The 57,671-nt window shown below is 35.6% G+C and carries 51 protein-coding genes and 1 riboswitch (1 of these 52 running past the window's edge); of the genes, 20 read left to right on the top strand and 31 right to left on the bottom strand.

The genetic code is table 11. From position 1 onward, the window contains the following. The 3 genes in view from FFS26_RS04350 to FFS26_RS04340 are tightly spaced (at most 37 nt apart) and all read right to left on the bottom strand, a layout consistent with a single transcriptional unit that may run on beyond the window. Window positions 1-181, bottom strand: the 5' portion of a protein-coding gene (locus FFS26_RS04350) for a serine O-acetyltransferase (RefSeq protein WP_110008441.1). Its footprint begins 374 nt before the window's first position; only the first 181 of its 555 coding nucleotides appear in the window; it begins with the start codon at window positions 179-181; its stop codon lies beyond the left edge, outside the window. Between the two features lie 11 nt (window positions 182-192). Next, entirely contained in the window at window positions 193-1,341 is a 1,149-nt protein-coding gene (locus FFS26_RS04345; RefSeq protein ID WP_137904395.1) for a glycosyltransferase, read from the bottom strand. A 37-nt stretch (window positions 1,342-1,378) separates the two neighbouring features. After that, a complete protein-coding gene (locus tag FFS26_RS04340) occupies window positions 1,379-1,855 on the bottom strand; it encodes an acyltransferase (protein WP_228406429.1) in 477 nt (158 codons plus the stop codon). Window positions 1,856-2,001: 146 nt separating this feature from the next. Between FFS26_RS04340 and FFS26_RS04335 the strand changes: the two genes are divergently transcribed. Genes FFS26_RS04335 through FFS26_RS04325 form a run of 3 tightly spaced genes read left to right on the top strand, consistent with a single transcriptional unit; the run spans window position 2,002 to window position 3,992 of the window. Next, a complete protein-coding gene (locus tag FFS26_RS04335; RefSeq protein WP_137904394.1) occupies window positions 2,002-2,973 on the top strand; it encodes a 3-oxoacyl-ACP synthase III family protein in 972 nt (323 codons plus the stop codon). A gap of 27 nt (window positions 2,974-3,000) precedes the next feature. Next, on the top strand, window positions 3,001-3,234 hold the full coding sequence (locus tag FFS26_RS04330) for a phosphopantetheine-binding protein (protein ID WP_047380387.1): 234 nt from the start codon (window positions 3,001-3,003) through the stop codon (window positions 3,232-3,234). After that, window positions 3,234-3,992 (top strand): SDR family NAD(P)-dependent oxidoreductase, encoded by a 759-nt coding sequence (locus tag FFS26_RS04325; RefSeq protein ID WP_137904393.1) that lies wholly within the window; start codon window positions 3,234-3,236, stop codon window positions 3,990-3,992. Before FFS26_RS04330 ends, FFS26_RS04325 begins: the two co-directional genes overlap by 1 nt. On the opposite strand, the gene FFS26_RS04320 is transcribed toward FFS26_RS04325, so the two are convergent. From FFS26_RS04320 to FFS26_RS04305, 4 genes are all read right to left on the bottom strand, one after another. Next, window positions 3,993-5,150 (bottom strand): glycosyltransferase, encoded by a 1,158-nt coding sequence (locus tag FFS26_RS04320; protein WP_137904392.1) that lies wholly within the window; start codon window positions 5,148-5,150, stop codon window positions 3,993-3,995. 33 nt (window positions 5,151-5,183) lie between these two features. After that, entirely contained in the window at window positions 5,184-5,375 is a 192-nt protein-coding gene (locus FFS26_RS04315) for a hypothetical protein (RefSeq protein ID WP_110008447.1), read from the bottom strand. Window positions 5,376-5,380: 5 nt separating this feature from the next. After that, window positions 5,381-5,923 (bottom strand): acyltransferase, encoded by a 543-nt coding sequence (locus FFS26_RS04310; RefSeq protein ID WP_110008448.1) that lies wholly within the window; start codon window positions 5,921-5,923, stop codon window positions 5,381-5,383. Window positions 5,924-6,048: 125 nt separating this feature from the next. Beyond that, window positions 6,049-6,885, bottom strand: a complete 837-nt coding sequence (locus FFS26_RS04305; protein WP_110008449.1) for a glycosyltransferase family 2 protein — start codon at window positions 6,883-6,885, stop codon at window positions 6,049-6,051. 309 nt (window positions 6,886-7,194) lie between these two features. On the opposite strand from FFS26_RS04305, the gene FFS26_RS04300 reads away from it, so the two are divergent. From FFS26_RS04300 to FFS26_RS04285, 4 genes are all read left to right on the top strand, one after another. Then, complete coding sequence (locus FFS26_RS04300; protein WP_137904391.1) at window positions 7,195-7,965, top strand: class I SAM-dependent methyltransferase; 771 nt, start codon at window positions 7,195-7,197, stop codon at window positions 7,963-7,965. Between the two features lie 88 nt (window positions 7,966-8,053). Beyond that, on the top strand, window positions 8,054-9,082 hold the full coding sequence (locus FFS26_RS04295) for an acyltransferase family protein (protein WP_137904390.1): 1,029 nt from the start codon (window positions 8,054-8,056) through the stop codon (window positions 9,080-9,082). Window positions 9,083-9,283: 201 nt separating this feature from the next. Then, on the top strand, window positions 9,284-10,717 hold the full coding sequence (locus tag FFS26_RS04290) for an MBOAT family O-acyltransferase (RefSeq protein WP_110008451.1): 1,434 nt from the start codon (window positions 9,284-9,286) through the stop codon (window positions 10,715-10,717). Window position 10,718: 1 nt separating this feature from the next. After that, complete coding sequence (locus FFS26_RS04285; RefSeq protein ID WP_228449388.1) at window positions 10,719-11,636, top strand: hypothetical protein; 918 nt, start codon at window positions 10,719-10,721, stop codon at window positions 11,634-11,636. 45 nt (window positions 11,637-11,681) lie between these two features. Here the strand turns inward: FFS26_RS04285 and FFS26_RS04280 are convergent, their stop codons facing one another. The 21 genes from FFS26_RS04280 to FFS26_RS04180 form a co-directional block, all read right to left on the bottom strand. Then, complete coding sequence (locus FFS26_RS04280) at window positions 11,682-12,623, bottom strand: glycosyltransferase family 2 protein (protein WP_137904388.1); 942 nt, start codon at window positions 12,621-12,623, stop codon at window positions 11,682-11,684. 208 nt (window positions 12,624-12,831) lie between these two features. After that, window positions 12,832-13,770, bottom strand: a complete 939-nt coding sequence (locus FFS26_RS04275) for a glycosyltransferase family 2 protein (protein WP_110008454.1) — start codon at window positions 13,768-13,770, stop codon at window positions 12,832-12,834. Beyond that, complete coding sequence (gene asnB, locus FFS26_RS04270) at window positions 13,770-15,566, bottom strand: asparagine synthase (glutamine-hydrolyzing) (RefSeq protein WP_137904387.1); 1,797 nt, start codon at window positions 15,564-15,566, stop codon at window positions 13,770-13,772. Before asnB ends, FFS26_RS04275 begins: the two co-directional genes overlap by 1 nt. A gap of 202 nt (window positions 15,567-15,768) precedes the next feature. After that, window positions 15,769-16,692 carry a glycosyltransferase family 2 protein gene (locus FFS26_RS04265; protein ID WP_137904386.1) on the bottom strand — a complete coding sequence of 308 codons (924 nt, stop codon included), beginning with the start codon at window positions 16,690-16,692 and terminating at the stop codon, window positions 15,769-15,771. A gap of 2 nt (window positions 16,693-16,694) precedes the next feature. Further along, on the bottom strand, window positions 16,695-17,420 hold the full coding sequence (locus FFS26_RS04260) for a class I SAM-dependent methyltransferase (RefSeq protein ID WP_110008457.1): 726 nt from the start codon (window positions 17,418-17,420) through the stop codon (window positions 16,695-16,697). Between the two features lie 30 nt (window positions 17,421-17,450). Beyond that, entirely contained in the window at window positions 17,451-18,380 is a 930-nt protein-coding gene (locus FFS26_RS04255) for a glycosyltransferase family 2 protein (protein ID WP_110008458.1), read from the bottom strand. A gap of 1 nt (window position 18,381) precedes the next feature. Then, window positions 18,382-19,050 carry an NAD(P)-dependent oxidoreductase gene (locus tag FFS26_RS04250; protein WP_110008459.1) on the bottom strand — a complete coding sequence of 223 codons (669 nt, stop codon included), beginning with the start codon at window positions 19,048-19,050 and terminating at the stop codon, window positions 18,382-18,384. Window positions 19,051-19,077: 27 nt separating this feature from the next. Beyond that, window positions 19,078-19,947, bottom strand: coding sequence for a glycosyltransferase (locus FFS26_RS04245; protein ID WP_110008460.1), 870 nt, complete (start codon window positions 19,945-19,947; stop codon window positions 19,078-19,080). Between the two features lies 1 nt (window position 19,948). Then, complete coding sequence (locus FFS26_RS04240; protein ID WP_110008461.1) at window positions 19,949-21,127, bottom strand: glycosyltransferase family 4 protein; 1,179 nt, start codon at window positions 21,125-21,127, stop codon at window positions 19,949-19,951. A 1-nt stretch (window position 21,128) separates the two neighbouring features. After that, window positions 21,129-21,719, bottom strand: a complete 591-nt coding sequence (locus FFS26_RS04235; protein WP_110008462.1) for an acyltransferase — start codon at window positions 21,717-21,719, stop codon at window positions 21,129-21,131. Window position 21,720: 1 nt separating this feature from the next. Further along, a complete protein-coding gene (locus tag FFS26_RS04230) occupies window positions 21,721-22,617 on the bottom strand; it encodes a glycosyltransferase family 2 protein (protein WP_110008463.1) in 897 nt (298 codons plus the stop codon). Beyond that, window positions 22,617-23,717: a DegT/DnrJ/EryC1/StrS family aminotransferase gene (locus tag FFS26_RS04225; protein ID WP_110008464.1), complete on the bottom strand. Its 1,101-nt coding sequence runs from the start codon at window positions 23,715-23,717 to the stop codon at window positions 22,617-22,619. The genes FFS26_RS04230 and FFS26_RS04225 overlap by 1 nt, the downstream gene beginning before the upstream one ends. After that, complete coding sequence (locus FFS26_RS22970) at window positions 23,714-24,772, bottom strand: acyltransferase family protein (protein WP_110008465.1); 1,059 nt, start codon at window positions 24,770-24,772, stop codon at window positions 23,714-23,716. The genes FFS26_RS04225 and FFS26_RS22970 overlap by 4 nt, the downstream gene beginning before the upstream one ends. Then, complete coding sequence (locus FFS26_RS04215) at window positions 24,769-25,317, bottom strand: acyltransferase (protein ID WP_137904385.1); 549 nt, start codon at window positions 25,315-25,317, stop codon at window positions 24,769-24,771. Before FFS26_RS04215 ends, FFS26_RS22970 begins: the two co-directional genes overlap by 4 nt. Beyond that, window positions 25,307-25,729 (bottom strand): sugar 3,4-ketoisomerase, encoded by a 423-nt coding sequence (locus tag FFS26_RS04210; RefSeq protein ID WP_110008467.1) that lies wholly within the window; start codon window positions 25,727-25,729, stop codon window positions 25,307-25,309. Before FFS26_RS04210 ends, FFS26_RS04215 begins: the two co-directional genes overlap by 11 nt. Next, a complete protein-coding gene (locus tag FFS26_RS04205; RefSeq protein WP_110008468.1) occupies window positions 25,719-26,120 on the bottom strand; it encodes a sugar 3,4-ketoisomerase in 402 nt (133 codons plus the stop codon). The genes FFS26_RS04210 and FFS26_RS04205 overlap by 11 nt, the downstream gene beginning before the upstream one ends. Then, complete coding sequence (locus FFS26_RS04200; protein ID WP_110008469.1) at window positions 26,117-27,376, bottom strand: ABC transporter ATP-binding protein; 1,260 nt, start codon at window positions 27,374-27,376, stop codon at window positions 26,117-26,119. The genes FFS26_RS04205 and FFS26_RS04200 overlap by 4 nt, the downstream gene beginning before the upstream one ends. A 32-nt stretch (window positions 27,377-27,408) precedes the next feature. Next, complete coding sequence (locus tag FFS26_RS04195) at window positions 27,409-28,257, bottom strand: ABC transporter permease (protein WP_110008470.1); 849 nt, start codon at window positions 28,255-28,257, stop codon at window positions 27,409-27,411. 174 nt (window positions 28,258-28,431) lie between these two features. Next, window positions 28,432-29,295 carry a glucose-1-phosphate thymidylyltransferase RfbA gene (rfbA, locus tag FFS26_RS04190; protein ID WP_110008471.1) on the bottom strand — a complete coding sequence of 288 codons (864 nt, stop codon included), beginning with the start codon at window positions 29,293-29,295 and terminating at the stop codon, window positions 28,432-28,434. A 94-nt stretch (window positions 29,296-29,389) separates the two neighbouring features. Further along, complete coding sequence (rfbB, locus tag FFS26_RS04185; protein ID WP_110008472.1) at window positions 29,390-30,469, bottom strand: dTDP-glucose 4,6-dehydratase; 1,080 nt, start codon at window positions 30,467-30,469, stop codon at window positions 29,390-29,392. Window positions 30,470-30,473: 4 nt separating this feature from the next. Next, window positions 30,474-31,787 (bottom strand): UDP-glucose dehydrogenase family protein, encoded by a 1,314-nt coding sequence (locus tag FFS26_RS04180; protein ID WP_110008473.1) that lies wholly within the window; start codon window positions 31,785-31,787, stop codon window positions 30,474-30,476. 213 nt (window positions 31,788-32,000) lie between these two features. Between FFS26_RS04180 and rimP the strand changes: the two genes are divergently transcribed. The 3 genes from rimP (at window position 32,001) to infB (ending at window position 36,766) form a co-directional block, all read left to right on the top strand. Beyond that, on the top strand, window positions 32,001-32,468 hold the full coding sequence (rimP, locus tag FFS26_RS04175) for a ribosome assembly cofactor RimP (RefSeq protein WP_034691441.1): 468 nt from the start codon (window positions 32,001-32,003) through the stop codon (window positions 32,466-32,468). A 16-nt stretch (window positions 32,469-32,484) separates the two neighbouring features. Then, complete coding sequence (nusA, locus tag FFS26_RS04170; protein WP_002982960.1) at window positions 32,485-33,720, top strand: transcription termination factor NusA; 1,236 nt, start codon at window positions 32,485-32,487, stop codon at window positions 33,718-33,720. A 76-nt stretch (window positions 33,721-33,796) separates the two neighbouring features. Beyond that, the gene (gene infB / locus FFS26_RS04165) at window positions 33,797-36,766 is read left to right on the top strand and encodes a translation initiation factor IF-2 (RefSeq protein WP_110008475.1); all 2,970 of its coding nucleotides are present in this window, start codon (window positions 33,797-33,799) and stop codon (window positions 36,764-36,766) included. 69 nt (window positions 36,767-36,835) lie between these two features. Here the strand turns inward: infB and FFS26_RS04160 are convergent, their stop codons facing one another. Continuing rightward, window positions 36,836-37,516 (bottom strand): hypothetical protein, encoded by a 681-nt coding sequence (locus FFS26_RS04160; RefSeq protein WP_137904384.1) that lies wholly within the window; start codon window positions 37,514-37,516, stop codon window positions 36,836-36,838. 401 nt (window positions 37,517-37,917) lie between these two features. On the opposite strand from FFS26_RS04160, the gene FFS26_RS04155 reads away from it, so the two are divergent. The 8 genes from FFS26_RS04155 (at window position 37,918) to pckA (ending at window position 51,671) form a co-directional block, all read left to right on the top strand. Further along, entirely contained in the window at window positions 37,918-40,782 is a 2,865-nt protein-coding gene (locus tag FFS26_RS04155) for a SusC/RagA family TonB-linked outer membrane protein (protein ID WP_110008477.1), read from the top strand. Window positions 40,783-40,794: 12 nt separating this feature from the next. Next, window positions 40,795-42,435, top strand: coding sequence for a RagB/SusD family nutrient uptake outer membrane protein (locus FFS26_RS04150; protein ID WP_137904383.1), 1,641 nt, complete (start codon window positions 40,795-40,797; stop codon window positions 42,433-42,435). A 92-nt stretch (window positions 42,436-42,527) separates the two neighbouring features. Then, window positions 42,528-44,465: a putative porin gene (locus FFS26_RS04145; protein ID WP_137904382.1), complete on the top strand. Its 1,938-nt coding sequence runs from the start codon at window positions 42,528-42,530 to the stop codon at window positions 44,463-44,465. A gap of 12 nt (window positions 44,466-44,477) precedes the next feature. Continuing rightward, entirely contained in the window at window positions 44,478-46,064 is a 1,587-nt protein-coding gene (bshC, locus tag FFS26_RS04140) for a bacillithiol biosynthesis cysteine-adding enzyme BshC (protein ID WP_137904381.1), read from the top strand. 38 nt (window positions 46,065-46,102) lie between these two features. Continuing rightward, window positions 46,103-48,064, top strand: a complete 1,962-nt coding sequence (locus FFS26_RS04135; protein ID WP_228406431.1) for a LysM peptidoglycan-binding domain-containing protein — start codon at window positions 46,103-46,105, stop codon at window positions 48,062-48,064. A 70-nt stretch (window positions 48,065-48,134) separates the two neighbouring features. Continuing rightward, a complete protein-coding gene (gene fabD, locus FFS26_RS04130) occupies window positions 48,135-49,010 on the top strand; it encodes an ACP S-malonyltransferase (protein ID WP_137904380.1) in 876 nt (291 codons plus the stop codon). A gap of 11 nt (window positions 49,011-49,021) precedes the next feature. Next, window positions 49,022-49,927 carry a GYDIA family GHMP kinase gene (locus FFS26_RS04125; RefSeq protein ID WP_137904379.1) on the top strand — a complete coding sequence of 302 codons (906 nt, stop codon included), beginning with the start codon at window positions 49,022-49,024 and terminating at the stop codon, window positions 49,925-49,927. Window positions 49,928-50,054: 127 nt separating this feature from the next. Continuing rightward, on the top strand, window positions 50,055-51,671 hold the full coding sequence (gene pckA / locus FFS26_RS04120) for a phosphoenolpyruvate carboxykinase (ATP) (protein ID WP_110008484.1): 1,617 nt from the start codon (window positions 50,055-50,057) through the stop codon (window positions 51,669-51,671). Between the two features lie 50 nt (window positions 51,672-51,721). Here the strand turns inward: pckA and FFS26_RS04115 are convergent, their stop codons facing one another. Together FFS26_RS04115 and FFS26_RS04110 are read right to left on the bottom strand one after the other, a co-directional pair. After that, window positions 51,722-52,159 (bottom strand): hypothetical protein, encoded by a 438-nt coding sequence (locus FFS26_RS04115; protein ID WP_110008485.1) that lies wholly within the window; start codon window positions 52,157-52,159, stop codon window positions 51,722-51,724. Between the two features lie 64 nt (window positions 52,160-52,223). Further along, window positions 52,224-52,631, bottom strand: coding sequence for a type II 3-dehydroquinate dehydratase (locus FFS26_RS04110; protein ID WP_137904378.1), 408 nt, complete (start codon window positions 52,629-52,631; stop codon window positions 52,224-52,226). 244 nt (window positions 52,632-52,875) lie between these two features. Further along, window positions 52,876-52,974, top strand: a riboswitch (SAM riboswitch). Window positions 52,975-53,057: 83 nt separating this feature from the next. On the opposite strand from FFS26_RS04110, the gene FFS26_RS04105 reads away from it, so the two are divergent. Continuing rightward, window positions 53,058-55,991 (top strand): SusC/RagA family TonB-linked outer membrane protein, encoded by a 2,934-nt coding sequence (locus FFS26_RS04105; RefSeq protein ID WP_137904377.1) that lies wholly within the window; start codon window positions 53,058-53,060, stop codon window positions 55,989-55,991. An 18-nt stretch (window positions 55,992-56,009) separates the two neighbouring features. Next, window positions 56,010-57,503: a RagB/SusD family nutrient uptake outer membrane protein gene (locus FFS26_RS04100; RefSeq protein ID WP_137904376.1), complete on the top strand. Its 1,494-nt coding sequence runs from the start codon at window positions 56,010-56,012 to the stop codon at window positions 57,501-57,503. Window positions 57,504-57,671 lie beyond the last annotated feature (168 nt).

Genomic DNA, 57,671 nt, shown 5'->3' with positions numbered 1-57,671 from the left:
GTCTTAGTACAATTCTCCAGAAAATATTCAGAAGAGGGGTTTTCTGATACTTCTGCGCTTTTCTCAGAATATAAACAAAGTGAAGATTGGGATTGATGCATTTTTTCCAGATCTGAAACGTTGAAAGCCACTTTCCGCTTTCCCGGTAAAAGTCTTTTTGAATGATTGAATAATCGGCCATCGTCAATGTTTTTATACTTCGTCAATTATTTTCTGAAGATGTTCCACAGATTTTTCCAGAACAAACGGAAGCTCTGTTTCCGAAATTCGTTTTTTATATTCTTCAGTGATATCTTTATCCGTAAGAAACTTTTTCATTCCTTCATAGATTCCTTCTTCGGAATTTGCAGTGATATTTCCAAGCTTCCCATCCTGCAGAAGATCTCTGATGCCGGAAATATCCGTAGCAGAAATAGGTTTGTTGAGGATAAGAGCTTCGGCAATAATCGTAGGGAATCCTTCATGTCTTGAGGACATAATATAGAAATCCGCCTTTTTCATATAAGGATAAGGATTACTGCTGAAGCCAAGCATTTTTGCAGTGTCCTGAAGACCAAGCTGGTTGAGCTGATCCTGAATCGCATTAAAATCATACCCGTCGCCAATGATTAAAAGCTGATGCTTCAGCCCTTCATCAATAAGTTTTTTGTGAACATTGAGTAATCTGTCGTATCCTTTCTGAGGATATACGGTTCCTACCGTTACAAAAGTGGGAAGATCATTGCTGAAAGGAAAATCATCAACTTTAATATCTGCCTTTCTTAACGTATCATTTTTGTCAATAGGGTTGAAGATCTTAATCACAGATGCTTTTTCAGCTTCACTTTTAGCCAGATTGTGCATCCCTTCCTGAAGCTTGTTAGAGATGACCAGAATTCTGTCAAATCTGAAAAATTGTCTTATCACTTCAGGAGTGTATTCTTTTAAATTGAAAATATCATTCTGTACCCAGATAATCTTTTTCGAATCTTTTTGAGGACTGGAGAGAATTTCCTGATGCATCGCATGGATAGCAGCAATCTCTACATCATATTTTTTATTCTTTAAAACAAATTTGTAAAGAAGGAAAGGGAACCAAAGAAACATTTTCTGATAAAGAACCCTGTAAGCTTTCACAGGAATGTCCTGCAGCCTGTTGGTGGTGATCATTTCTCCTTTTGTCAAATAGTACAGTGTCACCCAAGATGGAACCTCTTTAATGTATAACCCCGAATAGAGATTGAGCAGAAGATCAACTTCATACTTATCAGCAGGCAGATTCTTCAAAAAGTTGATTAATACTTTCTCAGCACCACCATGACGTAATGAACCTATACGAATGAGGAGTTTTTTCTTTTTCAATTTGTTTTTTTCTATTTTATGATTTTACAAGATAAATTTATTTAATTTTTCTTGCTTTCTTATACTTGTAAGGAAGATTTTCTTTGATATAGGCATCCAGCTTCTTTCTGTCCTTCTCCAGTTCACGGGGATATTCCGGGTTGTTTTTAAGAACAATGTCACCATAGTCTTCAATAGTGCACAAAAATTGAGCCGGGTTTCCAATAAAGACCGTATTGTCTGGCATAGACTGTGACAATACAGAGTTGGCACCCAAAATACAGTTGTTTCCAATTTGTACATCCTGCATAATAACAGCATTGAGACCAATGGTACAGTTATTTCCGATTTTTATTCTTCCCAGTATTCTTGCATCTTCATAGCCCGGAAGTTTTCTGAGCAGAGTAGTCGTTCCGCCATGGTTTACAAATCTTACATCTCCGGCAATGTTGACATTATCACCAATTTCGATAAGGTAAGGTTCAGTTCCGAAATACACTTTATCAGGCATATTAAAGTTTTTTCCTACTTTCATACCTCTGTGTTTTGCCACTTCAAGGCTGGCTCTATTCAAAAAAGAATGATAGAGGGAGTCTATTTTTAATAAGATTCTGAATATAAAAATCATCACAAGTGTAAATTTGTTTTCGTTACTTTTGCAAAGAAAGAGAATTTATTAATATGATGAAAATTTCAAAAATAGAATATTATCTTCCTCAGCAGGTGTTAACTAACGAGGATCTTGAAAAGCAGTTCCCTGAATGGAGCTCCGAACGTATCCAGGAGAAAGTAGGTATTTCCCAGCGCCATATTTCTTCTGACAGCGAAACCGTACTGGATATGGCTGTGCAATCTTCAGAAAAAATTTTCGAAAACTATGACAGAAACAAGGTAGATTTTATTTTGTTCTGCACTCAGAGTCCGGAGTATTTCCTTCCTACTACGGCCTGTATTTTGCAGGACAGATTGGGGCTTAGAAAAAATATCGGAGCTATAGATTTTAACCTAGGCTGTTCAGGATTTGTTTATGGATTAGCGTTTGCAAAAGGATTGATTGCTGCTGGAATTGCAAAAAGTATTCTCTTGGTTACTTCAGAAACGTACACCAAACATATTCATCCTGATGATAAAGGAAACCGAAGCATATTCGGAGATGCCTCTGCCTCTGCTATTATTGAAAAGGCCGAGGGCAACGATTATCAGTTCTGCCTGGGAACAGACGGAAGCGGTGCAGAAAATCTTATGGTGAAAAAAGGAGCTTTTAAAAAAGACTTCGAACTGAATCCGGAACACGAATTCGGCCCCGAAAATATTTATATGAACGGCCCTGAAATTTTTAATTTTACAATTGAAAATATTCCGGGACTGGTCAAGGAAACATTGGAAGTGAACGGAATGACCATGGATGATATCGATCATTTTGTTTTTCACCAGGCCAATTCTTTTATGCTGAATTATTTAAGAAAGAAAACAAAAATACCGGCTGAAAAGTTTTATATTGACATGGAAAAAACCGGGAATACTGTTTCTGCAACAATTCCTATTGCTCTTAAAAATATGATGGATAAAGGAATGCTGAAAGAAGGAGATAAGGTTTTAATGGCAGGATTTGGAGTTGGATATTCATGGGGTGCCACTATTATGGAAATTTAAAAGAACAAACATTTAAAATTATAAAATATGAAAACATCCGTTTTTTTAGAAAAACTACAGGAAGAATTGGAAGAAGATGAAACATTGACTACAGAAACGAACCTGAAATCTTTAGAAAGCTATGATTCTATCAGTTTACTTTCTGTTATTGCTTTTGTAGACGAAAATTTCAGCAAAAAAATTGATACCAAGCATTTTAAAGATATTGAAACCGTTTCAGATCTGATGAATGTTATAGGAAAAGAAAATTTTGAGGATTAATGGATGCTTTCTCATTAAAAAATAAAATTATTCTCATTACAGGGGCTTCTTCCGGAATCGGGAGAAGCTGTTCTGTAGAATGCAGCAAAAGCGGTGCTGATCTGATTCTTCTAGGAAGAAACCGGGAAGAACTGATGAAAACCGTTTCTATGCTCAATCCGGAAACAAAAGTTGAAATTATCACTGAAGATATTACTCAATCTGAAAATCTTGAAGTAATTATTGCAGATAAAGTATCAGTTTTAGGGAAAATATCAGGGTTTATTCACTGTGCTGGTATCGAAAAAACGTTACCATTAAAAAAGCACAGTCCTCGGCTGTATCAGGATATATTTGCTGTCAATGTCATTGCAGGACTTGAAATTGCTAAAATTTTATCTTTAAAAAAATACAAAGACGAAAACTCCAGTTTCGTATTTATTTCTTCTGTTGCAGGAATGGTAGGAGAGGTGGGAAAAGCGGCTTATTCTGCCAGTAAAGGAGCAATCATTTCCGGAGCACGTTCCTTGGCTATGGAACTTTCAAGAAGTAATATCCGTGTCAACAGTATAAGTCCGGCAATGGTAAACACTCCGATTTTAGAGAAAATGTTTGAAAATATTGGAGAAGAAGCTTCATCAGAAATCATAAAAAAACATCCACTGGGAATAGGTGAACCTAAAGATGTAGCGAATGCCTGTATTTTTCTGTTGTCTGATGCCTCAAGATGGGTTACAGGCAGCAACCTTGTGATAGACGGAGGCTATTCTGCACAGTAATTACTTATTGTACAGTGTTTCTATAATGTTTTCTACGCTATCAAATATTTTCTTGTTATCGAATTGATCTTCAATGGTTTTTAGATTGTTTCTGATATGGGCTATCAGTTCGTGGTCTGTCAGAAATGTTTTCATGGCTTCATACATTTCATCTACCTCATAATTGATGAGATATCCTGTTTCACGGTCTTTGATCATAAGGCCTACATCTCCTACTTCTGTTGCAATAATGGGCTTCTGCAGGATTAAGGCTTCAGCAATGACCAGCGGCCATGCTTCAGATTCTGAAGGAAGAATAAAATAATCCGCTTTTTTGATATAAGGATAAGGATTCATTTGGTTGCCAACCAGAATAAACGTTTTTTCAACATTATTTTTAGCTGCCTGTGCCCTGAGGTTGTTCATTTCATCACCATCACCGATGACAATGATGTTGTGATGAAACCCTTCATCCATGAGCTTTTTATGAGCGTCAATAAGCTTGTGATATCCCTTTCTTGAATGAAGTCTTCCAATAGACGCAAAAACAGGGCCTTTGGGAAAATTGTCAAGCTTTTCTTCTGCCTTATATTTAATTTCTTCAATAGGAATAGGATTAATGATAACGCTTTCAGCGGGATATTTGAGATTCGGGTAACGCTGGTGCATCATATCTTTTATCTTGTGGGAGCAGTATACCATATGGTCGAACTGCGGAAAGCTCTTTAAAATATCCGGAACCAGAGGCTGGAATTTAGGGACATTAATTTCAGAGTGAAACCATCCGATTTTTTTTGAATTCTTATTGGTTGAATTCAGAATGGCATCATAGTCTCTGTAATCCATCCCGATCTCAATGTCAAAAGTATCATTGATAAGACGGTCTGCAATGGCAGGGGTATTTTTCAGTTTTCTCAGCCTTATTCTTCTTTTAACGAGCTGAAGTTTCTGTAAAATAGAATTGTTGGAAAAATCTTCTTTTCCATCGGTAAGGTATATTTTTCTGATATGCTTCGGAAGTTCATCACGCAGTTTCCCCTGATTAAGAGTGAGACATACGGTGATATCAAATTTATCAGGGTTAAGATTATTGAGAATACTTAACATCACTTTTTCTACACCACCCATTTCCATTGAGCGGTGCCTGAAAAGAATTTTTATTTTCCTGTTTTCCGACATTATCTGAAAATTTTTTGTAAAGTAAAGAGTTTTTTATTTGTTTATAAAATTTCGTTTTTGATATTCCGGAAGCACAAAATCTCTATGATGCTTTTTCTTGTCCTGCAAAAGATCATCCGGAAAATCAGTTCCGTAATCCCGGCGGACAGGTTTAAACAAATAATTATAGTAATTCCTGTATAAAGCTTCAATGTTATAAGAATTTCTAAGTCCTGGAAACTTCATCCGATTTAAAGAGAGTCGAAAACCAGATCCTGTTTGTTGATGACACGTGTGTTAGCAGGGATGTCTTTATAAATAGTGCATCCGGCACCAATAATACAATTATCACCTATTGTCACCCCTTTCAGTACGGTTACATTACTTCCAAGCCAGCAATTGTTTCCTATTTTTATGGGAGCTTTTGAAAATTCGGAAGGGTATATTTTTATGGCAGGGGACGTCTCATAGGCATGATTATGATCATAGAGTTTCACATTTTCACCGAATAAAGTATTGTTGCCTATTGATATATGTTCTAAACAGTTTATAGAACAGAAATTGTTCATAAAAAAGTGGTTTCCTATTTCCAGGACAGCATTTTTATTGATCAGGATACAGGTGTAATTTCTGAAGTCTGCAGCTGAGCCAATGCTTAGCTTTTTTAAGTTGTTATCCAAAATAAAGCGGTTACCAACACCTAATCTGAGGTTTTCAAAAAAAACATTAGGATGTTTTTTCAGCAGAAACAGTTGTTTTTTCCTGTTTATTTTTTCAAAAAAATCATAGAACATATACTATCTTTTGATCATTTGGGTTATACAAATATACCTTTTTTATCTAATGTAAAAGCCATGTTTCTGTTATAAACATCCGTTTGCAGAAGTCATCCGGATTAAAATAAACAGAGGGTAATGCATTATACTTCCCTATAAAAGTTATCTATTGTTCTGGTTATTTTTCTAAAAAACCTGGATATTAATGTATTTTGCTTTTTAAAAATAAAATCGGGAAGTCTCGAAATCTGTTGAATATCTGTGTTATAAAGAACTTTAATTCCTCTCCTTTTAAGGGTGTTATATAATACCTGATGCCAGTTTTTGTAAAGCTTTTCTTTTTTACCTTTATTTTGAGAAACCCCCTGTGAATGAATTCTATATAAATACAGGCTTTTGTTGATAAAGACAAATTCCCCCCTCTCATAAAGTTTCAGGTAAAGGTCCTGATCTACAGAAGAGGACAGGGTTTCATCAATCGTATTCCAATTGATAAATTGATCTCTTTTAAAAGTAAAAAAATGGGCAATTTCAAAATTGATATTAAAAAAGTTCTTGCTTCCGTTCTTTATCCTTCCCGAGTGGGGAAACAGCTTCTGGACAGTGAGATGCTCATCACATATATAAAATCTTGAATAAGTCCCTATAATATTCTGATTAGAATAGGCTTTTATACTTTTTTCGAGGGCATCATGGGTAAGTGCATCATCAGGGTCTACAAAGCCGCATACATCACCGGTTGCCAGTTTTATGCATTTGTTCTTGGTATATCCTACCCCCCGGTTCTTTTCATTTTCATATAAAAAAAAACGCTTATCGTTGCGGATAAGTTCCCTTAAGGCATCTTTTTCCTGCTTCTCTGAGCAGTCATCTACAATAATAACTTCCCAATCGGTGTATGTCTGTTGAATAATACTTTCATAACAATCTTTGAAATAGACTGCATTATTGAAGTGGGCAACTAATATCGAAAATTTCATCTTAGGTAATTTAAATTGAGCAGATTATTCTATAGTAACTCATTTGAGTTGCTGAATTGGTATACGTTTAACGATTTTTATCAAAGAATAATTTACTTTCGGTAAGCTCAAAAGGATTTTCAGACATGTTTTAAATTTTTTTCGTTGTGTATGCTGTAAATATAGCAAAAATTTAGACTTTGAAATTAATATTAAGAAAGGTTTATAAGTCTGTCTGTACAAGGTATGCTGTCTAATTGTGACAACGTGGTAGGTTTTACAATGAAAATAAAAAAAAAACTTTATTTTTGCCTCAATAAAAACAACACAGTGATTGAAATAGGTAGAGTTCTCAAAACTTTTATAGGGTTTTTAAGACGACCCGATCTTTATCCTGAATTATGCCGGAAAATTATTAAAAATACAGTCAGTCGAGGAAATGCCTTTAAAGGGAAGGATAAAACAAACTCCTGGGCTGCAGGAAGATGCATTTCACAGGAAGATGCGGTTTCCAAGCTTTTCGGACTTGAAATCAAGGCGTTCCGTAATGAATATCAGGTGGTTTTAGACGAAGCTGCACAGAAAGAAAAAAATTGCCCTGTGAAAATGGGAGGGCCGGGAGCGCTGGAACTTATTTACTATGCCTGCGAATTTACCCATGCACAGAATGTGGTGGAGACAGGCGTTGCCTACGGATGGTCTTCATTGGCATCTCTCTTATCTCTTGCAAAGAGAGGAGGAACCCTTTATAGTTCGGATATGCCTTATTTAGCTCAGAATGGGGATCAATATGTAGGATGCATTGTTCCTGAAAACCTGAAAAGCAACTGGAAGCTGTTCCGTTTTGCTGATAGAGAATCGCTTCCTAAGATTTTTACTGAAAATGCTGTATTTGATGTTCTTCACTATGATTCCGATAAAAGCTATGACGGGAGAATGTGGGCCTATGATGAACTTTATGCGCATTTAAAAAAAGGCGGGGTTTTTATCAGTGATGATATTGGTGATAATTCTGCCTATCAGGATTTCTGTGACAAGAAGAATATAGAAACAACAGTAGTAGAATACGAGGGAAAATACATCGGGATTTTTATCAAGTAAATCGCATAAATCTGTTGTTGGAAATCATTTAATTCTGGAACATGGAAAGTTTAAATATACTTATAATATGACTGTTTAGACCGTTCTTATGAAAATACCTCAGATTACATTTACGCGGTTTATTGCGGCAATGGCTATTGTCATTTCCCATTTTAACAAAGATATGTTCCTCTACAATATAGATTACATTTCAAATGTTTTTCTGAAGGCAAATGTTGGAGTAAGTTATTTCTTTATACTTTCGGGATTTATCATGGTGGTAGCCTATCATAAGAAAGAAAGGATAGATTATTTCGATTATTACAAAAACAGGTTCGCAAGAATTTATCCGCTTTATGTATTGGGTCTTTTGCTTTATCTGGTAACAAGGTATTCCAATTTCAGCTTTTATAAACTTTTTTTATATCTGTTTGGTCTTCAGAGCTGGATTCCGGGAGAAGCAATGATCCTGAATTTTCCAGGTTGGTCTATTTCTGTAGAATTTTTATTCTATTTGATTTTTCCTGTCCTTTATAATTATGTCTATGTCAAAGGGAATAAAAGTATTTGGGTGATTACCGTCATGCTCTGGATTATAACACAGATATTTTCAGGGCTGTATGTGGAATCATCTTATTATGAAGGCCCGCATACACAAAGTCATGAACTGCTTTACTATTTTCCTTTAATGCATATCAACGAATTTTTAGCAGGAAATCTGGCGGGAATATTTTTTGTGAATCATCATCAGCGTAAGAATTATGATGTACCTGTGGTGATCATTTTTATCCTTATCATATTGTCACTTATTTTTATTCCTCTTTTCTTTCACAATGGCTTAATGGCTATATTATTTATCCCTTTTATTGTTCTTATATCTAAAAATAATGGATTGATTACCAGGTTGTTTTCTTTAAAACAACTTGAATATCTGGGAGAAGCGAGTTATGCCGTTTATATTACCCATATTCCTGTATTATATATACTGAGGGAAGCCATACAATGGAGCGGCCGTAACATAGGTATCGATAAGGTATTTGGGATCTATATTATTGTTTTAACCTGTACTTCGGTTTTGTTTTATCAGTTTATTGAAAAACCTTTGAGAAATTCTTTGAAAAAGATACGAATAAGATAAAAATATACTAATTTACATCAATATACCTACACACAATTATGAAATCAAAATTTACCATTCCGTATATTTTCCGGACAAGCAGAAATAAGTGCATTTCTCTAAAAACCGTCAGGCAGCTATATGAAAAAGAAATGTATATTTATTTCCGGAAGAAATCCATAGTTTCAGGAGCTTGTATCTCATAACTTTTAAAAACACATTATGTTATTTAATTCAATAGGATTTCTTATTTTTTTACCTATAGTATTCTGTTTATACTGGTTTGTTTTTAATAAGAAATATCAGAATCAAAATAAGCTTTTGCTATTGGCAAGCTTTTATTTCTATGCGTGCTGGGATTGGAGATTTCTTTTTTTACTGATGTTTTCCATTGGTTTGGATTATTTTTCAGGAATTAAGATCGAAAATAGCAAGAATAAACGTGAAGCAAAATTCTGGCTTACTTTAAGTATTGTGATCAACCTGGGATTTCTGGGATTTTTTAAATACTATAATTTTTTTATTGAAAGTTTTGCAGACTTACTCGGTGGTATGGGATTTAAGGTGAATATCTGGCTGCTGAATGTGATTCTGCCGGTGGGGATTTCATTTTACACTTTTCACGGGCTCTCTTATGTAATTGATGTTTATAAGAAGAGGATCCGTGCTGAACGCAGTTTTATTGACTATGCAGTTTTTGTAAGTTATTTTCCCTTACTGGTGGCAGGACCTATAGAAAGGGCAACTCATCTGTTGCCCCAGATTCAGAAAAAAAGAACATTCAGCTACGAGCAGGCCGCAGACGGGATGCGTCAGATTCTTTGGGGTTTCTTCAAAAAAATGGTGATTGCTGATAATTGTGCACCATTAGTGAACGAGATTTTTACCCATTACCAAACAGAAAGCCCTGCCAATCTTTTAATCGGAGCTGTTTTGTTTGCTTTCCAGATTTATGGGGATTTTTCAGGGTATTCAGATATTGCGTTAGGGGTTTCAAGACTGTTTGGAATAGAACTTCTCAAGAATTTTGCTTTCCCTTATTTCTCAAGGGATATTGCTGAGTTTTGGAGAAGATGGCATATTTCATTGTCTTCCTGGTTCAGGGATTATCTTTATATTCCATTAGGGGGTAGTAAAGGAGGACTGGGCATGAAAATAAGAAATACCTTTATCATTTTTCTTGTCTCCGGATTCTGGCATGGTGCCAACTGGACGTTTATAATCTGGGGCGGCCTTAATGCCTTATTCTTTATGCCACTGCTGATTATGGAGAAAAACAGAACCAATATAGAAGTTGCAGCGCAGGGAAAATGGTTTCCATCTTTTAAGGAAATCCTGCAGATACTGATTACCTTTTCTGCTACCTGTATCGCCTGGATATTTTTCAGGTCAGAATCTGTACTTCAGGCATTTGAGTATATCAAACGTATCTTCAGCCTGGAACTGTTTTCCTTACCGGCGCAGATGCCGGTGAAAGTTTTTGCTTTGACTGCCTGTATGCTGATTATAGAATGGATTAACAGGGAACAATTCCACGGGCTTCAGATAAGAAGATTCAATCCTTGGGTACGCCGTATTCTTTACGGAATCATCATCTATATCATTCTCCGGTATGCCAATTTCGGGAATAATGAATTTATTTATTTTCAGTTTTAATATGAAAAAGTTTTTATTTAAAATATCATTTTATATCATCGGAATTCTGCTCGTATTCGGAGTTTTGGGGTGGTTTGCGGATGGAAATACAGATAATAATTATATGCATTTCGCAGTAAAAAAACCACAGAATATTATTCTGGGAGATTCAAGAGGAGCTCAGGCAGTTCTTCCCCGGCTTTTAAATCAAAAACTGGGAAGAGACTTTGATAATTTTGCATTGAACGTTGTTCAGTCTCCGTACGGAGCAATCTATTATAAGGCGTTACAAAGAAAACTGGATCCTGAAACTCGAAATGGATTATTTATTATCACCGTAGATCCATGGAACCTATCCTTAGATAAGAATGTGAAAAAAGAAGAAGACTTTCCGGAAAATCATTCTCCGTTAAAGAATATGTATTTTTATGATCTCTCTCCGAATTATGAATATCTGCTGAGAAATTACGTTCGGAGTTGGTTTAAGATTTACACGGAGAGAGAAGAAGCAGGGAGATCAAGCACCTATCTGCATAAAGACGGTTGGATGGAAGTAACGGTAAACATGCAGAAAGATTCTGTAGCGAAAAGGGAAATTGAGAAAGTAAATTTCTACAAACAATTAGCTCAGAAACAGAATATTTCCCAAGCCAGGATTAATGCCTTAGAAGATATTATCAAATTTCTTAAAAGTAAGGGAACTGTTTATCTGGTAAGAATTCCTGCTTCAGAAAAATTGGTAGCACTGGAACAGTCTTATTCACCCAATTTTAATGAAAAAATGAAAGATATCTCTAAAAAATATGGCGTTTATTTCTTTGATTTCTCTTCCAAAGCCAGGGAATATCAATATACAGATGGAAATCATATGTATAAAGAATCCGGAAAAGTATTTACCTCACAAATAGCGGATTCTATTCTGTTTAAAACAAAAAGATAAGTACAATGTCCTGAATGTAGCGCAGTAGAATCTCCCAGATCCGGATCAGAATAAGTATTTCCTGAAATTAATATTATACAAGCCGGAACGGATGCTTGGATAATCTGTGACAAGATACTTTAAAATCATATTCCACTTTTTGAGGAGGGGAGCATTGGCAATTTCAAAACTACGGTGCATTCTTTTAATATGAAGTTTCATATGAGCGGGAATCGTACTTTCGTTTTCCGACCAGTCTTTCACCTCTTTCCAAAGCAAAACTCTTGTTGTAGCAGGTTTTATTTTCTTAGAATCTACCTTTGTGATCCTGTTGTCTTCATGCACACCTCTTACTGCAACCGCTTTGTCTAAAATACCCGGATAAAGATCAAGATAATAGGATAAACGGAATAAAAATTCAGTATCCTGATGCAATCTTAAACTTGTTTTGAATAAAGGATTCATCTTGCGAAGTAAAGATTCTTTCCTGATCGTTAAAGTATCAATACTAAATAAACCAAAGCTGCCCAACATATTCATTTGCCCCGGAAATACCTCCTTAGGCTCATGAATTTTATACACTGTAGTTAAGCGATCCTGAAAAATTCTATAATATTGTTCTTTTGCCTTTTCCGAGTAATAATGTACACCCAATGCACCATAAACGCCTTCTACTTCGGGATTTTTAAATAATTCCCTTTCAGCATCAAATCTGTTGGGAAGGTAATAGTCATCAGCGTCCAGAAAGGCAATGAAATCACCGGTAGCCTTTTCTATCCCAAGATTTCTGGTAGGGCCTGCACCATGATTGCCTTTGTCGGGGTGCTGATAAAGCCGAACTCTGCTGTATTTTTCAGCGAGTTGCTGACAGACCTGCAAAGCGTTGTCAGGAGACTTGTCTTCCACTAGAATAACCTCATGAACTTCATCAAATTGAAGCGCAGATTCTACTGCTTGGGAGACATATTTTTCTGCATTATAAACGGGAATGATGACTGAGATTTTCATTTTTCAATTAGAAATTATATTGTGTTTATGCGTTATCTTCTTACCAGGAGAATTTAAGCTTTTAATTTTATTTTTAAGTAATGGATTATCTTTTTTCTGCAAAATGATATAGAAATGCGGACATCACAAGTATTTTAAATATAAAAGGAATATTGAATATCCTTCTGCTTTTAATTTTCTGAAAAATATTTCTGCAGGTTATTAAACTTCATGAGCGCATGTACGTAAAGCGGTATTGCGTTTTCAGAATATCTGGATTTTTTAGAATAGCAGCCAATAGACTCATCATTTTAGAAATCCCTTTTTTCTCCGAAAGTTCAAATGCTTTTTTCCGTAAATAAAGTTGATTTGCAGCATCTTTATCCAGGGGCACAGATCGGGACCACTCGTATAAGGAATTCCAGAAAAGGAATTGTCTGCTGTTATACTGTGGCGAGTATCGGATAATCTTAGTAATTCTGTTATCATCATGTATTCCCCTTATCGCAACGGCCTGGTCTATATTACCCGATTTCAGATAGCAGTGATAAGCCAGTTTAATGATAAAATCAGAATCCTGATGTACGCGGAGAATATTATTAAACCTTAGCTTATTCTGATCCAGGGCAGATTTTCTGACGGTTAATCCATTCAAATGAAAGAATGTACCGAAAGTTTTCGGTGTAAGCCCAAGAAGCCCTCTGAATACTTCTTTTCCTTCTGCCGGATAGTTTACTGTTGTCAATGTATTATCACTGAATTTAGACTGAAATTCCTTTTTCCCTTTTTCAGTGAGATATTCAACCCCTATGGCATTGAAGATCCCGTCTACCTGCGGCTCTTTAAAAAGCTCTTTCTCCGCATCAAACCTATTGGGAAGATAATAATCATCAGCATCCAGGAATGTAATGAAGCTTGAGGCGGCCTTTTCAATACCCAGATTTCTTGAAGCAGCAGCACCATGGTTTCCTTTGTCAGGGTGCTGGAGCAAATGAACTCTTTGATCTTCGTCAGCTAATTCTTTACAAATTTCCAATGAGTGATCGGAAGATTTATCCTCAACTAAAATAACTTCTTTCACTTCTTCAAATTGCAGGGCTGACTGTACTGATTTTTTTAGAAAATCAGCAGCATTATATACAGGGATAATGACAGAAATATCAAGCATCAGAGAACATATTTATTATTATGGGCCCAAAGAGCAAGCTGCAATAAATTCCAGTGCTTATAGTCTTTGTTCAGAAATTTTTTGGTAGTATCAAAATCAATATAGTTAAAAACCTTTTGAGATGAATCTCTCAGAAGATCGTCGGAGAGCTTAATAAGGTTTTCTTCATCAAACCAGTTCTTAACACTGTGTCCGAAACCTTGTTTGTGACGTTTTCTGATTGTATCGGTCCAATAATTGTTCATGGATTCACGAAGGATAATTTTATCATTTTCACCGGTAATTTTCAGCTGATCAGGAAGCTGAATACAGAATTCTGCAAAATCAATATCAAGAAAAGGAGTTCTTACTTCTAATGAATTAGCCATCGCCATTCTGTCTGATTTGACCATCATATTTCCAGGGACATAATTTTCCAGATCCACTCTCATAATGTCATTCAACGAATCAGGATTCGGAGTAAAGCTGTATCCCTGCTGATAATCCTGTGAACATCCCAAAAGGGCACGTTCCGATTTATTAAAAACATTTCTGACGGAATTCAGATGAAAATCCAGAATGGAGTCGTACTTTAAATTCTGTTGGGTTACGAACGAAACCGTCTTTGCTTTTTTGTAAAGGTTAAGTCCGAATCTGGCGATTAGATTTTTATAACTGAAATGATTTTTCATCATATTTTCTACCGTATAAAAATGATATCCGCCGAACAGCTCGTCTCCAACATCGCCTGAAAGGGCTACAGTCAGATTTTTTCTTGCATTTTTACAGATCTCATAATGCGGAAGGTAAGAGGTATCAGCAAAAGGTTCGTCAAAGAAAGGAGAAACATACAGTAATGATTCAGCCAGATCTTTTTTTTGCTCATGAACTTCTATATGATTGGTGTTGTATTTATCTGCGATTTCTTTGGCATATTTGAGCTCGCTGTCTTTATGGTCATAACCGAAACTGATTGTCGTCTGATGAGGTAAGAACTCATCCACAAGAGCAACTATAGATGAAGAATCCAGGCCGCCACTCAGAAAACTACCAACCTGCACATCCGCAATAAGTTGTTTTTTAACAGCATTTTTCAGAAGGTACCGAAACTCCTCCTTAGCATCGGAGAGGCTGATCACCCTGTCTTTTGACGGCAGGCTGTAATACCGTGAAACAATGACCTTTCCCTCTTTCCAGATCAGCTGATGAGCGGGCGGTAAAGTATATATATTGCTATAAATGCTCTGATAGGTGCTTACATACCCATATTGGAGATAGTTAGAAATGGCTTCAGGATTTACCTTAGGATGGATTAATCCGGATGCAAGAATCGCTTTGATCTCTGAAGCAAAAATAAATTCATTATTATTTCCGATGGCGTAGTAGAATGGCTTTTCACCAAAACGGTCTCTTGCACAGAACAATTGCTGTTCACGGTCATCCCAGATGGCAAAAGCAAACATTCCCGGAAGATCATGGATGAGGTTCTGCTGCTTTTTCTGATACATCGCAAGAATGACTTCCGTGTCGGAACTTCCATGGTAAGGATATTCTGCATATTGTCTCTTAATATCCTGGTATCCATAGATTTCACCATTAAGGACAATACATTCATTTTTTGTATTGGAGAACATAGGCTGCTTCCCGTTTTCGGACAAGTCTATAATGGAAAGTCTGCGGTGGCCTAATATTGCATTATCATAGAATTCAAAGTCTGAAGAATCGGGTCCACGATGAATCAGAGAGTCTGTCATTTTTTTGATTTCCTCCTGATAATTTGCTGCATTATTGCTTATAATTCCGGCTATTCCGCACATATGCTTTTATTTTTCATCATTAATTTTATCATTTTGTAAAGCTAAATTACAATAAATTAAGGAAAGTTCGATCGGTTTAGATCAGCTGTTGCCTCAAACTATTTGAATCGGCTATGTTCTGAATCATCTGTGTACAAGGGTCTGATAACTATGATTTTATTTTTGACGGATATTCATCAATATCAGCCATTGTAGATATTGATTATCTGGTGAAAGTATATTTTATAATTTTTAGTAGCTGGCTTATTCCCGTTCCGATATTTTTGGAAATGGAAAAGCGTTCAAAGATGGCTGCATAAAGCTTTCTGTTCCATACAGGAGAAACAAACTCCTTTTCGTAATAATATTTATTGATGAGCTGATCCAGGGTTTTTACGATCTGCTGGTCTGCTCTCTGATCATTATTAATCCTCTTAATATTTTTAAAGATATCAATAGAAGTGCGGTATTGTTTTTCTGTTTCTAATGAGCTGTAAACGCCGCCGCTATGAAGCCGGTAAACGCCCACTACTTTATTAAAGCTTCTGCCTTTTCCAAATTCAAGGGCATGATAAAAATAGTAAAGATCCCTGTAATTGGGATAAATGTCAATCCACTTCTCATCAATACAGTCTTTTCTGATCAGATAAGTAAAAGTTTGGGTAGGGCGCTGTACAAAAAAGCTGTCCTGTGTATAATCAATATATTTCTGTCCGTTGAACATGGAGTCTTTTCCATCTTCTGTCAGTTTATTTTCATCCTGATGAAACAGTAAATTTCTGGCGGTCACCATGACATATTCTGAATTGTTCTCAAGAAAATCATACTGAAACTGTAGCTTTTGCGGGTCAGTCCAGTAATCATCCCCTTCACAGTAGGCTAAGTATTTTCCTTGAGCTTGTGCGAATGCAAATCTTTGGTTTTCAACAAAACCGATATTGGTCTTATGATTAAAATATCGGATGATATCCGGATATTGCGTTGCAAATTCTGAAATAATACTGTCAGAATTATCCGGTGAATTATCATTGCAAATAATCAACTCAAACGGAAAGTCTGTTTTTTGGGATAGAACACCTTCAATAGCCTCCTTTAAATAGGGGGCGTGATTATAGGTGAGCATGATGACCGATATTTTAGGTTCCATTGCTAATAGTGAAATCTGTTAAGGAGGGATGGAATAATATCTTTCGATTTTAAATTGATCAATTCTTGCGGATTCTTTTTGAGATCCTGAAACGTGTAGGAAATAAACTGCCTGAAAAATTCAGTATCCAGCTCAAAATTCATAGGAAGATTATGTTTTTTCTGAATAATTCCGAGACCATAATCTGTGTCAATAACAAAAACCTCAAGATCGTTCGGATATTTTTTTAGCAGATAAAGGATAGATTTCCAGGTATCACCGTTCCACTCACCAGTCCATTCCGGATGTTTTTCTTTCGTAAAAAATTCTTCTGAGTTGTACGCTGTTGAGGCTGGCTCACTCACAGGAAAACAGTCATGCATGACAATAATTGATTTTTCATCCATGAAAGGGAGGATATTCAGAACATCTTTAAGTGCCTGGTGGTATGTATGCATACCATCAACCAGAGATATTTCAATACTGCCGAAATTTTTAAGAAACTCCTTTTTTTGCTCAAAAAAATCATCACTGGTCATTTCAAAATAATGCGTTTTTCTATTATTTTTAATGTCAAAGACTCTTCTTTTGAGTTTTTCCATTTTGGGTATTATGAAGTTGGGGTCTATTGCAATTTTGTTTTTACAGCTTATGGCATATAGCGATGTGCCACTTCGGGTACCAATTTCAAGATATTTTTTAAAATTAGCTTTCTGGATGATACTGTTGATAAGACGAATTCTATTCATTTTTAATGTTGGGTTTAGATTTATTCTGAATTATACTTGTTTTAAATTAAGAAATGCAGCCCCTTTATTTTTAATGATGGTTCTTGCGTTCATAATTTCATTAAACCGGGTCTTCAGATATTGATATTCTTTCAAAGTATCGGAAGCAGCAGAAAACTGCAGCTGGAGAGCTTGCTTTATCATTTTAGGAATGAAATCTCTGTTAAGTACTTTGGAATCAAACGGGAGTGCCGGATTCAGATAGCGTTGTTCCCGCTGTACTCTCAGAGCATTGATGTGGCTGGTTTTATGGAAATCCTGTTTGCCATCATGTACAACTCTGCTGGGCGGGCATACGATGATTTTTTTCCTGAAAAAAGAAATACGTTGTACGTATTCATAATCTTCGGAATAATGGAAGAAGTAAGGATTAAAGCCCCCGATTTCTTCAATGGTTGCTTTGGGAAGCAGCCAGTGAGCGGCATTCACAAAATCGATTTCATAATAATCTTTAAGACTATTGTTAAAGCTGTCTGAAAATATTCTGTTATCCGGAGTATTTCTTGCCAGGTAGCGTTCGAAAAAAATATCGAGCTTTTTCTCGCTGCCATCCATGTGTATCGGACTTAAAATCCCCAGTTGATTTTTGTCGGGGGATGCGTTGTACACATCCAATAGCTTTTGAAAACTATCCGGATAAATCCATGCATCCTGATTCATCAGGTAGAAAAAATCTGCTCCTTCTTTATACGCTTTTTCTATCCCTGCATTATTCGCTTTTCCAAAACCTAGATTTTGTGGAGATTGAATGAAGTCTACTTCAGGAAAATACTTTTTGATATATTCCTGAGTGCCGTCTGTTGATCCGTTATCTATTACAATACATTTTACAGGAACTGAAGAGGTTCTTAAGCTTGAAAAACATCTTTCTGCCCACTTCATGGCATTATAAGTAACAATGATTACGTGAATAGCCACCATCTTAAATATACTTTCGGGTTAACGTTTCAAGATAACTTTCAGGACTGATACCTGAGAAGAAGTCGTGAATTTCTTTATCAAAATCTACTCTGTAAAAGTCTCCTTCGTTCACTTCTGAATAATAAGCTTTTTGATGGGTTTCTTTTTCAATAGCACCTATAATTTCTTTTAAATCAAAATTATAGGGGAAAGAAAAATTAATAACTTTATTAGGAAGATGCAGACAGTAAGACTCTAAAAATTTAGAAATATCATCTATATCCAGCAATAGTCTCCTTGCCTTTGTATGAACTGTAAACTGGTGTGAATTTTTAATCTGATTTTTAAGAAAATTGAATAATGTATTTGGGTTTCCTCCGTTTCCTACAATATTTCCAATTCTGAGAATAAGGTAGTTTTTACACTTATTTTTGATATAATTTTCAATTTCCTTTTTATGTAAAACGTAAAGACTGTCTTGTTTTGACTGATCATGAATGCTTAGAGTAGAAAAATAAATTAATTTGTGATTGCGATTACTCTCAATACATTTATTCAAAAGAGTAAATTCTCTTTCAAACTCTGAACTTGTTGTTTCCAGAGAATTCGAAACGCCAGAAGCGAAAAATAGATTTTCCTCTGAGTCTATATTTTTTAATGAATTGGCAATAAGTCCGTTTCCTATGATCATATCTTATTAAACAGTTTTAGATAAATTTTAATTCTTTGAGTTGTGTTTTTTATTGATACTTCCAGCGTATCTTATATAGCCGTAATACTTTTTTGCTATTTCCAAATGCTCATTAAAATTAAGTTTTTTGGGATAAAATTTTAATGTCAGAAATAGGTTTTTTTTATTAACAGGGTAGTATTTAAAAAAATTGTGCAAAAACCCTAGAAATATTTTCTTTTCAGCTTCGGTGTCGATTTCTTTTTGAAAGTCAGATCCTATACTTTCCCTTACTTTGATATTGGCATCTAACCAAGTTTTATCCGGATTTCCACCAGAGAAATGTTGAATCAGTATATCGTTAACCACATAATTCTGTTTTTTTGTAGAAACTCTTAAACTAAAATCAAGATCATAGCCATGGAAACCTTTCAATAGATTTTCGTTGAATTTAAACTGATTAAATATTTCTTTTTTAATTCCAAGAAAAACACCGTCAACAGCAAAGACTTTATTTCTGTTTTCCTTCGTTGTTTGAATGGGAAAATACAGGGTATTCTCTTTATTTCCCTGTAAAATATTTACGAAATTATATTTCTCAGTAACGGTCCAGCTTGATGGAGCAGAAGGAACGTAGGATGATCCTGCAAGCCCTATAATTCCTGTATTTTCCTGGTTTAAATGATTTATGAGTGTATTCCCCCAATCTTCATTTTTAAATAAGATGTCTTCATGGATGAAAAGCAAATAATCAAAACCAGCTTTTTCCGCGCCTTTGTTATAAGCTTCACAAATTCCCATCAATCCAGGATTGTCTATTTTAATGATTTCATAAGACACCCCGATTGTTTCTGCAATATTCTTTTCAAGTGCAGAAAAATAGCCGGGAAGGTATGATGAGATTATGATGGAGATCATCTTAAAGTAAGTTATCAATTATTGTAAAAATTTTACCTGCCAATTTCTTGTCAGAATATTCGTTTTCCAATCTCTGATAAATATTTTCGCCATAACTTTCTCTTAGATTGGCATCCTGCATAAGCTTAACGGTCTCTTCAGCCATAGTATCAATATCCAGATAGGGAACAAGTACTCCATGATTGTTTTCCAGAAATTCAACAGCACCACCGCTTTTTTCAAAAGCTACGATGGGTTTTTTTAGTTTTGCAGCAGTCAGCATAACTAATGGGAAAGGATCTTCACGGGACATTAAAAGAAAAACATCAAAAATATTTATATAATCATTTGGCGTTTTGTTATGATCGATAAAAATGATGTCCTTTTCTACCCCTAATTTTTCAGCATCCAGTTTGGCACATCTTACAGCAGCACTTTTGGATGTTCCTCCAAGATTGATGAATTTAAAATTAAGATCAGTTTTCTGTTTTATTTTCTGAACCAAAACAGGAACCATCTCCGTACCTTTTCTTAGTTCCTGAGAACTCGCAATTCCAACGATCAATTCTTCATTTTTAATATTCAATTCCTTTTTCAATAATTCTTTATCCTTCTGTAGGTTGAGAACATTGTCTACGAAAGAATGTATTGCTGTTACTTTTTGTGGGGCTGCATTGTACTTGTTGATAAGATTGTCGGCAACAGCTTGCGAACCTGCTATAATTTGGGTGATATTTGAAATGTTTTCTAAAACAAACTCTTTAGAGTAAGTACTTTCAATCCCAAAACTAAGCTCATGAATAGCAACAATTGTAGGAATGTTTTTTTTATAGAAAGGAAGCGTCCAAATCAATGATTCCATTGTGTTTCCATATACCAGATCGTATTTGTTTTCAAGAAGAGAGATGGTAATTTTATCAATTTTGTCTTGTTGAGTCTCTTTTTTTCTGAAAACAATTGATTGAACTCTTTTTAAATTTCTTTTTAAAAATGAAAAAGACTGTAAATGATAATGAGCAACAACAATATTGTTAGCCACTTTTGCAAATTCTTCATACAATTCTCCTCCTCTGATCAATAAAATATCGATCTGATAATTTTCTTTTTCTTTTTTTAATCTTTTTATTAAATCTAAAACAAGAATGGGAGCACCGGATAAAGAAGCTTCGTGCGAAATAAATAATATTTTTTTTGTACTCATTTTAGAGGGTTTGAGAAATTAAATTTTGACTATTTTTCATAATTGTGTTTTCGGGAACAGATTTGTGTATTACACAGCCGGCTCCAATAATAGAATTGTCTCCGATCGTAACCCCTTTTAATATTACAGTATTGCTTCCAATCCAGCAATTTTTACCAATTTTAATAGGAGACGTCATATATTTTTCTTTTTCTACAAAAAGTTTTTCACCTTTTTCGATAAGATGATTATGATCGTATAGCCTTACACCTTCACCAAAAATGGTATCATTACCAATTTCAATTTTATCTAAACAATTGATAGAACAATAATTGTTGAAAAAAACACCTTTTCCGATTCTAAGCTCAGCATTCGGAAAAACTACAATATTGCAGTATTTTCTCAATAAAAAATTTTCACTAATTGTAATATTTCCTATTTGATTATTTTCACCTTTAAAAATATCTGCATCTTTTGGAGAAAAACTTGGATGAATATTTATATTAGGTTTGGACATGAAAATATTCCATTTTTCCTGTTTTTTTCTTTTATCATTGTTCTCGACAAGAGTAATGATTTTTTGTGCGATATTTTTTTTTATGTTTGTAAGCATTTTAGAAAAATTTATATTTCAGATAATATAATTTTACAGGCAGGTTATATTTCAGGCATAGATTCAGCCAACGTTCTTTTCCTTTATATTGAGAATATTGTTCAGACACTTTCAGGATTTCCTTTTTATCTGTAGATGTTATGTAGATCTTTTTGATGTCGTTATTTATTTTTGTCTTATTTTCAAGATTATGATCATATTTTAACCTTAAAAGTATTTCTTCTACAAAAACAATCCTTTCTTTTATTTTAGAAATGTTTTCACCATGCTTTCTATGATATGCAAGATTTTCAGGAATAAAATCAATAAAATAATTTTCATTAATTCTCAACCATCTGTCGTAATCTTCGATAAGAATATTTTTATCGTACGGACCTGTCTCAATTAAAACCGTTCTTTTAACCAACGTAGCAAGAGCAGGGATAAGGTTCATCTTTTTCAAAGTACTTTTAAATTGATTTTCATCTTTATAAAAACTCAGATCATCAAGATAATTAATTAACGTTTTATCTTCTTGGATGATAAAGCAGCTTGAAAAAATCATTCCGAAATCATTCCCCTTTTTTTCTAAATTGGCTACGCATTTTTCAAGAAATGAAGGATGAAGGTAGTCATCGGCAGCTATAATATTTACATATTTTCCCTCAGTCATCTCAATACATTCATTAAGTGTTGCAGCGAATCCTATGTTTGTTTCATGAAAATTGGTTTTTGCAGAAATGTTGTTTTCGTTCAGCCAGTTTTTTGTGATCTCCACAGAATTGTCTGGTGAAGCATCATCAGCAATAATGAGTTCCCAGTTTTTATAAGTTTGATTTTTAATACTATTTAAACACTCAGGGATAAATTCTGAGTGTTTGTATGAAACAACAATAAAACTTACCAACGGATTCTCCATTAGAATTTGTTTAATAATTCAATAACTTTAGCTATTTCCTCGTTTTCCATTACCGGAGAAATAGGCAGGCTCAAAACTTCTTGATGAATCTTTTCACTGATCGGAAAAGATTGTGAATTCCAGTCTTTATAAGCTTCCTGTTTGTGGGGAGGAATCGGATAATGAATCAAAGTTTGGACACCGTTTTCTGTAAGGTAAGCCTGAAGCTCGTCTCTTTTTTCTGTTCTGATAAGGAAAATATGCCAAACATGCTCGTTCTCATTTTCAGGGTTTTCCGGAAGAATAATGTTGGAATTTGAAATTTCGCTGATATATTGTCTTGCGATCTTTCTTCTCACCTCATTTTCTTCATCAATGTATTTTAGCTTAATATCTAAAACAGCAGCCTGAATTTCGTCTAGTCTGGAATTTAATCCTTGATAAATATTTACATATTTTTTATTTGAACCATAATTTGCCAAGGCTCTTATGGTTTTTGCCAATTCTTCATCATTAGTCGTAATTGCACCGGCATCGCCCAAAGCACCTAAATTTTTTCCGGGATAGAAACTAAAACCAGAGGCATCACCAAGATTTCCTGTTTTTTTTCCTTTCCATTCTGCTCCAATAGCCTGAGCATTATCTTCAATGATTTTTACATTATATTTTTGAGTCAATTGCTGCAATTCTTCAGAGAAAATAACTCTTCCGTAAAGATGCACAATTAAAATACCTTTTGTTTTTGGAGTGATTTTTTCTTCAATTTTTGAGATGTCAATATTATAGTTGGCAATATCTGGTTCTACCAAAACGGGTACGAGTCCATTATCGGAAATGGCTAAAATAGAAGCAATATAAGTGTTGGATGGAACTAAAATTTCGTCTCCTTCTTTCATTAATCCCATTTCGATATATCCTCTAAGGATAAGACGAAGAGCGTCTAAACCATTGGCAACACCGATTGCGTATTTTGTTCCGATATATTGAGAAAGATTTTTCTCAAATAGATTCAGTTCATTGCCCATAAGATACCATCCGGAACGGAAAACCTGCAAGAGCTTCGCCTCAATTTCTTCTTGGTGCTGTAGATTAATTTTTTGTAGATCGAGGAACTTAATCATGAGAATAAATTTTTTATTTTTTTGTTGAACGGTTTTTCTATTACTTCATACGTGAAAATACTTGCAATGAACGTAATGAGAAACATTAGTAATGCCAAGGGAATACCATCAAGATGAATACCTCTTAAACCATTATTTTTATGTGTGTAAGTTATAACTAAATAATGAATCAGATAAAATCCGAAACTTATTTCACCCAAATATACGAACCATTTCCATGACAGGAACTTTGTAATCCAGGTAACATTTTTTGCTGAAATAAAAGAATTTGCAGAGGTCAAAATAATAAGGCACATTGGCAACCAATAATAAATTGAAAATCTGAAACTGATAGGTAAGCTGCTGTGAAAAATGAAAAATAGGACCAAAACAGCTAGTGCTCCGATTTCGGAGAACTTGAATATGCCTTTGTGTAAAATTGTGTTTTGGGTCTTTAGATAAAGAGCTAAATCGAATAACAGAATACCTAGAATAAAATCAAAAACTCTGATAAAAGGCGATATATACAGCCAATAATGAGCTTCATGCTCAAAAAGAAAGCTGTTTAAAAAAAATAGAAATGAGACAAAAACAATTAATAATCCTATTTTAAATATTGTCTTGAATTTATAACTTATCCCAATTAAAATCGGGAACAAAGCATAAAAAAACATTTCATCTGAAATACTCCATGAGGGCGCATTGTATGAGAAAAAGTATTTTTGATCCGGTATGTAGCTTTGAACTAAAAAAATATTGTAAAGAAGTATTTTAAAACTACTGTACAAAACCGGAATAGAAACCAATGTTGTGATAAAATATAACGGATAGATTCTTGCAAACCGTGCAATATAAAACTTCTTTAATGTAATAGCTTTATTTTTAAATTTATCTCTGTAGTTGAGAGCAAGTATGAATCCACTTAGTATGAAAAAGAAGCTTACCCCTAAAAAACCTTCAGAAAAAACATTATTGAAAATGTCTTTATAGCGCTCATCATCTTTTAAATAAGATAAATGGCTTAAAAAGACACAAAATGCAAAAAAGAATCTTAAAGAGGTTAATGGCTTAATCATTTTTTCAAAAATTCATCATTTTGAATTTGATAGGAATTTCCTTCCTTGTCTCTCATATTCATGTCTAAAATCTTTCCGTCTAAAGTTATAAAACCAGTTTGTCTGGCAGGATTTCCATACCAAACTGTATTTGAAGGCACATTTTTCGTAATGACACTTCCGGCACCGATCAAAGCATTTTCTCCGATTATATTCCCGGCAATAATTGTAGAGTTGGCCCCAATTGAAGCACCTTTTTTCACAAGTGTTTTACTGAATTCTAAAGGATATTGTTTTGAACGCGGAATAAGATCATTCGTAAAAGTTACATTTGGACCGATAAATACATTGTCCTCCAATGTTACTCCGTCCCAAACCTGTACGCCGGATTTAATGGTTACATTATCACCTATTTTCACGTCATTTTCAATAAAAACATTGCAGTTTATATTGCAATTTTTACCAATTTCAGCACCTTTTAAAACAACGCAGAATTGCCAAATCATTGTGTCTTCTCCTATGCTTTCACTTTGGACATCGGCTAATGGATGAATTTTATTTTTCATTCTGTATTTTTAAAAATGTATCATAATCTCTGACATAGTCTTCTTCATTATAATGATGAGATGCCAGAACCAGACAAATTGCACCTGATGAAAAATTAATTTCTGAAGCCCAAATTCCCGGTGGAATATGAAGCCCAATATCCGGGCGGTTCAGAAAAACCTGTCTTTTAAACTTTCCATCATCCAGTGAAACCTCGAAACTTCCGCTAGCTGCAATCAAAAACTGATGACATTCTTTATGAGAATGTGCACCACGGCTTTCTCCACCCGCAATGTCGTATAAATAAAATATTCTTTTAACATCAAATGGGAAGGTTGAATTGTTTTCAACCACTGTAAGATTACCCTCATCAAAACTTATTTTTCCAAGGTCTATAACACTACAATCAAATACTGAAAGCTTATTTTTCATTTGCCAGCTTTTTAAATTCTTCAAAATCTCTGATATAATCATCCTGATTATAAGTATGATCAGAAACAATAAGAGCAAGTGAATTGGTAGAGAAATTCTCTAGTTTCCGCCAAAACATTTTCGGAATATATAATCCATAATAGGATCTGTTTAAGGAAAACCGCTGCTCTTCTTTACCATTATGAATCACTACATCAAAACTTCCTGAAAGAGCAATAATATACTCCTGCTGTTCTTTAAAAGCGTGACTTCCCCTTGTTTCCCCTCCCGGAACATCATAAATCCAATACGTTCGTTTAATTTCAAAGGGTAGTTGATTGGGGTGCTCAAAAAAGGAAAGATTTCCTCTTTTGTCATAAATTTTTGGAAGTTCTATTATTTTTGGAATCATGGAGTCTGTACTTTATAATCAAAATTCGGTCTTGTAATTCCCGGATACAAATGAAGTTTGCTGCCCACTTTTACATTTTCAACCTCAAAGCCTACAATACTGTCGACTGCAAATAATACTTCGGTTTGATTTTTTCCGAAAATTAATTTAAAATAGTAATTTCCTGCATTAATTAAACCTGCCGGAATATCAAATTCTACTGTATAATCCCCAATTTCAGAATTATTATTTTCAGTAATAAGTTTTCCTACATGGAAGATAATAAGCTCTTCATAATTTCTTAGTTCAAAAGTAGCATCCAGATTGATATTAGCACAATTATTCTGGAAAACAAGCTTTACATGAATTCCAGAATCAATATCGATGAGATCTCCATGAATAGGATTTACAGAAAATTCTTTTATTCTGATGTTATTATTTCCTAGAGCTTCATTAATATTTCCATTGTAATAATAAGAACTTGCTGTTGTACTGCTTTTTTGATATTCTATAATTGTATTTAGCATATCTCCTTCATAGGCTAAAGTTCCCTGGTTTAAAAGGATTCCTTTGTTGCAAAGTTCTTTTACGGCAGTCATATTATGACTTACAAAAAGAATGGTTCTTCCTTCTCCTTTTGCTACATCGTTCATTTTTCCAAGGCATTTTTTTTGAAAATCTGCATCACCCACAGCCAATACTTCATCTACAATTAGAATTTCAGATTCCAAGTGAGCTGCTACAGCGAAGGCCAGACGAACATACATTCCCGATGAATATCTTTTTACCGGAGTGTCAATATATCTTTCTACTCCTGAAAAAGCTACGATCTCATCAAATTTTCTTGAAATTTCCTTACGGGTCATTCCAAGAATTGCTCCATTTAAAAAAACATTTTCGCGTCCTGTCATTTCAGGATGAAACCCGGTTCCGACTTCCAATAAAGATGCAATTCTTCCGTTGGTGTATATTTTACCGGTTGTAGGTTTTGTTACCTTGCTTAAAAGTTTTAACAGGGTAGATTTTCCGGCCCCGTTTCGCCCTATAATCCCTACTGCAGTTCCTTGTTCAATCTCAAAATTAATATTCCGAAGTGACCAAACGTACTCAGAAGTTCCCTTGGTTGTTCTGTCATTTACCTCACCAATTTTAAGATATGGATCTTCTTTTCCTCTTACTTTGTGCCAGAATCGGTTTAAGTCATGAGATAAGGTGCCCGTTCCGACTTGTCCGAGACGGTATTGTTTTGATATATTTTCTGCTTTTAAAGCTAGCATTTTTAAATTGTTTAGGGGAAGTTAATAAATTTTTAAACTGTGTCCATGAAGGATTTTTCCACCTTGTTGAAAATGAAAGTACCTGTTACCAATAAAATAAGGATGATAAATGTACTGATAGTGAGCATTATTGGAGAAAAGTCCCCAACACCAAGCCAGGCATATTTAAAACATTCGAAAATCCCTGTTAAAGGATTGTAAAATGAAATGCTTTTAAAGAATCCTGGTAAAGCTGAGGTTGGATAAATAACTGGTGTTGCATACATATACAGACTCACTCCAAACCCCAACAACATACTTAAATCTTTATATTTTGTGGTTAACGCAGAAAATATCATTCCTACTCCCAATGCAAATAATGCCATTAGTAAAATTAAAAAGGGAGTTGCTAAGATCCAGATATTAGGATGAATTTGTCCTTTTGATAAATAATAACCCCAGCCGATAATAAATAGGAGAAACTGTACTCCAAAACGCATTAGGTTGGAAATTACAATGGATAAAGGAGAAACCAGTCTTGGAAAATATACTTTGCCGAAAATATTTGCATTACCAACAAACGTTGAAGATGTTCCTAGTAAACAAGCTGAAAAATAATTCCAGAGAGTAACTCCTGCAAGGTAGAAAAGTAATGGTGGTGCTCCGTCAGTTGGAAGGTTGGCAATTCTTCCGAAAACAATTAAATAAACAATTGTCGTTAGAATTGGATTGATAAAAAACCAGATCGGGCCTAAAATAGTCTGCTTAAAGCTGGATACAAAATCTCTTTTTACAAACATATAAACAAGATCTTTGTATCTCCAGACTTCTTTTAGCTTCAAGTCAAATAACGAATGATCAGCATCAATCGTTTCTGTCCACTTTTGTTGTGGTTCATTCATCTGTGTAAGTTTTTGCAAATTTATAATAATTAATTCTTACCGTATGTATTAGTTTATAAATTTTCATAGTCCATAAAACTAAAAATCAACAACTAATATATTGATATTTGTCGGCATGAGCAAAAACTATTGGCCATAAAGCCAATAGTCTATGAATTTTATAAATTATAATTGTTATTTTCTGATAAGTTGTTTCAGGTATTCACCGTATCCGCTTTTACCATATTTGGTAGCCGTTTCAAGCAGTTTCTCCTCATCAATGAATTTGTTTCTGAATGCAATTTCTTCAATACAGCCGATTTTAAATCCTTGTCTTTTTTCGATAACACTTACAAATTCTGAAGCGTCATGAAGAGAATCAAAAGTCCCTGTATCCAGCCATGCCGTTCCTCTGTTAAGAACAGCTACTTCAAGTTTTCCATTGCTTAAGTAAACATTGTTGATGTCTGTGATTTCCAGCTCACCTCTTGCAGAGGGCTTGATGTTTTTAGCGATTTCAACGACATTGTTATCATAAAAATACAGGCCGGGAACAGCGTAGTTTGACTTAGGGTTTAAAGGCTTTTCTTCAATGGAAACAGCTTTCAGGTTTTTGTCGAATTCTACTACACCATATCTTTCAGGGTCTGCTACGTGGTAAGCAAAAACAACTCCTCCCTGCGGATTGGTTTTGTTTTTCAATAAAGTTCCCATTTCGGAACCATAGAAAATATTATCTCCCAATACCAGTGCGGCGGGGTCGTTACCAATAAATTGCTCACCCAGAATAAAAGCTTGTGCTAAACCATCAGGGCTTGGCTGTACAACATATTCTATATTACAGCCGATTTGCGAGCCGTCGCCCAAAAGTTTGATGAAACCTTCCTGGTCATGTGGAGTAGTGATGATAAGAATATCCTTGATTCCTGCTAAAAGTAGTGTGGAAAGCGGATAGTAGATCATAGGTTTGTCGTAAACGGGCATCAGCTGCTTGCTTACTGCAATGGTTAGAGGGTAAAGTCTTGTTCCGGAACCTCCGGCTAATATTATTCCTTTCATGTTTTGGTGCGTAATACGCTTATTTCTTTTGTGTTGTGAGTTGAATTTCTGTGAAGATAAAGAGTTCTATTGCTCTGTTATCTCAATAATATATTTAGCTGTATTGTTTATTGTAATAATCCTGGTAATTTCCAGAAGTTACATTTTCCAGCCATTCCTTATTTTCCAGATACCAGTCGATGGTTTTTGCCAGTCCTTCTTCAAAGGTAACTGAAGGTTTCCAGCCTAAATCTTTATTCAGTTTTGTGGCATCAATAGCGTAACGTTTGTCGTGACCCGGTCTGTCTTTTACAAAAGTGATCAGCTTTTCTGAATAACCTTCCGGTCTTTCCAGTTTGGCATCCATTTGTTTGATCAGTTCTTTGACAAGATCAATATTCTGCCACTCGTTGAATCCTCCGATATTGTAAGTCTCACCGGTTTTTGCTTCTTTAAAGATCTGATGAATCGCCTTGGCATGGTCAATGACAAACAACCAGTCTCTGGTATATTTTCCATCACCGTAAATAGGAAGTGGTTTCTCGTTGATAATATTCGAAATACAAAGAGGAATCAATTTTTCAGGGAAATGATTCGGACCGTAGTTGTTGGAACAGTTCGATACAATGAAAGGCATTCCATAGGTATTTCCGTAAGCTCTTACCAAATGGTCAGAGGCTGCTTTTGAAGCTGAATACGGAGATTGAGGGTCGTATGATGTGGTCTCCAGAAAGAAACCTGTTTCCCCTAAGCTTCCATATACTTCATCCGTGGAAATATGATAGAAAAGATTGTTTCTTTTTTCATCCGGGAATCTGCCGTGGGTGTGATCGGGATTTAATGTCCAGAATTCTTTACAAAGATTCAGAAGATTAGCGGTTCCGTTCACATTCGTATTGATGAATGCCATAGGATCTGTAATACTTCTGTCTACATGGCTTTCTGCTGCTAAATGTACAACAGCATCCGGGTTATATTTTTCGAAAACTTTTCTAAGCTCTTCCGGTTTTGTAATATCTGCTTTTTCGAAAACATAGTTCGGTTCATTTTCAATGTCCTTTAAGTTTTCGAGATTTCCAGCGTAGGTAAGAGCATCAAGATTGATGATCGTAGTATCCGGATTGTTTTTTACAAACTCTCTTACAACATGGGAGCCGATAAATCCGGCACCTCCTGTAATGATAATATTTTTCATTGATTTATTTTGTAATGGTCTTTCTTCCTATACTTTTATAATGAAATCCATTCTGTTCAGGGATTTCCAGTGGGTACATATTTCTGCCGTCAAAAATGACTTTGTTTTTCATTTTTCTGGCCATAAGGTCAAAATTAGGATTTTTGAATTCCGGCCATTCTGTAGCAATAAACAGTGCGTCTACATCTTCGAGTGCATCATACATTCCTTTGGCGTATTGTATTTTATCACCTAAAAGCTTCTGAACATTATTTTCTGCAACAGCATCATATGCTACAATTTTTGCACCTTTTTCCAATAAAAGAGCAATATTATCTAAAGATGAAGCTTCTCTGATGTCATCTGTATTGGCTTTGAAGGCAAGCCCCCACATAGCAATTTTCTTTCCTTCAATACTTCCTCCGAAATATTTTTCAATTTCAGACACTAAGATCACCTTCTGGGCTGTATTTACATTTTCCGTAGCTTCAAGGATCTGAAAATTAAAATCTTCCTGCTTTCCGGACTTTATAAGCGCTTTTACGTCTTTAGGAAAGCAGCTACCTCCATATCCGATCCCCGGGAATAAGAATCTGTGTCCGATTCTGTCATCACTACCCATCCCAAGTCTTACCTTATCTACATCTGCGCCCACTTTTTCACAATAGTTCGCGATCTCATTCATAAAGGTAATTTTTACTGCCAGAAATGAATTCGCAGCATATTTTGTAAGTTCTGAGGATTTCTCATCCATGAAAATGATGGGAATTCCGGTGTTGGTAAAAGGCTGGTATATTTTAGACATGATGTCTTTGGCTCTTTCCGAACTTGAACCAACCACTACTCTTGAGGGATTCATTGAATCTTCAACCGCAAATCCTTCTCTTAAAAATTCGGGATTTGAAACAACATCAAAAGGGATATTTGTTTTTGCTGAGATGGTTTCTCTTACTCTGTCTGCAGTTCCTACAGGAACCGTACTTTTATTGACAATGACTTTGTATTCTGTCATCATTTCGCCAATATTATCAGCTACCTGAAGTACATAAGACAGATCTGCAGATCCATCTTCTCCCGGAGGAGTAGGTAATGCCAGATAAATCACTTCGCTTTTGTCTAAAGCTTCCTTAAGGTTGGTAGTGAAAAATAATCTTTCAGACTGAATGTTTCTTAAAAACATTTCTTCAAGGTTCGGCTCATAGATGGGAACAATGCCGTTTTTCATACCTTCTACTTTTTTTTCATCAATATCAACACAGTATACTGAATTGCCAAGTTCTGCCAGAGTGGTTCCTGTAACCAGACCTACATAACCTGTTCCTACAATCGTTATATTCAAAATGTCTGTTTTTAAATTCTAAGACAAAAGTAATAAAAATCTTCTGACATATTCTTTTAATTTATTGTAAATGAATCTTACGCTATTTACCTGATACTTAAGATTATTTTGCTTTTTTAGAAAAAAAGCTTATATTTGCAATGGATTTACGGAAAAAATGGGAAGGCTTCGGAAGAAAGCCTTTTTTCGTACTGTAAATCAAGATAAAAATATATGGAGTTTAGAAAAAGAATTGAAGAATTATTAAATGAATTCCTTGAGACCAGAAAAGATCTGTTTCTTATTGATCTTAAAATTTCTGCAGGGGATGATATTACAGTGATTTTGGATGGTGATAACGGAGTTTCTTTGCAGGATTGTCTTGATGCAAGCCGTGCAATTGAATTCAATATGGATCGTGAAGAGCATGACTTCAGCCTTCAGGTGATGTCTGCAGGACTGAGCGAGCCATTATCCACACCAAGACAGTTCAGTAAAAACATTGGAAGAGAGATTGAGGTGATGCTGGAGGATTCTTCTAAAATTGAAGGGGAATTGTCAAAAGTAGACGATGAGAAGATCACACTTGTTCTACGTTACCGGAAACCGAAAGATATCGGAAAAGGAAAAGTAGATGTGGAGGAGGAGAAAGAAATTTCTTATCCTGAGATCAAAAAAGCATTAGTAGTAATTAAATTTTAAAAAGAAAAAAGAATAGATGGATAATATAGCGTTGATTGAATCCTTTGGTGATTTTAAAGACGAAAAAGGGATCAGTAAGATTGATCTTATGGCAATTATTGAAGATTCACTGAAAACTCTTTTAAGAAAGAGATTCGATTCAGATGATCATTTTGATGTGATTGTAAACCCGGATAAAGGAGATTTTCAGATATTTTTAAATAAAACAATTGTAGAGGACGAAATGTCTGAAGATGATGATTTGGAAATTGAAATTTCTGAAGCAAAGAAGATTGATCCTACCTTCGAAGTAGGTGAAGACTTTACAATGGAAATTCCTGTTGCACAGTTGGGAAGAAGAAATATTCTTACCCTTAAGCAAATCCTTGCTACAAAACTTCAGGAACACAATAATGCAATGCTGTACGAACAGTTCAGAGATAAAATTGGTGAAATTGTTGTAGGGGAAATCCACCACATCCGTCATAAGCACGTGATTCTGCTGGATGATGAAGGAAATGAATTTATTTTACCAAAAGAAAACCAGATCCCATCCGATTTCTTTAAAAAGGGTGAGAATATCAGAGCTATTGTTGAGACAGTAGATTTTAAAGGTTCTAAACCACAGATTATTATTTCCAGAACTGCACCTAAATTCCTTGAGAAGTTATTAGAGCTGGAAATTCCTGAGATCCAGGACGGAACAATTATCCTGAAAAAGGTAGTGAGGATTCCTGGTGAAAAGGCGAAGATTGCAGTAGATGCTTATGATGACAGAATTGATCCTGTAGGAGCTTGTGTAGGAGTGAAAGGATCCAGAATTCATGGCGTTGTAAGAGAGTTGAGAAATGAAAACATCGATGTTATTCAGTGGTCTAAAAACCCTGAGATCTTGGTGAAGAGAGCATTAGGAAATGTTACTATTAACAAAATTGAAATCAATGAGGAGACGAACTACGCGTTGGTGTATACTCCTGTTGAAGAAATTTCTAAAGTGATCGGAAAACAAGGTCAGAATATCAGACTGGCTTCTTGGTTGACAGGATATGAGATTGATGTATACAGAGAGTCCAGCGAGGATGATGATGTTGAATTGAAAGAATTTAACGATGATATCGAGCAGTGGATTTTGGATGAGTTTAAGAAAGTAGGACTTACGACTGCAAAATCAGTATTGGATAAAGAAACTGAAAGTCTTTTAAATATGGTTGACCTTGAAGAAGAAACTATTGAAGAGGTGAAACGTATTCTGAGAGAAGAATTTGAAGATTAAGATTTTAAATAAATTTTAATAAACAGTAAAAAAGAAATACTTTAATTTTAAAAATTAAAAACAGTAAATAATATAAATGCCAAAAATTAGATTAAATAAAGCGGTTAAGGAATTCAACATTTCGATGTCCAGATTAGTAGAGTTTTTACAGTCAAGGGGTTTCGAGGTTGAAAGCAATCCTAACGCTCAATTGGAAGAAGCGGCATATTCTGCATTGGAGGCTGAGTTTGCTAAAGACGGCGAACAAAGAAAGGCTTCCCATGAGGTGGTGATCACTAAAGTTCCGGAAGAAAAACTGGAAATTGAAGAAAAGAAAACCCCTGAAGTGATAAGAGCTAAAGCAAATAAACCAGAAACTAGAATTTTAGGTAAAATAGATTTGGAACCTAAGAAGCCTGAAGCTGAAGAGGCTCCTGCAGCTCCTGCAGTTCCTGTGGCTCCTGTTGCGACACCGGTTGAAGAAAAGAAAGAAGAAATCGTGAAAGAAGAACAACCGGAAGTTAAAGCAGCGCCTGAAAAGCAGGAATTTAAAGTTTTGGATAAAATTGATTTGTCTCAAATAGAATCTAGAAACAGACCTGTGAAAAAAGACAAACCAAAAATGGAGGAGAAAAAAGAAGAAGTTAAACCTGTGGAAACAGTAAAAGAAACTCCAAAACCAGTGGTTGCAGAGGAGAAAAAAGTGGAAACTCCAAAAACAGAGGCTGAACCTGAATCTCAGGAACCACAGAAAATTGAGACAGTATATCAGAAGCTTGACGGTCCTAAAATCGTTGGGGAAAAGATCGACTTGACTCAGTTTGCGCCGAAGCCGGGTGCCGGAGCAAAAAAGAAAAGAAAGAGAATTGAAAAACCTGGTCAGAATAACCAACAAGGTCAGGGGAATAATCAAAACTCAGGAAATAATAACCAAGGTGGTCAGGGCCAGGGAAATCGTCAGAATAATAACGGTGGACAAGGCGGAAACCGACAGGGTCAGGGAGGACAAGGAAACCGTCCTCAAGGTCAGGGTGGCCAGGGTGGAAACCGTTTTGGAAATAACCAGGGTGGTGGAAACCGTCAGGGTCAAGGTGGTGGCTTCAAAAAAGGAGGTCAGAACAACAGACCAGGGCAAAGAGTTATGCCAGTTGAATTAACTGACGAACAGGTTAAAAACCAGATCAAAGAAACATTAGAAAAACTTACTAATAAAGGAGGAAAATCTAAATCTGCAAAACACAGAAAAGATAAAAGAACTTTCCGTAGAGAGCAGGATGAGCGCCAGCAGGAGCTTGAAGCACAAGACAGAACTCTTAAAGTAACAGAATTCATCACAGTAGGTGAATTGGCAAGTTTGATGAATGTTTCTCCAACTGAAGTAATCTCTGCTTGTTTCTCATTAGGGGTAATGGTTACCATGAACCAGAGACTTGAAGCGGATACCTTATTATTAGTAGCAGATGAATTCGGTTATAAAATCGAATTCTCAGATGCTGATCTTGAAGATACAGATGCTGAAGATGAAGTGGATACTGAAGAAAGCTTATTGCAGAGAGCTCCTGTAGTTACTGTAATGGGACACGTTGACCACGGTAAAACTTCATTATTGGATTACATCAGAAAAACCAACGTAATTGCTGGTGAATCAGGAGGAATTACTCAGCACATCGGTGCTTATAATGTGAAGCTGGAAAATGGTCAGAGAATTACTTTCTTAGATACACCAGGTCACGAAGCCTTTACAGCGATGAGAGCAAGAGGGGCGCAGATCACGGATATTGCAATTATCGTAATTGCGGCCGATGATGATGTAATGCCACAAACAAAAGAAGCAATTGCTCACGCACAGGCTGCAGGAGTACCAATGATTATTGCTATCAACAAAGTGGATAAGCCGAATGCAAACCCGGACAACATCCGTCAGCAGTTATCAGGATTAAATCCACCGGTTTTAGTAGAAGAATGGGGTGGGAATGTTCAGGCACAGGAGATCTCAGCTAAATTCGGTAATAACGTAGATGTATTGTTGGAAAAAGTTTTACTACAGGCTGAAATGCTTGAGTTGAAAGCGAATCCTGACCGTGCAGCAAACGGAGTTGTTATTGAAGCATCTTTAGATAAAGGTAGAGGTTATGTAGCAACAATGTTGGTACAGACCGGAACTTTAAGAGTAGGTGATTATGTAGTAGCAGGTAAAAATCACGGTAAAGTAAAAGCTTTGCTTGATGAAAGAGGTAAAAATCTAAAAGAAGCAGGGCCATCAATTCCTGCAACAATCTTAGGTTTGGACGGAGCGCCTACTGCAGGTGATAAATTCCGTGTATATGCTGATGAAAGTGAAGGTAAAGCAATTGCCAATAAGAGAGAGCAGCTGCAGAGAGAATTATCAATCAGAACCAAGAAGCATACAACCCTTGAAGAATTGGGTAGACGTATTGCTTTAGGAGAATTCAAAGAATTGAACATTATCCTTAAAGGAGACGTGGATGGTTCTGTAGAAGCGCTTTCTGATCAGTTACAAAGATTATCAACAGAGGAAATCAGTGTGAAGATTCTTCACTCAGGTGTTGGGCAGATCACTGAATCTGATATCAACTTAGCAGCAGCATCAGATGCCATTATCATTGGATTCAATGTAAGAGCAGGTGCCAATGCAAAAGAACTTGCCGATCGTGAGGAAATTGAGATCAGAACTTACTCTGTAATCTATAAAGCAATCGATGAAGTAAAAGAAGCGATGGAGGGAATGCTTTCTCCGGAAATTCAGGAACAGGTGATTGGTAATGTTGAAATCCGTGAAGTATTCAAGATTTCTAAAGTAGGAACAATTGCAGGTTGTATGGTTCTTACCGGAAAAGTAACAAGACAGTCAAAAGTACGTTTGCTAAGAGATGGTATTGTTAAATTTGATGGTGAACTTGAAAGTTTGAAACGTTTCAAAGATGATGTTAAGGAAGTAACAAAAGGTTACGAATGTGGTCTGAACCTTAAAGGTTATAATGATATTGAAATCGGAGATATTCTTGAAGTTTACGAAGAAGTAGCAGTTAAGAAAAAACTGAAGTAATAATTTAAGATAAAGAAAGCAGGCATCTCAGATGCCTGCTTTTTTATTAATATAATAGTTATTAATAATCTAATTCTGGTTCAAAAAAGTCACAAGCTTTATTAAATCTTCATCCTTATCAAACTTTATTTTATTGGATTTAAAGAAACTGGCTAAGCTGTCTTTTTTATCTGGAAATTGGTTGATAATATCCTTTTGGTTTTTAGGCTTTTTGATAAAGCCGTTTTGTGTTTTGATGTAATATACAGGAGGTAATTTCCTGAAATTAGCAGGTCTTTCACTAGCATAAGAATTTGGCGCTGGTACAACATCTGTAAATTTAGTTTTGACTTTTTTGTACAGAGTGTTTTTTCCGTTGGCCAATTCAAAAAAATAGCCGTTGAGATCATCTGATGTGTCAACTAAAACTAATACTTGCTTAGGAGACAGAACTTCAATTCTTGAAAAATCAGTGGTTTTTGGAAGAACCTGAACTTGTCCGTTTTTCTTAAATTCGATTTCATCAGTGTAGCTGTTATAACGTACGGGAAGCTGTTCATAATTAACAGCAATCTTTGCATCAGAAAATTCTTTACCAATATATGGTGAATCCCCTGAAATCTCATCATATTTAAATGTTTTACCTGTAGTCGAGTTGATGCCGTCAAATACAGCTTGTGCTCCTGTAGCACCGTTCACTGATAGTGTATTTTGTGCAAAGCTAAAACTGAAGCTAAATATGGCTAATGCTGTTAAAACTATTTTTTTCATGTTTAATTTTTTTTAAAGTTATAAATATATTACTTTTTAAAAGAAACCAGTGCTTTTTTGTTTTTTTAATCAGAGAAAGTAGTTGTGTTGAAAAGATTGAAATTAATGATGTTGTTAATTAAAAAAAAACACCTATAAGCTTGAATATTAGTATTGTTTTAATTTAGATTCATTATAAATAATTATTTTTCTATTGATTTAAAAGTGTTAAAAAGTGAATAATTTGAGTTTGTAATTTAAATTATAATAATTTTTTACATCTAATATTATGAATTATAATGTATGTAGTGGGCTTAGATTGATTTATCATGAATATATCTATGATTTGTGAATCTGAAAAATTTGCTAGTGTTAATATTTATTAACATATTTGCTCCTAAAATATATTAAAATTTGTTAATATGAATGTTAAATTACGTGTATTAACGGCTGGTGTTTTGTTTTTTACAGGACAGGCTGTATTTGCTCAGGAAAAAGACTCCAAGGATAAAAAAGACAAGGAGACAAAAATTGAGGAAGTAGTTGTCTTAGGATATAGTAAGACCGCTACAAAAGCAAAATCTACAACTTCTTCAGTAACTGTAGGTGCTGAAACCTTAGAAAACAGACCTAACATTTCTGTTCTGAATTCAATTCAGGGAACAGCACCAGGTATTGTGATTAACTCTGGATCTGGTTCTCCTGGTTCTGGTAAATTCAATATCTTGATTAGAGGTATGAGTTCTTTGAATGGTTCAAGAGATCCATTATACGTAGTAGATGGTGTTATCACTTCAGGTTCACAGTTCAGAAACTTAAACTCTTATGATATTGAGACATTCAGTATTCTGAAAGATGCACAAGCTACAGCAATTTATGGTAACAGAGCTGCAAACGGAGTTGTTGTAATTACAACAAAAGGAGGGAAATTTAATTCAGGATTGAAGATTTCTTATGATGCCCTGACTTCTTTCTCAATGATACCTAAGCCTGACTATAATATGTCTAGTGCTAAACAGCAGTTACAGATACAAAAAATTTACGGAGGTGGTTTTGCGGCAGATCAAGGCCTATCTCAGGAAGATATTGATAACTGGGCAATAGATACTGACTGGAGAAAGCAATTTACTCGTGTAGGTATTTCTCAGCAACATAATTTAGCGATTACAGGAGGAGGTGAAAATATAAACAACTTCTTATCTTTAGGTTATTTAGACAGTGAAGGTACTGTAAAATCTACCGATTTCAAGAGATTTACATTAAGAAACAACTTAAGTGGTAAGTCTAAAGATGGCAGATTAACCTTCGGTACAATTCTAGGTTTAGGATATTCCAAAAGAAATCAGTTAGACGATGAAGAGAATACAGGAATCAGCTCCAACGTAATTCAGAATGCATTATTTGGTAGTGTACTTTCCCCTTCATATGTGGCTCCTAATCCATATTCTAATGGAGTAGAACTATTCAATGCTATTGGACAAAACAGTGCAGGAAACAGAGCTTGGATCCTTCAGGATAATATTAATGGAGGAGTTAGAAACAGATTTACTGAATTAAGTATTTCTGCTAATGCAAATGTAAATTATAAGATTACTGATTACCTAAGTGTAGGTAACAGAACTGGTATAGAATATAAAGAATACGAAAGAATCTTTGCAAGAGGTGCTCAAGGGTATTTATCTACAGCTGTAGCAGCGGGAGCTGGTGCTAAATATGGAGGATCAGAAAGTTTTACGACAACTCAGGATCTGACATTTAACAGTATCACAAACATTACTTTCAATAAAACATTCGGTGACCATACTATTTCAGTTGCTGCTTACATGGATTATATTAAAGCTCATGTAAATACAAATACACAAACTCAAAATGGATTAAACCCATTACAATGGCAGTTTGGTGCTGGAACAGGATATATTCCATTTAATCCTGATACACCGAATATTTACAGACCTACTGTAGGAGCTTCAAAAGTAACCGCAGGTACTTTGGCCTATTTCGGTACTGTAGACTATGATTACAAAGATAAATATGGAGTAAGTGGAGTTATCAGAAGAGATGGATCATACCGTTTCTTACCTACTAACAGATGGGAAACTTTCTGGTCAGCTGCCGTAAGATGGAATATTGACAAAGAAGATTTCATGGCTGAGTCTGGATTCAGATTGCTTAAATTAAGAGCTTCTATTGGTACTACAGGTAACCAGAATTTAGGAGTTGCAGCTAATAACCAAAACCCTTTAGCATTACTTCCGAATAACTTCCTTGATTTATATTCAGGAATCTCTGGATATCAAAACTTATTGGGATATAATTTTGTGAATTTATCTAACCCTTATTTGAAATGGGAGCAGGTAAAACAAACAAATGTTGGGGTTGATTTCAACTATAAAGGTCTTGTAGAAGGTAGCTTTGACTACTATCAAAAAAGAACAACAAGAATGTTCAATACGTTGCAGAGATCAGCTGTTACAGGTACTTACGGTATTAGAGGGAATGACGGAATCCTTGATAATAAAGGGGTTGAAGGTCTAATCAGGGTTAATGCTATAAGAACAGAGAACACAAAACTATCTATCTTTGTTAACGGAGCTTACAACTCTAACAAAATCGTTTCTATGAGTAACGAAGATTTGTCAGGAGATGTTGTTAATGCTATTGGAGGTCCTGCTAGCCAGTATCAGCTATATCCATACGTAGGAGTAAACGCGGCAAATGGAAATATGCAATTCCTTGATATCAATGGAAATATTACAGAGAACCCACAACCTTCAGACAGAAGATTGACAGGGAAATCTCCATATGCTAAATTTACAGGAGGTTTTGGATTTAACTTCCAATACAAAGGATGGTTCCTTGATACATTATTCTCATACCAACAAGGAGGATATATTTATGACAATTTATACTCTTGGGTAATGAATCCTGATTATGCAGCTGCTAACATTAACGTATCTGCTAATTTATTAAACGCTTGGACTCCGGAAAATACTGGATCTGATGTACCTAACTTATTTGCTGATAACGCTGGTACAGATGGTTCTTCAGATAGATTCTTATATAAATCAGATTTCATAAGACTTAAGAATGTTTCTTTAGGATATTCATTTACTAAAGATCAGTTAGGAAAATTACCTGTTAAAGGTATTAAAGTGTTTGTTCAGGCTGAAAACCTATATACATGGAGCAGCTGGAAAGGATTTGACCCTGAGCCGGTTACTACGTACTCATTAAATGTATATCCTAACCCTAAAACAGTTTCAGTTGGGTTAAATGTTGATTTTTAATAAAAAAGAATTATGAAAAGAATTATAAATACAGTTTTAATTTTAGCAACTTTATCAGCAACAGGATTTGCTTTAAATAGTTGCCAGGATGCACTAGATATTAAACAGGCGGGGGAATTGAAGCCTGAAGAAGTATTTACGAATGTATCAAATTTGAACGAAGCTTTAAATGGATCGGTATATGCTGTGTTTGATCCAATCGATGAAATATATTTTACTGCAGTTTTCACAGATGAAGTTAAGCCTGGAAGCGGTAGTGGTGGTCAGGAGTACGAACTACACAGATTTTTCCTTGATCCATCTACTCAAATTGTTGGAGGGGGATCAGTAAGTACTGGTTCAAGTGATGGAATCTGGCTTAACAATTACAAAGTAATTAACAGAGTTAACAGATTATTGGAAGGAGCTAAAAATATCACTCCTAGTTCTGGTGAAGTTGCTCAATATAACAGTATCATTGCACAGGCTAGAGCGATCAGGGCATTTTGTTATGTTCAATTGGAAACTTATTTTGCTCCTAATATGAAAGACCCTAACGGATTAGGTGTTATTCTTATAAAAGATGTTCCGGCAACTGATGCTAAATTACCAAGAGCTAAGAATCAGGATGTTTACGACCTTATTAATGCAGATTTAGATTATGCCAGAAGTATTTTAACATATTCTAATACTGCAGCTGCAAGATACACTGTTGGTAAAGGATTCGTTAACGCTCTTTCTGCTCGTTTCAATTTATATAGAGGGAATACTACATTAGCAAAGCAATATGCTCAGGATGTGATTAATAATTCTCCTATTTTGGATGCAGCAACAGGTTCTAAGTTAACTGTAGCCAATCCTATTGTAACTACTACATCACCTGCAATTGATTTAAGTACTGGTAGTACTTGGAGAAGTGAATTTTATGGAACTGCGTCTTCTTTCAACCCATACAGAAATCTATGGAATGACTCGTCAAGAGGAGAAATTATTTTCTCTTTGAACAGACTTCCTTTGGGAGCTGGTGCAACGATTGGATCTAGATGGAATACAAACCAATCTACAGTAAGTGGAGTACCAATGTGGTTCTTAGGTAGAAACTTATTCAATTTGATTTATACTCCTGCCGGACAACCTGATAAAGGAGATGTTAGAAGATATAATTACATTGATCCAACGTCAATTATACAGACAAACTACCAGAATGTTGACTCTAGAAATGATAGATTAGTTATTGATAAGTATCCTGGTAAAACAAGTACAGCAACGAGAAATGACCTTAAGGTATTCAGATTGTCAGAAATGTACTTTATTTTAGCAGAAGCAGAAGTAGCGGCAGGTAACTTAGCTTCCGCTCAGGCACTTATTCAACAGGTGAGAGTTGCAAGAAACTATTTAGGTACTGCAACAACTCCTGTGTATACTAATGCTCAATTTGCTTACGCTGATATCTTGAAAGAGCGTAGAATCGAACTTGCTTTAGAAGGACACAGATATATTGACTTAAAAAGACTTGCTACAGTTGCAGGAGTAACAATGGATAGAAACATTAAAGATGACTTTATCACGTTACCATCTCTTAACTTACCAAATGATAGTTATAAGTATACATTACCTATACCTGTGCAAGAGACTTCTGCCAATCCAAATTGTCAGCAAAACCCTGGTTATTAATCATACAATAATCATTTGATATACAACCCCTGCTCAAAGCAGGGGTTTTTTATGTCCTTTTATTTCTTATTTTTGCTGTACAATAATGAATAATGAAGTACATCCTTTTCATACTCTTCTCTTTAGGTTTTATAGCCAAGGCTCAGGTCGTGAATAAAGCAGAGACAAAGCCTCAGTCCAAAAAAGAAGACACCCTTGTGATAGATTCCGGGAAAAAAGATTCCCTGAAAATTTTTAAACCTACCATTAATGACTACCAGTATCAGACTCAGTTTTCTGAAAAGAAAGTTTTTGATACCGTAATGACTTTTGATAAAACCTATATCTTTTCACAGCAAAATAATAAAGATAATTTTGGAAAAGTTCAGCCTGCCAACATTGGTGCAGGATTCAATCCACTTGTATTTGAAATAAATCCTGAAGAAAATCTTTCATTACTGCCTTCCAATAAATCTTACATGATCATTGGAGCCAATGATGTGAAATACTACGACGTAAAAACACCTACCGCATCATTTATTTATCATAATGCCATGCGAAACGGTGCTGCTCTGAAATCAACCTATACTCAGAACATCGGAAAAAGATTCAACTTTGCTCTTGAATATATGGGACTTCGTTCTCAGGGACTTTACAGAAACTCATTGTCAGCAAATAACAATACACTATTCTCAGGTCACTATGTTTCGAAAAGCGGAAATTATGAGCTTTTTGCCCATTATCTTCATCAGAATGTAAATAATCAGGAGAGTGGAGGTATTACCGAAGATAATCTGTTTCAAAGTGGTGACAGTAATTATAGCAACAGACAAAATGCGCAGGTAAATCTGGCCTCTTCAAGCTCACAGTTTTCTTACAGAAGATACTATCTGAGTCATCAGTTTACGCCATTCAATTCCGGGAAATTCCCTTTCAGTATAAGACATATTATTTCTCATCAGGGGAACAAATATTATTATAATCAAACTGCTTTGGAGCCTTATTGGTATAATGATCCTGCTGAACTGGTAGACGGTTTCCCGCTGACAACAAAAAAATATTCCGAAAACTTCAGCAATACGGTAAGCTTGATTTTTAATAATGAAAAATTCAAGCTGGATGCAGGGGTACGTTATCAGATGATCAAATTAGGTATAAGAGATGTTGTTGCACTGAACGGTGTTCCTTTCCCTGGCGAACTGAAAGAAAACAGAATTGGAGCTGTAGGAAATCTGCAGGTAAAACTTTGGGATAAAATTCAATTGAATTCATTCCTGGAATTTTCAAACGGAAGCCAGTTTAAAAGTTACCTGAAGACAACCAATAATCTGAAGTTTGAACCAATCAAAGATTATTTCGTTAATGCAAAAGTAAACTTCCAGAGTGCCTATCCTTCATTCAATTATTTATTAAATACTTCCGTTTATAACAATTTCAATTATTATCTTGAAGATGCGAAGAACCAGTCTGTAATGGAAGTAGGAGGTAGCATCAATCTGAAATGGTTCAAAACAGAGCTTTTCGCCAATTACTTCAGAATTGATAACTATACGTATTTTGACAGTAACGGAAGTCCGAAGCAAAGTAATAATTCTGTGAATATTTCTCAGATCGGAGGAGATGCCACATTCAGCTTCAATAAATTCCACCTGAATACAAGAGTGCATTTCCAGAATACTTTAACCAATAAAGAACTGCTTCCTTTACCAGGTTTTATCGGTAGAGCCAACTTCTTCTATCAGACACAGGCCTTTAAAAAAGCAGCGGAAATTCAGGCAGGGGTTAAAGTATATTATTTCTCTAAATTCGCTTCAAGAGAATATTTCCCGGTTCTTAATGAATACATTCTGCCAAGAGCAGATTCATTTTCAATTGGAGGACAGCCTATCGCCGATGTTTATATTAATATGAAGGTGAAGAAAATGTTCTTTTTCATAGAAGGACAGCAGATAGGAACGGTGATCTCCAACAACAAAGCATATGCATTTCCACATTACCCGGTGTATGATTTCAGATTGAATATCGGAATCGTGTGGTATTTGTTCAACTAAAAACTGTACAGGTTGAAAGCAATTAATAAAATATTATTTAACGATATAGAAAGCATTCCTCAGCTGGTAAAAGATTTTTTACATGAGAAGATTGAGGGGTTTGAAAATAACACATTTTCCTTAGAGCATTTCAGACAGCAGATTCATCTGAAGAAAGATTCTTTCGCATCAGAGAAAAGAAATATTTTAGCTGATGTATTCGAAAGCCAGCTAACAAGCCTTTCTTTATCTTCAAAGCAGAAAGAAAATATTGAAAGTATTAAACAGCCAAACACGTTCACTATTACAACAGGGCATCAGCTGAACCTGTTTTCCGGACCTGTTTTCTTTGTATATAAAATTCTTCAGACAATAAAGACATGCACCTATCTGAAAGAAAATTTTCCGGATTTTAATTTTGTTCCGGTATATTGGATGGCTTCGGAGGATCATGATTTTGCAGAGATCAACCATTTTAAAACTGAAAATAACTATTACGAAACCAACGAAAAATCTGGTGGCCCGGTAGGGAGAATTGAAATCAGTGATACCTATTTTATTTCTGAATTTGAAAAAGAATTTAAAGATTCTGTTTTCGGGACAGAGCTGATTTTAATGATGAAGGAAGCTTATAAAGCAGGAAACACCTTAACGGAAGCCATTAAGATTCTTGTCAACCGTCTTTTTTCAGAATTCGGACTTTTGATTCTGGATGGAGATTCTGTAGAACTTAAGAATCAGATGAAAACGATTTTTAAAGATGAGCTTCTGAACTTCAGTTTACAGAAAACTTCCAAAGACAAAGTAGATTTTCTTACTGAGAAATATGGAAAGGTTCAGGTAAACCCTCGTGAAATTAACCTTTTCTATCTTTCTGACACCAGAGACAGAATTGAATTTAATGGTCAGAAGTATATCATTGTGGATAAGACCATCCAGTTTACAGAAGAAGAGATTCTGGCTGAACTGGAAAATCATCCTGAAAAATTCAGTCCGAATGCATTAATGCGTCCTGTTTATCAGGAAAACGTGCTTCCCAATCTGGCTTATATCGGTGGAAATGCCGAAATCATGTACTGGCTGGAACTGAAGGATTATTTCTCAAAAATCAATATTCCTTTTCCTATCCTGATTCCAAGAAATTCTATGCTTTTCCTGAAAGAAAAAACCTTAGGGAAAATAGAAAAGCTTGATCTTAAAATAGAAGATTTTTTCCAGAATTTCACGGTACTTACGAATCGGAAGATTTTAAAAGATAATCCTATTCTACAATTGCTGGAAGAAAAAGAAGAAGTATTGATCAGCAATTTTTCTGTGTTGAAAGCTTCTGCGGAAACCACGGAGAAATCTTTCGGTAATATGGTGAAGGCAGAAGAAGTACGACAGCTGAAATCATTTAAAAGAATGAAAAAACGCCTGCTTCATGCTGAAAAAATAAAACAGAATGAATTGCTGGAAAGACTTGAAAATCTGTTTTTAGATGTTCATCCCGCAAAAACATGGCAGGAGAGGGTATATAACTTTAGTGTATTCTTTTCAGATTATGGCTATTCGTGGCTTGAAAATTGTTTGGAAGAAATGGTGGTTCAAGATTCAAAATTAATAATTGTTGCCATTTAATTTTAAAGAAGTATTTTTGTAAATTATAATTATCGAATATGATAAAGAGGTTTTTTATTCTATCCAGTTTATGTATGGTTTTGGGAGTTTCAGCCCAGAAATCACATACGGTTGTGCAAGGTGACAATCCTTACAACATTGCAAAAAAGTATGGAATGACTGTAGATGAATTGCTGAAGCTAAACCCAAAACATAAAGATGGCAAACTGGCGATCGGAGATGTTTTAACGATAAAATCAGAAAAAGCAGCCACTCCAGCTGTAACAAAAACAGCTCCGGCAGGAAAAGTAACTTCAAATACAGGTGCTTCTTCTCTGGGTAAAATTGTTTTAATGCCAAAGCAAACCATCTATGGTATTACAAAACAATACAGAATTTCTGAAACTGATTTAAGAAAACTGAATCCTGAACTGGATTCTCACATGAAAATCGGAGACGAAATCACATTACCTCTTGCCAGTATAAAAAAATATGGTGGCGAGCAACAGGCTGTAACAGCAGAAAAGCACGTTGAAACTCCTGTAGAAAAAGTAACAGCAACTGCTGCTACATCTGCTACTACTGCTGCAGAAGGAGAATCTTATGTGATTCAGGCAAAAGATAATTATTACAGAATTACAAAACAGTTTGGCATCAGCCAGCAGGACCTTTATGCTTTAAATCCGGGATTGGAAGAAAAAGGACTGAAACCTGGTGATACCATAACAATAAAAAGATCCAATAACAATAATACTGATACTGTTGCTGAAACTTCAAATCCAAAAGCAAAAATGGATTCAGGGAACGAAAAATCAACCGCTGCTTCCACTGTTGTTGCAGGTGATGATTATGTTACCTACACGGTTCAGCAGGGAGATACAGTATTCTCTATCGTTAATAAATTCGGTGTTTCTATTGATGAGCTTATCGCTCTCAACCCGGATCTTTCACACGGTTTGAAAACCGGAATGGTTCTAAAGATCAAAAAGCAGGATGCAGCTTATATAAAGAAAAATGGTGATGCTTTAAGCGTTATCCTGATGCTTCCTTTCGGGTACAGTACCAATGAAACTCAGTACAGAGGAATGGCACTTGACTTTTTGACAGGAGCTAAACTTGCTATTGAAAGAAATGCAAGGGGAGGACAAAAATTAGATATTAAAGTAGTAGACTCAGGGAATGAAGCTTCGTTCAAAAACTCTTTGACACAGATTAATCCTGATAATACAGATCTTATTATCGGACCTTTCTTCAAATCCAATGTCATTGATGTTCTTGATTTCACCAAAAATCAAAAAATCCCGATTGTAGCACCATTTGCCAACTCTCCGGAACTCTATAACTACAGTAACCTTATTATTGTAGAAACCAATAATCAGACGTATGCTGATAAGATTGTAGAAGAAGTAAAAGCAGTGTATTCAGATCAGAAAATATATATAGTGGCAGATGCTAAAAAAGAAGATGCCAACTATATCAAAGCCGGACTTGAAAAAGCGGTGAAAAATCCTAATATCATTATTGTTAATTCGTCGGCAGATATTCAGCCGGATCAGAATATGATGACAGGACAGTCTGCACCGGTTATTGCCATTTTAGCAAATGATGATAATACTGCAGGAGATGCTTTTGCCAACAGAATGATTGCGATGTCTAAAGAAGTTCAGGGAATAAAAGCCTTCAGTATGTTCTATTCTCCTGTTTTTGAGAAGAAAGTGGATGAGCTGAGCCAGGCAAGTCTTGTATATCTGATGGATAGAAAGATCAATACAGACGGAAGCTTTGAGAAAGAAATTCTGGCTGCTTATAAAAGCAAATACTGCAAAACGCCACCGAAATATGCTATCGTAGGTTTTGATGTGGTAAATGACATGTTAACCAGAGAGAATAAAAAAGGAGAGATCTTTAAACAAATGAATAAAGTTCAGACTCAGCTTGCGACCAAATTTGAGTTTGTAAAATCTAAAGCTAACGGTGCTTATGTAAATACAGGTTACAGAGTAATCAGGTTAGTACAATAAATGATTTATAGCACTTAAAACGAATATTGTTAACATTATAGTTATATTTGCATAATATTTAATTCAATACATGAAAGCACTTGTATTTCCAGGGCAGGGTTCTCAGTTCGTAGGAATGGGAAAAGAATTGTATGATTCTAGAAAAGATATTAAAGATCTGATGGAATCTGCCAATGAAATTTTAGGTTTCGACATTCTTTCCATTATGTTTAACGGTACGGATGCGGATCTTAAGAAAACAGAGGTTACCCAGCCTTCAATATTTATACATTCAGTAGCAGCATTAAAAGCCGTAAATGGTCTTGGTGCTGAAATGGTAGCAGGACACTCTTTGGGAGAGTTCTCAGCTTTGGTTGCCAACGGAGTTTTATCCTTTGATGACGGTTTGAAATTAGTTTCTGAAAGAGCGAAAGCGATGCAGGAAGCTTGTGACGCCAATCCAAGTTCTATGGCTGCAATCTTAGGATTGGATGATGCCAAGGTTGAAGAAATCTGTGCACAGATTAGCGGGGTTGTTGTTCCTGCTAACTATAACTGTCCGGGACAATTGGTTATTTCAGGGGAAACTCCTGCAGTAGAAGAAGCTTGTATAAAGCTGAAAGAAGCAGGCGCTAAAAGAGCATTGCTGTTACCGGTAAACGGAGCTTTCCACTCACCATTGATGCAGCCTGCACAGGAGAGACTGGCAGCAGCTATCGAAAAGACAAAATTCAGAAAAGCAACTATTCCTGTATACCAGAATATTACGACTACGGCGGTAACCAATCCTGATGAGATCAAGCAAAACCTGATCGCTCAGCTTACCGGTCCTGTAAAATGGACTCAATCTGTTCAGAATATGATTAAAGATGGTGCCTCTAACTTTGTGGAAGTAGGACCAGGAAAAACCCTTCAGGGATTGATCAAAAAAATTGACGGATCTGTAGAAGCAACTTCTGCAATCTAAATAAAAAAAATATGAGCGCGATCTTTTCACCGGGCAAGCTTATGCTTACTTCAGAATATTTCGCAATCGATGGAGCTCTTGTCTTAGCGGTACCTACCAGGCTGGGACAAGAGTTTTTCTTTGAAGAAAAAGAAGATGGAAAATCTCTTATTCTTTGGGAAGCCTATCATCAGAATACATTATGGTTAAAAGCTGTCATTGATTATAAAAACTGGCAGATCTTAGAAACCAATATTCCATCAAGCGCTGAATTTATCACCAAAACATTACAAAATGTTCAGCTGCTTTCTGACAGTAAATTCAAAACTGATCTTACTTACCATTTAAAAACCAATCTTCAGTTTCCAGCGGATTATGGGCTTGGGAGCAGTTCCACCCTGATGAATAACCTGGCGGAATGGGCTGAAATAGATCCTTTTCATCTTAACACCATCAGTTTGGGAGGCAGTGGATACGATATCGCTGTAGCGAAAGAAAAATCTGCAGTGCTTTTCCAAAGTAAACCTGAGATAAGATATGAGAAAGTAGATTTTAATCCGTCCTTTAAAAATGAACTGATTTTTATTCATTTAAATCAGAAGCAGGATAGTAGGGAAGGAATCAATTTTTACAAATCAAAAAAGAAGTCCCCGGAATTGGTTGATGAATTTTCGGATATCACAAAGAAAATTATGTTATGCAATGAATTGGAAAATTTTTCTGAATTAATGATGATTCATGAGCGGAAAATTGCCGATTTTCTTGAAATTCTCACAGTTAGAGAAAAATTTTTCCCAGATTGCCCTTCATTTGTCAAAAGTTTAGGTGCATGGGGTGGAGATTTTGTGATGAGTGCGAAATTTGGGGACTATAAGAACTATTTTTGGGAGAAAGGTTTTACGACCGTTTTTGAATGGGATAATATAATTGGTTTATAATCAATATATTACAATCCTGTTTTTTTATTTGCCATTCTGACTTATATCAGTATATTTAAACCACCTTTAACAAATAATTAATATTATTTTTGTTGAAAGCAATAAAGAAATAGAAAATATAAGTAAAATGAAAAACACTAAAATCATCCAGGATTTAGAGAAATTAGGGATTAAAGGAAACTATGAAGTAGTGTATAATCCTTCTTACGAAGAATTATATCAGGCTGAAGTTTCTCCTGAAAATCAGGGGTTTGAGAAAGCTGAGCTTACAGAATCAGGCGCAGTATCAGTAAAAACAGGAATTTTCACAGGTCGTTCACCTAAAGACAGATATATTGTTCAGGATGATGTTACAAGAGATACAATTTTCTGGGATGGTAAAGTAAACTTACCTACAACTGCAGAAATTTTCGGGTCTTGTAAAGAACTAGTGCTGAACCAGCTTGCCGGATCTAAAAAGATTTATGTAGTAGATACATTCTGCGGAACGAATGCGGATACGAGACTTAAAGTAAGATTCATCGTTGAAGTGGCTTGGCAGGCACATTTTGTTACTAATATGTTCATTCGTCCTTCTCACTATGAGCTTGAAAACTTTGGCGAGCCGGATTTCACAGTAATCAACGGATCAAAGACTACCAACCCGAACTGGGAAGCTCAGGGATTAAACTCTGAAAACTTCATCATGTTCAACCTTACTGAAAAACTACAGATTATCGGAGGTACATGGTACGGAGGTGAAATGAAGAAAGGAATGTTTGCTATGATGAATTACTATCTTCCATTAAAAGGTATGGCTTCTATGCACTGTTCTGCTAACGTAGGAGAAAAAGGGGATGTAGCTTTATTCTTTGGTCTTTCAGGAACTGGTAAAACAACTTTATCGGCAGATCCTAAAAGATACCTTATCGGTGACGATGAGCACGGATGGGATAACAATGGAGTATTCAACTATGAAGGCGGATGCTACGCTAAAGTTATCGACTTATCCGCTGAAAAAGAACCGGATATTTTCGCTGCCATCAAGAGAGATGCACTTCTTGAAAACGTTGTTGTTAACAATGGAGTAGCAGATTATACAGATGGATCTATCACTGAGAACACAAGAGTTTCTTATCCAATCTATCATATCAACAAAATTGTATTGCCTTCTAAAGCAGGTCATGCCAAAAAGATTGTTTATCTTTCTGCAGATGCATTCGGAGTACTTCCTCCGGTTTCTATCCTGAATGAAGATCAGGCTCAATACCACTTCCTTTGCGGTTATACCTCAAAATTAGCTGGAACTGAAAGAGGAATTACTGAACCTCAGCCATCTTTCTCTCCAGCATTTGGTGAAGCATTCCTTACATTGCACCCAACAATGTATTCTAAAACATTAATCGGTAAAATGAAGGAGCACGGAGCTAAAGCTTATCTGGTGAACACAGGTTGGAATGGTACCGGAAAGAGAATTTCTCTGAAAGATACCAGAGCAATCATTGATGCCATCATTGACGGTTCTATTGATAATGCTCCTAAAACTCAGGTTCCGATCATGAACCTTGAAATTCCTACTGAATTACCAAATGTTTCTACAGGTATTTTAGATCCTAGAGATACCTATGAAAGTGCTTCAGAATGGGAAGAAAAAGCAAAAGATCTTGCTTCAAGATATATCAAGAATTTTGAGCAGTACTGTAATACTGAAGAAGGTAAGAAATTAGTTGCTTCAGGACCTCAATTGCAGGAACAGACTATCTAATAGTTACCAATCAACATACAAAAAGCCTCATCACTGATGAGGCTTTCTTATTAGTATTTTTTACAACTTTCAATCAATTCATTCTGTTCATCCAGTTTCAGGACTGTTGATTTGATTGATTCTTCAGTCAGATATTTTATAATCATAAAATGCTTTGAAGAAAAGTAAGACTTTCCGTCCAATATTTTATTTAAATACTTTGGAGTAGTGAAGGTCATCCAATATTTTGTTTTGTCAGAAAATTCAATGGTGACTTCTATTGCAGATTCAGTATCCTCTACTATTTCATCATCAATATGAATGGAAATAATTTCCGGTTCTTTCTCCAAGCAGAAATAAAACTTAGAATACCATCTGAGCTTTCCTTCATCATTCCAGATTCTTATATTTTCAGCATTTATTTCTTCAACGATATAAGATTTTCTTTTTGTTAATTGTCTGGAATTTACCCCAATGCTTTTACAGTAAATCTTATCCTTTATCTTCATAAATTATTTTTCATAATCATCTATGAAAATCTGTGAAATCCGTGGTTAAATAAAAAAGTATAAGTTATTTTAAACTTAATAAGGCCAACCGATACCCATCCATTCCAAAGCCTGATAAGACTGCATCCGTATTAGCTGCTGTTACAGATTTCTGTCTGAATTCCTCTCTTTTATAGATATTGCTGATATGAACTTCTACTTTAGGTTTTCTGATATTTTTTAAACAGTCTGCAATCGCATATGAATAGTGAGTGTAAGCCCCGGGATTGATCACTACTGCATCGAAGTCATCTTCCTGAAGCCTGTTGATAAGTTCTCCCTCAATATTAGACTGATAATATTTTAATTCATGAGTCTGAAACTCGGATTTTAAATTTTCCAAATAACTTTCCATAGAAACACTTCCATAGATTTCCGGTTCTCTTGTGCCCAACAGATTGAGGTTAGGGCCATTGATGATTAAAACTTTCATTCTATAAAATTAAAAAGTTTTTTTAATTAATTACATAAAAATTAAGTGATGCTGAATTTTTATTCCATTGAATTATTGATAATGATATTTGTCATGTGTGAAAAAATGATAACAGTCGCAACTCCTTATTGTAATGGGTTTTATTAAAATTTTATGTTAATTATTAAAATATTATCATGAAAAATAAATAAGTCTACTTGTTTTGTAGACTAAAAGTTTTTAGCTTTGCAACCATATTTCGATCGGCTTATAAAGAAAGATGGAGGGAACTGACCCTGTGAAGTCTTAACAACCTACCCTTAGGGCAAGGTGTTACATTCAGCCTTTTAAGGAAAAATAAGCATTTGGTTTATCGTATTTATCGATGCCCTTTGCTGACTTTTCTGCAAAGGGCAAAATTTTAATATATGGTAAATAAAATTGATTATGATTAGTAAAAATTTATTTAATTCTAAAGCCTGGATACCTTCGGTTGCTGCTTTTTTTCTTGGAGTCACCAGTGTAAGTGCACAGAATTCCAGGGCGAAAAAAGATAGTCTTCATGAAAAGGAGCTTGATGAAGTAGTTGTGGTAGCTTATGGAAAAGCAAAAAGAAACAGCTATACCGGTTCTGTAGCCACCATTTCCAGTGATAAAATCAATAACAGACCTGTAACCAATATTACCAAAGCATTGGAAGGGCAGGTTGCAGGGATTCAGACGACCAGTGCCTCAGGGCAGCCGGGTGCGGTTTCTACTATCAGAATCAGAGGAATCGGTTCTATCAGTGCTTCCAGTGATCCTTTATATGTAGTGGATGGAATTCCTTTTGACGGAAATATTAACTCTATCAGCCCAAGTGATATTGAATCCATCAGTGTTTTGAAAGACGCTACAGCAAGTGCTTTGTATGGCTCAAGAGGGGCAAACGGAATTATCATCATCACTACAAAATCAGGAAAAAAAGGAGACGCAAAAGTTAATTTTAATATCAGCCAGGGATTCTCAGGAAGAGCTGTCAAAGATTATGAACAGGTAAACACAGATCAGTACTTTCAATTATATTGGGAAGCATTACGAAACGGATATCAGTCTGGTAAAGTTTCTTCTCAGCAGGCCGCTCAGATGGCAACAGATAATCTTGTTTCTACCCTTGGGATCAATCCCTATGGAACTGCTTATCCAAAACCGGTAGGAACAGATGGAAAACTATTACCGGGAGCATCACCACTCTGGAATGACGACTGGAGAGATATTTTACAGAGAGTGGCCTCAAGAAACCAGATGGATCTTGATATCAGCGGAGGAAGTGAGAAAAGTAATTACTTCTTTTCCCTTGGTTATCTGGACGACAAAGGTATGGCCATTGAATCTGGTTTTAAAAGATATAATACCAGGCTGAAAATTAATTCCGAAGTTAAAAAATGGCTGAATGTTGGAGTAAATTTAAGCTATACGAACAGTATTCAGCAGGCGCCTACTTCTTCGGATTCAAAAGCGAGTAATATCATCAATGCGGCAAGATTCATTCCTTCATTCTATCCTTATTATGAAAGAAATGCAGACGGCACTTACGTTTTGGATGCCGACGGAAATCCGATCTATGATTTTGGAAAATACAGGCCTACGAATGCACTTCAGAACCAAAATGCGGCTGCAACGTTGCCATTGGACAAAAACGAAAATAAAGAAGATAACTTTTCAGGGAAAGGATTCATGGAATTCACTTTCTTGCCGGAGTTAAAATTCAAAACAAGCTTCTCTGTTGATCTGGTGAATTATAACGGACATTATTATTCAAATCCATTACTTGGGCAAGGTGCTGAAATTGGAGGTTCGGTGACGAAGACCAATACCAGAACACTTTCCTATACAACCAGCAATATTCTGACGTATGATAAAAAGTTTGGAAAGCATCACGTTAATGCATTAGCAGGTCATGAATTCTACAAATACGATTATCAGACGATTTCAGGAACGAGAAGTCAGTTTTCACTGCCTTATTACTATGAGCCGGATGCTGCTTCTCTGCTGGGAAGTTTCAGTGGAAACAGTAATAAATTAAGCTTATTGAGTTTCCTTGGAAAAGTAGAGTATGACTACAATAATACTTACTTTTTATCTGCATCGGGAAGAGCAGACAGTTCTTCAAGATTTGCGAAAGATAACAGATGGGGCAGGTTTTGGTCAGTGGGAGGTTCGTGGAAAATTTCGAATGAGGAATTTATTAAAAGCCTGAATGTTTTCAATCAGTTGACATTGCGTGCCAGTTACGGAGGTCAGGGGAATGATAAATTACTTAGACCCAACGGACAACCGCTTTATTACGCTTATCAGGAGCTGTACAGATTTATCAGTCTTGGTGGAGAACCGGGAACAACATTGGAGAAAACATCTACCAATAATGTGAAATGGGAAACCAACCTTAACTTAAACGTAGGATTGGAATTCGCTATTTTGAATAACAGAGTTAAAGGGAATATCGAATACTTCAAAAGAAAAAGCCAGGATCTTCTGTTTAATATGCCGGTGGCACCATCGTTGGGTATCAGTGATTATCCTGCCAATATCGGAACCATTCAGAATACAGGATTTGAATTTTCACTATTCACAACCCCTGTTAAAACTGAGGATTTCCAATGGAATGTTGATGTTAACCTAAGCACTTTAAACAACAAAGTAACCAAATTACCGGGAGGTTCTCTTGTGGTGGGAACAAAGTTATTAACGGTAGGAGGTTCTGTATATGATTTCTTTATTCCGGAATGGGTGGGTGTAGATCCAGGCAATGGAAAGCCATTGTGGAAAACAGTTTCTACTGATGCCAGCGGAAACTCAGTGGAAGGAACGACTTCAGAATACTCAAAAGCAACAAAACTATTGCAAGGTTCTGCATTGCCTAAACTGACAGGTGGAATCAGCACAAGTATCACCTATAAGAATTTTGATTTTTCAGGATTACTGACCTTCAAAATCGGAGGGAAAATTCTGGATACTGATTATACTTCTATCATGCATAACGGAAGTGCCGGAGGACGTGCGTGGAGTTCTGAAATCCTGAACAGGTGGACACCGGATAATCCATATACAGATGTTCCCGCATTGAGCACAACAACAAATAACTGGACATCAACGTCTTCAAGATTCCTGTATTCAGGTACTTATGCAAGACTTAAAAATGTAAGCTTAGGATATACACTCCCTGAAGATTATTTTGAGAAAATAGGATTGAAAAAATTCAGAATTTATATCCAGGCAGAAAACCTTCTCACATTCTATAAACATAAAGGAATGGATCCTGAGCAGGCTTTGGACGGAACCACGTATTACAGATATCCTGCCATGAGAACAATTACTTTTGGTCTTCAGGCAACGCTTTAACCTTTTAAAATTGAAACAATGAAACAATTAAAATATATATCATTTGCTCTTATCGGATTTTTGTCGTTGGCAAGCTGCGAAAGCGAGCTGGATACAGCTCCGACTGATCAGGCCAGCAGTGTAGAAGTTTTCAAAACAGCCGAAAGTGCTGAGACGGTAGTGAACGGTACCTGGGCAAAATTTAATAATGACGGAACAACCTATGCCAATATCGGGTATTCCACTGTGTTGAGAGCCAGTGATGCCATGGGAAGTGATGTAGCAGTATTGACGAATAAATATGGTTTCGCTTCTACCTATGCCTTTACAGAAATGGTGAACAGTACAGCAAGCCGCCCGCTGTTTATCTGGACTATGTTGTATTCCACCATCAATAATATGAATAATGTGATTACAAGAATTGATGGAACGGAAGGCAGTCAGGAGAAAAAGGATCAGGTGAAAGGACAGGCAAAAGCCTTACGTGCTTTCTGTTACCTGAATCTGGCGAGTTTTTACCAGTTCAGCTATCTTAAAGACAAATCAGCGTTGACAGCCCCGATTTATACAGAACCTTCCACAACAAGCACAGTAGGGAAGAAGAGAGCAAGCCTTGAAGAAATTTATACTTTGATTAAAAGTGATCTTACCGACGCCGATAACCTGTTGAAAAATTATACAAGAAATAATAAGGATAAGATCAACCGTTCTGTGGTAAACGGACTTTTAGCAAGAACTTACCTGAATACAGGAGAATGGAGCAAAGCTTCAGCATCAGCAAAAATCGCAAGGGAAGGATTTTCTCTTATGGCTCCGGAAAAATATAAGGATGGTTTCAATGATATCAACAACGCAGAATGGATCTGGGGACATGCACAGACCCAGGAACAGTCTGATGAAAGTTATGCCTTCCATTATCTGGATGTATCTTCCTCAGGAAGTTATTATTACAGCTTTATGGCAGATCCTTATTTTAAAGACCTTTTTGATACTAATGATATCAGATCTCAATTGTTTTCATGGGACGGACAGAAAGGTAGAGAAGGATTGCTGAGGTATGCCAAGTTTAAATTTAAACCAACCCTTATCGCAGATATTGTGTACATGAGAGCTGCGGAAATGTACCTGATCGAAGCGGAAGCGGAAGCCAGAAACGGAAATGTTTCTCAAGCGGTAGCAGTCTTGAACCAGTTGAAATCTGCCAGAAATGCCAATATTTATAATGGTTCATTAACACAGAATGCGGTAGTAGATGCCGTTCTGATTGAAAGAAGAAAAGAATTATTCGGAGAAGGATTTTCCCTTTCAGATATTATCAGAACGCAAGGGACGGTAGTAAGAAAACCGTTTGTAGATGCTGACGGCAAACCGATAAAAGTTCAGGTAACTACACCGGACGGTACCGTGAAAACCGTAGACGGTAAAGGACATTCTGTTCTTGATTTTCCGGATAAATCTGCTTTTACACCCAATAGTAATTATTATTTATTCAGTATTCCACAAAGAGAATTTGAGAATAACCCGAATTTATAAGATATAGTCCATAATTAGATTGATTTTTTTAAGCCACTGCTTTTGCGGTGGTTTTTTTGACTAGTCCTGAAAAAGGTTGACTAGTTTAATATTTCAAATATACTTAAATCAGAGTAGGAATTTTCCTATTCTGATTTTGTTTTTTGTATGTTTTTAATTTCACGTTAT

Source organism: Chryseobacterium sp. 2VB (assembly GCF_005503635.1).
GTDB lineage: Bacteria > Bacteroidota > Bacteroidia > Flavobacteriales > Weeksellaceae > Chryseobacterium > Chryseobacterium cupriresistens.
This window is presented reverse-complemented; position numbering and strand designations above follow the sequence as displayed.

Excerpts from the sequence above, each read along its gene's own strand:
- FFS26_RS04320 (WP_137904392.1), bottom strand. The coding sequence starts at position 5,150 with ATGTCGGAAAACAGGAAAATAAAAATTCTTTTCAGGCACCGCTCAATG.
- FFS26_RS04260 (WP_110008457.1), bottom strand. The coding sequence starts at position 17,420 with ATGAATAGAATTCGTCTTATCAACAGTATCATCCAGAAAGCTAATTTT.
- rfbB (WP_110008472.1), bottom strand. The coding sequence starts at position 30,469 with ATGAAAAATATTATCATTACAGGAGGTGCCGGATTTATCGGCTCCCAT.
- FFS26_RS04195 (WP_110008470.1), bottom strand. The coding sequence starts at position 28,257 with ATGAATGAACCACAACAAAAGTGGACAGAAACGATTGATGCTGATCAT.
- asnB (WP_137904387.1), bottom strand. The coding sequence starts at position 15,566 with ATGTGCGGAATAGCCGGAATTATAAGCAATAATGCAGCAAATTATCAG.
- FFS26_RS04145 (WP_137904382.1), top strand. The coding sequence starts at position 42,528 with ATGAAGTACATCCTTTTCATACTCTTCTCTTTAGGTTTTATAGCCAAG.
- pckA (WP_110008484.1), top strand. The coding sequence starts at position 50,055 with ATGAAAAACACTAAAATCATCCAGGATTTAGAGAAATTAGGGATTAAA.
- FFS26_RS04285 (WP_228449388.1), top strand. The coding sequence starts at position 10,719 with ATGAAAAAGTTTTTATTTAAAATATCATTTTATATCATCGGAATTCTG.
- FFS26_RS04315 (WP_110008447.1), bottom strand. The coding sequence starts at position 5,375 with ATGAAGTTTCCAGGACTTAGAAATTCTTATAACATTGAAGCTTTATAC.
- FFS26_RS04330 (WP_047380387.1), top strand. The coding sequence starts at position 3,001 with ATGAAAACATCCGTTTTTTTAGAAAAACTACAGGAAGAATTGGAAGAA.
- FFS26_RS04280 (WP_137904388.1), bottom strand. The coding sequence starts at position 12,623 with ATGAAAATCTCAGTCATCATTCCCGTTTATAATGCAGAAAAATATGTC.
- FFS26_RS04155 (WP_110008477.1), top strand. The coding sequence starts at position 37,918 with ATGAATGTTAAATTACGTGTATTAACGGCTGGTGTTTTGTTTTTTACA.
- FFS26_RS04290 (WP_110008451.1), top strand. The coding sequence starts at position 9,284 with ATGTTATTTAATTCAATAGGATTTCTTATTTTTTTACCTATAGTATTC.
- FFS26_RS04135 (WP_228406431.1), top strand. The coding sequence starts at position 46,103 with ATGATAAAGAGGTTTTTTATTCTATCCAGTTTATGTATGGTTTTGGGA.
- FFS26_RS04240 (WP_110008461.1), bottom strand. The coding sequence starts at position 21,127 with ATGAGTACAAAAAAAATATTATTTATTTCGCACGAAGCTTCTTTATCC.
- fabD (WP_137904380.1), top strand. The coding sequence starts at position 48,135 with ATGAAAGCACTTGTATTTCCAGGGCAGGGTTCTCAGTTCGTAGGAATG.
- FFS26_RS04200 (WP_110008469.1), bottom strand. The coding sequence starts at position 27,376 with ATGCTAGCTTTAAAAGCAGAAAATATATCAAAACAATACCGTCTCGGA.
- FFS26_RS04250 (WP_110008459.1), bottom strand. The coding sequence starts at position 19,050 with ATGATCATAGGAAACGGACTTATTGCCAATTCATTAAAAAATATAGAC.
- FFS26_RS04340 (WP_228406429.1), bottom strand. The coding sequence starts at position 1,855 with ATGAAAGTAGGAAAAAACTTTAATATGCCTGATAAAGTGTATTTCGGA.
- FFS26_RS04305 (WP_110008449.1), bottom strand. The coding sequence starts at position 6,885 with ATGAAATTTTCGATATTAGTTGCCCACTTCAATAATGCAGTCTATTTC.
- rimP (WP_034691441.1), top strand. The coding sequence starts at position 32,001 with ATGGAGTTTAGAAAAAGAATTGAAGAATTATTAAATGAATTCCTTGAG.
- FFS26_RS04160 (WP_137904384.1), bottom strand. The coding sequence starts at position 37,516 with ATGAAAAAAATAGTTTTAACAGCATTAGCCATATTTAGCTTCAGTTTT.
- FFS26_RS04335 (WP_137904394.1), top strand. The coding sequence starts at position 2,002 with ATGATGAAAATTTCAAAAATAGAATATTATCTTCCTCAGCAGGTGTTA.
- FFS26_RS04310 (WP_110008448.1), bottom strand. The coding sequence starts at position 5,923 with ATGTTCTATGATTTTTTTGAAAAAATAAACAGGAAAAAACAACTGTTT.
- FFS26_RS04325 (WP_137904393.1), top strand. The coding sequence starts at position 3,234 with ATGGATGCTTTCTCATTAAAAAATAAAATTATTCTCATTACAGGGGCT.
- FFS26_RS04210 (WP_110008467.1), bottom strand. The coding sequence starts at position 25,729 with ATGAAAAATAAGCTTTCAGTATTTGATTGTAGTGTTATAGACCTTGGA.
- FFS26_RS04150 (WP_137904383.1), top strand. The coding sequence starts at position 40,795 with ATGAAAAGAATTATAAATACAGTTTTAATTTTAGCAACTTTATCAGCA.
- FFS26_RS04295 (WP_137904390.1), top strand. The coding sequence starts at position 8,054 with ATGAAAATACCTCAGATTACATTTACGCGGTTTATTGCGGCAATGGCT.
- FFS26_RS04205 (WP_110008468.1), bottom strand. The coding sequence starts at position 26,120 with ATGATTCCAAAAATAATAGAACTTCCAAAAATTTATGACAAAAGAGGA.
- FFS26_RS04105 (WP_137904377.1), top strand. The coding sequence starts at position 53,058 with ATGATTAGTAAAAATTTATTTAATTCTAAAGCCTGGATACCTTCGGTT.
- FFS26_RS04225 (WP_110008464.1), bottom strand. The coding sequence starts at position 23,717 with ATGATTAAGTTCCTCGATCTACAAAAAATTAATCTACAGCACCAAGAA.
- FFS26_RS04245 (WP_110008460.1), bottom strand. The coding sequence starts at position 19,947 with ATGATCTCCATCATAATCTCATCATACCTTCCCGGCTATTTTTCTGCA.
- nusA (WP_002982960.1), top strand. The coding sequence starts at position 32,485 with ATGGATAATATAGCGTTGATTGAATCCTTTGGTGATTTTAAAGACGAA.
- FFS26_RS04230 (WP_110008463.1), bottom strand. The coding sequence starts at position 22,617 with ATGGAGAATCCGTTGGTAAGTTTTATTGTTGTTTCATACAAACACTCA.
- infB (WP_110008475.1), top strand. The coding sequence starts at position 33,797 with ATGCCAAAAATTAGATTAAATAAAGCGGTTAAGGAATTCAACATTTCG.
- FFS26_RS04235 (WP_110008462.1), bottom strand. The coding sequence starts at position 21,719 with ATGCTTACAAACATAAAAAAAAATATCGCACAAAAAATCATTACTCTT.
- FFS26_RS04115 (WP_110008485.1), bottom strand. The coding sequence starts at position 52,159 with ATGAAGATAAAGGATAAGATTTACTGTAAAAGCATTGGGGTAAATTCC.
- FFS26_RS04265 (WP_137904386.1), bottom strand. The coding sequence starts at position 16,692 with ATGGAACCTAAAATATCGGTCATCATGCTCACCTATAATCACGCCCCC.
- FFS26_RS04255 (WP_110008458.1), bottom strand. The coding sequence starts at position 18,380 with ATGGTGGCTATTCACGTAATCATTGTTACTTATAATGCCATGAAGTGG.
- rfbA (WP_110008471.1), bottom strand. The coding sequence starts at position 29,295 with ATGAAAGGAATAATATTAGCCGGAGGTTCCGGAACAAGACTTTACCCT.
- FFS26_RS04275 (WP_110008454.1), bottom strand. The coding sequence starts at position 13,770 with ATGCTTGATATTTCTGTCATTATCCCTGTATATAATGCTGCTGATTTT.
- FFS26_RS04125 (WP_137904379.1), top strand. The coding sequence starts at position 49,022 with ATGAGCGCGATCTTTTCACCGGGCAAGCTTATGCTTACTTCAGAATAT.
- FFS26_RS04100 (WP_137904376.1), top strand. The coding sequence starts at position 56,010 with ATGAAACAATTAAAATATATATCATTTGCTCTTATCGGATTTTTGTCG.
- FFS26_RS04110 (WP_137904378.1), bottom strand. The coding sequence starts at position 52,631 with ATGAAAGTTTTAATCATCAATGGCCCTAACCTCAATCTGTTGGGCACA.
- FFS26_RS04215 (WP_137904385.1), bottom strand. The coding sequence starts at position 25,317 with ATGAAAAATAAAATTCATCCATTAGCCGATGTCCAAAGTGAAAGCATA.
- FFS26_RS22970 (WP_110008465.1), bottom strand. The coding sequence starts at position 24,772 with ATGATTAAGCCATTAACCTCTTTAAGATTCTTTTTTGCATTTTGTGTC.